The organism is Microbacterium sp. BH-3-3-3, from assembly GCF_001792815.1.
In the GTDB taxonomy this organism is placed as follows: domain Bacteria; phylum Actinomycetota; class Actinomycetes; order Actinomycetales; family Microbacteriaceae; genus Microbacterium.
Genome location: NZ_CP017674.1, coordinates 3,074,089 through 3,131,159, shown reverse-complemented (window position 1 = coordinate 3,131,159; position 57,071 = coordinate 3,074,089). Strand labels below are relative to the sequence as shown.

At 67.8% G+C, this 57,071-nt stretch carries 53 protein-coding genes and 3 tRNA genes (1 of these 56 running past the window's edge); 22 read left to right on the top strand and 34 right to left on the bottom strand.

Features of this window, described 5'->3' with window-relative positions; translation table 11 throughout:
* Positions 1–144, bottom strand: the beginning of a protein-coding gene (locus BJP65_RS14450; protein WP_308447282.1) for an Lsr2 family protein. Its footprint begins 369 nt before the window's first position; 144 of the gene's 513 nt are visible here — the first part of the coding sequence; its start codon is at positions 142–144; its stop codon lies beyond the left edge, outside the window.
* A gap of 3 nt (positions 145–147) precedes the next feature.
* Between BJP65_RS14450 and BJP65_RS14445 the strand changes: the two genes are divergently transcribed.
* The 10 genes from BJP65_RS14445 to BJP65_RS16365 all read left to right on the top strand — a co-directional run bounded on the left by BJP65_RS14445 (position 148) and on the right by BJP65_RS16365 (position 10,077).
* The gene (locus BJP65_RS14445; protein WP_070409590.1) at positions 148–1,647 is read left to right on the top strand and encodes an amino acid permease; all 1,500 of its coding nucleotides are present in this window, start codon (positions 148–150) and stop codon (positions 1,645–1,647) included.
* A 162-nt stretch (positions 1,648–1,809) separates the two neighbouring features.
* On the top strand, positions 1,810–2,859 hold the full coding sequence (locus tag BJP65_RS14440; protein ID WP_070409589.1) for an efflux RND transporter periplasmic adaptor subunit: 1,050 nt from the start codon (positions 1,810–1,812) through the stop codon (positions 2,857–2,859).
* Positions 2,856–3,776 (top strand): ABC transporter ATP-binding protein, encoded by a 921-nt coding sequence (locus BJP65_RS14435; RefSeq protein ID WP_083285879.1) that lies wholly within the window; start codon positions 2,856–2,858, stop codon positions 3,774–3,776. The genes BJP65_RS14440 and BJP65_RS14435 overlap by 4 nt, the downstream gene beginning before the upstream one ends.
* A complete protein-coding gene (locus BJP65_RS14430) occupies positions 3,776–5,068 on the top strand; it encodes an ABC transporter permease (protein ID WP_083285878.1) in 1,293 nt (430 codons plus the stop codon). Before BJP65_RS14435 ends, BJP65_RS14430 begins: the two co-directional genes overlap by 1 nt.
* Positions 5,069–5,211: 143 nt before the next feature.
* Positions 5,212–5,955 carry an ABC transporter ATP-binding protein gene (locus BJP65_RS14425; RefSeq protein WP_055939325.1) on the top strand — a complete coding sequence of 248 codons (744 nt, stop codon included), beginning with the start codon at positions 5,212–5,214 and terminating at the stop codon, positions 5,953–5,955.
* Positions 5,956–5,969: 14 nt separating this feature from the next.
* Entirely contained in the window at positions 5,970–7,523 is a 1,554-nt protein-coding gene (locus BJP65_RS14420) for a hypothetical protein (RefSeq protein WP_258027488.1), read from the top strand.
* A 94-nt stretch (positions 7,524–7,617) separates the two neighbouring features.
* Entirely contained in the window at positions 7,618–8,112 is a 495-nt protein-coding gene (locus tag BJP65_RS14415) for a MarR family winged helix-turn-helix transcriptional regulator (RefSeq protein ID WP_219811354.1), read from the top strand.
* Positions 8,113–8,239: 127 nt separating this feature from the next.
* Complete coding sequence (locus BJP65_RS14410) at positions 8,240–9,046, top strand: MBL fold metallo-hydrolase (protein ID WP_070409587.1); 807 nt, start codon at positions 8,240–8,242, stop codon at positions 9,044–9,046.
* On the top strand, positions 9,037–9,462 hold the full coding sequence (locus BJP65_RS14405) for a nuclear transport factor 2 family protein (protein ID WP_070409586.1): 426 nt from the start codon (positions 9,037–9,039) through the stop codon (positions 9,460–9,462). Before BJP65_RS14410 ends, BJP65_RS14405 begins: the two co-directional genes overlap by 10 nt.
* A 387-nt stretch (positions 9,463–9,849) precedes the next feature.
* Positions 9,850–10,077 carry a hypothetical protein gene (locus BJP65_RS16365; RefSeq protein WP_083285877.1) on the top strand — a complete coding sequence of 76 codons (228 nt, stop codon included), beginning with the start codon at positions 9,850–9,852 and terminating at the stop codon, positions 10,075–10,077.
* Positions 10,078–10,205: 128 nt separating this feature from the next.
* Here BJP65_RS16365 and BJP65_RS14400 read toward each other — a convergent pair whose 3' ends face one another.
* The 3 genes from BJP65_RS14400 to BJP65_RS14390 form a co-directional block, all read right to left on the bottom strand.
* Entirely contained in the window at positions 10,206–12,461 is a 2,256-nt protein-coding gene (locus BJP65_RS14400; protein ID WP_070409585.1) for an AAA family ATPase, read from the bottom strand.
* The gene (locus BJP65_RS14395) at positions 12,454–17,280 is read right to left on the bottom strand and encodes a type ISP restriction/modification enzyme (protein WP_258027487.1); all 4,827 of its coding nucleotides are present in this window, start codon (positions 17,278–17,280) and stop codon (positions 12,454–12,456) included. The genes BJP65_RS14400 and BJP65_RS14395 overlap by 8 nt, the downstream gene beginning before the upstream one ends.
* Positions 17,281–17,511: 231 nt before the next feature.
* The gene (locus BJP65_RS14390) at positions 17,512–18,105 is read right to left on the bottom strand and encodes a hypothetical protein (RefSeq protein WP_219811353.1); all 594 of its coding nucleotides are present in this window, start codon (positions 18,103–18,105) and stop codon (positions 17,512–17,514) included.
* A 261-nt stretch (positions 18,106–18,366) separates the two neighbouring features.
* On the opposite strand from BJP65_RS14390, the gene BJP65_RS14385 reads away from it, so the two are divergent.
* Positions 18,367–20,409 (top strand): ATP-binding protein, encoded by a 2,043-nt coding sequence (locus tag BJP65_RS14385; RefSeq protein ID WP_070409583.1) that lies wholly within the window; start codon positions 18,367–18,369, stop codon positions 20,407–20,409.
* Positions 20,410–20,441: 32 nt separating this feature from the next.
* Here BJP65_RS14385 and BJP65_RS16680 read toward each other — a convergent pair.
* The 4 genes from BJP65_RS16680 to BJP65_RS16905 form a co-directional block, all read right to left on the bottom strand.
* Positions 20,442–20,509 (bottom strand) — tRNA-OTHER (locus BJP65_RS16680).
* 55 nt (positions 20,510–20,564) lie between these two features.
* Positions 20,565–21,056: a helix-turn-helix domain-containing protein gene (locus BJP65_RS14380; protein WP_156784912.1), complete on the bottom strand. Its 492-nt coding sequence runs from the start codon at positions 21,054–21,056 to the stop codon at positions 20,565–20,567.
* Between the two features lie 491 nt (positions 21,057–21,547).
* Positions 21,548–22,075 (bottom strand): DUF3846 domain-containing protein, encoded by a 528-nt coding sequence (locus tag BJP65_RS16910; protein ID WP_070409581.1) that lies wholly within the window; start codon positions 22,073–22,075, stop codon positions 21,548–21,550.
* Between the two features lie 155 nt (positions 22,076–22,230).
* Positions 22,231–22,383, bottom strand: a complete 153-nt coding sequence (locus tag BJP65_RS16905) for a hypothetical protein (protein WP_219811352.1) — start codon at positions 22,381–22,383, stop codon at positions 22,231–22,233.
* 712 nt (positions 22,384–23,095) lie between these two features.
* Here BJP65_RS16905 and BJP65_RS14370 point away from each other — a divergent pair.
* The gene (locus tag BJP65_RS14370; RefSeq protein WP_258027486.1) at positions 23,096–23,620 is read left to right on the top strand and encodes a GIY-YIG nuclease family protein; all 525 of its coding nucleotides are present in this window, start codon (positions 23,096–23,098) and stop codon (positions 23,618–23,620) included.
* Positions 23,621–23,728: 108 nt separating this feature from the next.
* Here the strand turns inward: BJP65_RS14370 and BJP65_RS14365 are convergent, their stop codons facing one another.
* Complete coding sequence (locus BJP65_RS14365; protein WP_070409580.1) at positions 23,729–24,838, bottom strand: hypothetical protein; 1,110 nt, start codon at positions 24,836–24,838, stop codon at positions 23,729–23,731.
* A gap of 273 nt (positions 24,839–25,111) precedes the next feature.
* Positions 25,112–25,399: a hypothetical protein gene (locus tag BJP65_RS16675; RefSeq protein ID WP_156784910.1), complete on the bottom strand. Its 288-nt coding sequence runs from the start codon at positions 25,397–25,399 to the stop codon at positions 25,112–25,114.
* Between the two features lie 29 nt (positions 25,400–25,428).
* Between BJP65_RS16675 and BJP65_RS16670 the strand changes: the two genes are divergently transcribed.
* The 3 genes from BJP65_RS16670 to BJP65_RS14350 all read left to right on the top strand — a co-directional run bounded on the left by BJP65_RS16670 (position 25,429) and on the right by BJP65_RS14350 (position 27,954).
* Complete coding sequence (locus BJP65_RS16670) at positions 25,429–25,770, top strand: hypothetical protein (protein ID WP_156784909.1); 342 nt, start codon at positions 25,429–25,431, stop codon at positions 25,768–25,770.
* Between the two features lie 61 nt (positions 25,771–25,831).
* Positions 25,832–26,311 carry a hypothetical protein gene (locus tag BJP65_RS14355; protein ID WP_070409578.1) on the top strand — a complete coding sequence of 160 codons (480 nt, stop codon included), beginning with the start codon at positions 25,832–25,834 and terminating at the stop codon, positions 26,309–26,311.
* Between the two features lie 632 nt (positions 26,312–26,943).
* Positions 26,944–27,954, top strand: coding sequence for a recombinase family protein (locus tag BJP65_RS14350; RefSeq protein WP_070409577.1), 1,011 nt, complete (start codon positions 26,944–26,946; stop codon positions 27,952–27,954).
* Between the two features lie 814 nt (positions 27,955–28,768).
* Here BJP65_RS14350 and BJP65_RS14345 read toward each other — a convergent pair.
* From BJP65_RS14345 to galU, 4 genes are all read right to left on the bottom strand, one after another.
* A tRNA-Ala gene (locus BJP65_RS14345) sits at positions 28,769–28,844 on the bottom strand.
* 128 nt (positions 28,845–28,972) lie between these two features.
* Positions 28,973–30,028: a hypothetical protein gene (locus BJP65_RS14340; protein ID WP_070409576.1), complete on the bottom strand. Its 1,056-nt coding sequence runs from the start codon at positions 30,026–30,028 to the stop codon at positions 28,973–28,975.
* Between the two features lie 100 nt (positions 30,029–30,128).
* A complete protein-coding gene (locus BJP65_RS14335; RefSeq protein ID WP_055938123.1) occupies positions 30,129–30,752 on the bottom strand; it encodes a GNAT family N-acetyltransferase in 624 nt (207 codons plus the stop codon).
* Positions 30,753–30,766: 14 nt separating this feature from the next.
* Positions 30,767–31,657 (bottom strand): UTP--glucose-1-phosphate uridylyltransferase GalU, encoded by an 891-nt coding sequence (galU, locus tag BJP65_RS14330; RefSeq protein ID WP_055939342.1) that lies wholly within the window; start codon positions 31,655–31,657, stop codon positions 30,767–30,769.
* 63 nt (positions 31,658–31,720) lie between these two features.
* Between galU and BJP65_RS14325 the strand changes: the two genes are divergently transcribed.
* From BJP65_RS14325 to mscL, 3 genes are read left to right on the top strand one after another with little or no spacing between them, the layout of a single operon-like run.
* Positions 31,721–32,317, top strand: a complete 597-nt coding sequence (locus BJP65_RS14325; RefSeq protein ID WP_070409575.1) for a 5-formyltetrahydrofolate cyclo-ligase — start codon at positions 31,721–31,723, stop codon at positions 32,315–32,317.
* A 20-nt stretch (positions 32,318–32,337) separates the two neighbouring features.
* Positions 32,338–32,637 (top strand): FmdB family zinc ribbon protein, encoded by a 300-nt coding sequence (locus BJP65_RS14320; protein WP_070409574.1) that lies wholly within the window; start codon positions 32,338–32,340, stop codon positions 32,635–32,637.
* Positions 32,638–32,671: 34 nt separating this feature from the next.
* Complete coding sequence (mscL, locus tag BJP65_RS14315; protein ID WP_070409573.1) at positions 32,672–33,094, top strand: large conductance mechanosensitive channel protein MscL; 423 nt, start codon at positions 32,672–32,674, stop codon at positions 33,092–33,094.
* Positions 33,095–33,145: 51 nt separating this feature from the next.
* Here the strand turns inward: mscL and BJP65_RS14310 are convergent, their stop codons facing one another.
* Positions 33,146–33,466 (bottom strand): hypothetical protein, encoded by a 321-nt coding sequence (locus tag BJP65_RS14310; protein ID WP_070409572.1) that lies wholly within the window; start codon positions 33,464–33,466, stop codon positions 33,146–33,148.
* A gap of 7 nt (positions 33,467–33,473) precedes the next feature.
* Positions 33,474–37,181, bottom strand: a complete 3,708-nt coding sequence (locus tag BJP65_RS14305) for an AAA family ATPase (protein WP_083285872.1) — start codon at positions 37,179–37,181, stop codon at positions 33,474–33,476.
* Positions 37,182–37,380: 199 nt separating this feature from the next.
* On the opposite strand from BJP65_RS14305, the gene BJP65_RS14300 reads away from it, so the two are divergent.
* Positions 37,381–37,914, top strand: coding sequence for a methylated-DNA--[protein]-cysteine S-methyltransferase (locus BJP65_RS14300; RefSeq protein ID WP_070409571.1), 534 nt, complete (start codon positions 37,381–37,383; stop codon positions 37,912–37,914).
* 53 nt (positions 37,915–37,967) lie between these two features.
* Here the strand turns inward: BJP65_RS14300 and BJP65_RS14295 are convergent, their stop codons facing one another.
* Both BJP65_RS14295 and BJP65_RS14290 read right to left on the bottom strand, forming a co-directional pair.
* Positions 37,968–39,584, bottom strand: a complete 1,617-nt coding sequence (locus BJP65_RS14295; protein WP_055838129.1) for a cation acetate symporter — start codon at positions 39,582–39,584, stop codon at positions 37,968–37,970.
* On the bottom strand, positions 39,581–39,934 hold the full coding sequence (locus BJP65_RS14290) for a DUF485 domain-containing protein (RefSeq protein WP_055838132.1): 354 nt from the start codon (positions 39,932–39,934) through the stop codon (positions 39,581–39,583). Before BJP65_RS14290 ends, BJP65_RS14295 begins: the two co-directional genes overlap by 4 nt.
* A 139-nt stretch (positions 39,935–40,073) precedes the next feature.
* On the opposite strand from BJP65_RS14290, the gene BJP65_RS14285 reads away from it, so the two are divergent.
* Together BJP65_RS14285 and BJP65_RS14280 are read left to right on the top strand one after the other, a co-directional pair.
* Positions 40,074–40,925, top strand: coding sequence for a LuxR C-terminal-related transcriptional regulator (locus BJP65_RS14285; RefSeq protein WP_055838134.1), 852 nt, complete (start codon positions 40,074–40,076; stop codon positions 40,923–40,925).
* 112 nt (positions 40,926–41,037) lie between these two features.
* Positions 41,038–41,322, top strand: a complete 285-nt coding sequence (locus BJP65_RS14280; protein WP_055838140.1) for a hypothetical protein — start codon at positions 41,038–41,040, stop codon at positions 41,320–41,322.
* A gap of 71 nt (positions 41,323–41,393) precedes the next feature.
* On the opposite strand, the gene BJP65_RS14275 is transcribed toward BJP65_RS14280, so the two are convergent.
* From BJP65_RS14275 to BJP65_RS14205, 15 genes are all read right to left on the bottom strand, one after another.
* On the bottom strand, positions 41,394–42,137 hold the full coding sequence (locus tag BJP65_RS14275) for a hypothetical protein (protein WP_070409570.1): 744 nt from the start codon (positions 42,135–42,137) through the stop codon (positions 41,394–41,396).
* Between the two features lie 143 nt (positions 42,138–42,280).
* Complete coding sequence (locus BJP65_RS14270) at positions 42,281–43,051, bottom strand: enoyl-CoA hydratase/isomerase family protein (protein WP_070409569.1); 771 nt, start codon at positions 43,049–43,051, stop codon at positions 42,281–42,283.
* Positions 43,052–43,061: 10 nt separating this feature from the next.
* Entirely contained in the window at positions 43,062–44,207 is a 1,146-nt protein-coding gene (gene paaE, locus BJP65_RS14265; RefSeq protein WP_070409568.1) for a 1,2-phenylacetyl-CoA epoxidase subunit PaaE, read from the bottom strand.
* Complete coding sequence (gene paaD / locus BJP65_RS14260; RefSeq protein ID WP_070409567.1) at positions 44,207–44,686, bottom strand: 1,2-phenylacetyl-CoA epoxidase subunit PaaD; 480 nt, start codon at positions 44,684–44,686, stop codon at positions 44,207–44,209. The genes paaE and paaD overlap by 1 nt, the downstream gene beginning before the upstream one ends.
* Positions 44,680–45,642, bottom strand: a complete 963-nt coding sequence (paaC, locus tag BJP65_RS14255; protein WP_374754259.1) for a 1,2-phenylacetyl-CoA epoxidase subunit PaaC — start codon at positions 45,640–45,642, stop codon at positions 44,680–44,682. Before paaC ends, paaD begins: the two co-directional genes overlap by 7 nt.
* Positions 45,639–45,944, bottom strand: a complete 306-nt coding sequence (gene paaB / locus BJP65_RS14250; RefSeq protein WP_055838158.1) for a 1,2-phenylacetyl-CoA epoxidase subunit PaaB — start codon at positions 45,942–45,944, stop codon at positions 45,639–45,641. The genes paaC and paaB overlap by 4 nt, the downstream gene beginning before the upstream one ends.
* Positions 45,944–46,903: a 1,2-phenylacetyl-CoA epoxidase subunit PaaA gene (gene paaA, locus BJP65_RS14245; RefSeq protein WP_055838161.1), complete on the bottom strand. Its 960-nt coding sequence runs from the start codon at positions 46,901–46,903 to the stop codon at positions 45,944–45,946. Before paaA ends, paaB begins: the two co-directional genes overlap by 1 nt.
* A 164-nt stretch (positions 46,904–47,067) precedes the next feature.
* A complete protein-coding gene (gene paaK / locus BJP65_RS14240; RefSeq protein ID WP_055938153.1) occupies positions 47,068–48,378 on the bottom strand; it encodes a phenylacetate--CoA ligase PaaK in 1,311 nt (436 codons plus the stop codon).
* Positions 48,375–48,845, bottom strand: coding sequence for a hydroxyphenylacetyl-CoA thioesterase PaaI (gene paaI / locus BJP65_RS14235; RefSeq protein ID WP_258027485.1), 471 nt, complete (start codon positions 48,843–48,845; stop codon positions 48,375–48,377). Before paaI ends, paaK begins: the two co-directional genes overlap by 4 nt.
* On the bottom strand, positions 48,842–50,908 hold the full coding sequence (paaZ, locus tag BJP65_RS14230; protein WP_070409565.1) for a phenylacetic acid degradation bifunctional protein PaaZ: 2,067 nt from the start codon (positions 50,906–50,908) through the stop codon (positions 48,842–48,844). Before paaZ ends, paaI begins: the two co-directional genes overlap by 4 nt.
* Positions 50,905–51,771 (bottom strand): 3-hydroxyacyl-CoA dehydrogenase family protein, encoded by an 867-nt coding sequence (locus BJP65_RS14225; RefSeq protein ID WP_070409564.1) that lies wholly within the window; start codon positions 51,769–51,771, stop codon positions 50,905–50,907. Before BJP65_RS14225 ends, paaZ begins: the two co-directional genes overlap by 4 nt.
* Entirely contained in the window at positions 51,768–52,577 is an 810-nt protein-coding gene (locus tag BJP65_RS14220) for an enoyl-CoA hydratase/isomerase family protein (RefSeq protein WP_083285870.1), read from the bottom strand. Before BJP65_RS14220 ends, BJP65_RS14225 begins: the two co-directional genes overlap by 4 nt.
* Positions 52,570–53,760 carry an acetyl-CoA C-acyltransferase gene (locus tag BJP65_RS14215; protein WP_070409563.1) on the bottom strand — a complete coding sequence of 397 codons (1,191 nt, stop codon included), beginning with the start codon at positions 53,758–53,760 and terminating at the stop codon, positions 52,570–52,572. Before BJP65_RS14215 ends, BJP65_RS14220 begins: the two co-directional genes overlap by 8 nt.
* 383 nt (positions 53,761–54,143) lie before the next feature.
* Positions 54,144–54,219: transfer RNA gene (locus tag BJP65_RS14210), tRNA-Arg, on the bottom strand.
* Positions 54,220–54,233: 14 nt separating this feature from the next.
* On the bottom strand, positions 54,234–54,998 hold the full coding sequence (locus BJP65_RS14205) for an NRDE family protein (RefSeq protein ID WP_083285869.1): 765 nt from the start codon (positions 54,996–54,998) through the stop codon (positions 54,234–54,236).
* A 108-nt stretch (positions 54,999–55,106) separates the two neighbouring features.
* On the opposite strand from BJP65_RS14205, the gene coaBC reads away from it, so the two are divergent.
* Positions 55,107–56,321: a bifunctional phosphopantothenoylcysteine decarboxylase/phosphopantothenate--cysteine ligase CoaBC gene (gene coaBC / locus BJP65_RS14200; protein ID WP_070409561.1), complete on the top strand. Its 1,215-nt coding sequence runs from the start codon at positions 55,107–55,109 to the stop codon at positions 56,319–56,321.
* 63 nt (positions 56,322–56,384) lie between these two features.
* Here the strand turns inward: coaBC and BJP65_RS14195 are convergent, their stop codons facing one another.
* On the bottom strand, positions 56,385–57,050 hold the full coding sequence (locus BJP65_RS14195) for a peroxiredoxin-like family protein (RefSeq protein ID WP_070409560.1): 666 nt from the start codon (positions 57,048–57,050) through the stop codon (positions 56,385–56,387).
* Positions 57,051–57,071 lie beyond the last annotated feature (21 nt).

Genomic DNA, 57,071 nt, shown 5'->3' with positions numbered 1-57,071 from the left:
GCATTCCCTGTATTTCTCACCGCGCGCGCGACGTGCTACACCCTCCGGCGTTCCCGCGGGGACGCTAGGCGCAACGGCGAAGACGGTACTACTCTCCGTGGGTGGTGTTCGCTCCCCGAGCACCACCCGAGACAGAGGAAGCACCGCGTGAGCCTTTTCCGTACGAAATCGGTGGAGCAGTCCATCGCCGATACCGACGAGCCCGAGTTCCGGCTGAAGAAGTCCCTGACCGCGGTCGACCTCACCGTGTTCGGCGTGGGCGTCGTGATCGGCGCCGGCATCTTCACCCTCACCGGTCGCGTCGCGCACGACGTCGCCGGCCCCGCCGTGGTCATCAGCTTCATCGTCGCCGCGATCGCCTGCGGCCTGGCGGCCATGTGCTACGCCGAGTTCGCCTCGACGGTGCCGGTCTCGGGATCGGCCTACACATTCTCGTACGCCTCGCTGGGCGAGCTGTTCGCCTGGATCATCGGCTGGGACCTCATCCTCGAGATGTTCCTCGGAGCGAGCGTCGTCGCGCAGGGCTGGAGCGCCTACCTCGGCACCTTCCTGCAGCAGATTGGCATCACGCTGCCGGCGGAGCTCTCGTACGGCGGTGTCGTCGACCTGCCCGCGATCCTGCTCGTCATCGTCTTGGGCGGTCTGATGACCCTCGGCATCAAGGAGTCACTCCGCGTCAACATGGTGCTGGTCGCGGTCAAGCTGTTCATCGTGCTGTTCGTGATCATCGCGGGCATCATGTTCATCAACCCCGCCAACTACAGCCCCTTCGTGCCGGAATCGGTCCCGACCGAGTCGGCGTCGGGCCTCACGCAGCCGCTGCTGCAGTTCCTCTCGGGTCTGGAGCCCGCCACGTTCGGCGTCGGCGGCATCTTGGCGGGTGCGGCCCTGGTGTTCTTCGCCTACATCGGCTTCGACGTCGTCGCCACCACCGCCGAAGAGACCAAGCGGCCCCAGCGCGACCTGCCGATCGGCATCATCGCGTCGCTGGTGATCTGCACGATCCTCTACTGCGCCGTCGCGATCGTCGTCACCGGCATGGTGCCCTACGACCAGCTCAACCCGGCAGCGGCCCTGGCCAACGCCTTCGCATTCCACGGACAGACGTGGATGGCCACCGTGATCGCTGCGGGAGCCGTCGCGGGTCTCACCACCGTGGTGCTGACGCTGATGATCGGCGCGACCCGCATCATCTTCGCGATGTCGCGCGACCGCCTGCTGCCCGGCACACTGGCGAAGGTTCACCCCCGCTTCCGTACGCCGTGGGTGATTTCCGTCATCGTCACGGCCATCGTCGCGGTGGTCGCCGGGTTCACTCCCATCGGCGTCCTCGAAGAGATGGTGAACATCGGCACCCTGTCGGCGTTCGTGCTCGTGTCTGTCGGCGTCATCGTGCTGCGCCGCAACCGTCCCGACCTCAAGCGCGGTTTCCGTGTGCCGTTCAACCCCGTGCTCCCGATCCTCTCGGCGCTCATCTGCACGTACCTCATGCTCAACCTCTCGGTCGAGACCTGGCTGCGCTTCCTCATCTGGCTGGCCATCGGGTTCGCGATCTACTTCGCGTACTCGCGCCGTCATTCGCGCCTGGCGACGGGCGCTCCCCTCGACCCGTCGAAGCCCCGCGTGGTCTCGCCGCCGAAGGAGTAATCCCCTCGCGACACCGGATGCCACGACCCCGCCGTCCTTGCACGGCCGGGGTCGTGGCATCCGTCGTTCACCCGGTCGGAGCCATACATCGACGAAACACGCGCACCCCTAGGGTGAGAGAAATCGCGTCGTCGACGACGGTTCCGACATCCGGGGGGCTTCATGGGGATCGCACGCACGTGGGTCTTTCCGATTCTGCGCATCCTTCTCGTGGCGATCCTCGCGGTCGCCCTCGTGAAGCTGGCGTTCTTCCCGGATCGGCCCGCCGACGCGGCCCCGGCCGAACCGACCGGCGCGATCGTCGAGCCCCGCGTGGTCGCCGCCCTCGGCACGATCACGAACGACGTCGTCATGAAGGCGACCGTCTCAGCCGACGCGGCCGTGCCGCTGAAGTCCACCGCCGCCGGAACGGTGAACAAGATCTTCATCGCCCAGGGGGCGCAGGTCAACGCCGGCGACGTGGTCTTCGACGTCAAGGTGCCGATCGAGCGCGACCCCGCCGACAGCGTGGACGCCGAGGGCAAGCCCAAGCCGGCCATCTTCCGGTGGGAGAACGTCACGGCGCCCGCCGGCGGCACCCTCAGCGCCCTCAGCGTCATCTCGGGCCAAGAGGTGACGATCGGCGCGGTCGCGGGCAACGTCGCACCGCCGAGCTACTCGGTGTCGGGCACCCTGGAGCCCGCCCAGCAGTACCGGCTGCTCAACCGTCCCACCGAGGCCACCGTCACGATCACCGGGGGGCCCGCCGCCTTCACGTGCGGCAACCTGCGCATCACGACCCCGCTCGCCGGCAGCGGCGGCGGCGAGTCCTCGACGTCGGGGACCGAGGGCGCGGCGGCCGGCACGGGCGCCTCGGGCGCCTCGACGACCGCGACCTGCGGGGTTCCGGGCGAGGTGACGGTGTTCTCGGGGCTCGCGGCCGAGATGACCATCGCGGGCGGCCGCGCCGAGAACGTGCTGCTGGTGCCCACGACCGCCGTGCGGGGTGCGGCGCAGAGCGGCACGGTCTGGGTGAGCGCCGCCGATGGCAGCACCGAAGAACGCGCCGTCGCCCTCGGACTCACCGACGGCACCCAGGTGCAGATCACCCAGGGTCTCGCCGAGGGCGAGGAGATCCTCGAGTTCGCGCCCGGTGCCCTCGCCGCCGGGAACGAGGGGTGTACCACCTACCCCGACGGCTCGATGTTCTGCGAACCGGCGCCGGCCGGATGAGCCTGCTCGCGCTGCGCGAGGTCACCCGCACGGTGATCCCGCAGGATCAGCCCGCCCTGACGATCCTGTCGGGCGTCGATCTGACCATCGAGCCCGGCGACCACGTGTCGATCGTCGGTCGCTCCGGGTCGGGCAAGTCGACGCTCCTGAACCTGCTCGGTCTGCTCGACCAGCCCACCAGCGGTGAGATCACCTTCGACGACAAGCCCGTCCGCGCTCTATCGGCGGCGCGACGCGACCGACTGCGCGGGGCCGCGATCGGCTTCGTCTTCCAGCAGTTCAACCTGCTGCCCGGCCGCACGGCGCTCGAGAACGTGACCATGCCGCTGCTGTACTCGACCGGCCGCACGTTCTGGCGTCGCAAGAGGATCGCCGCCGAGATGCTCGAGCTCGTCGGGCTCGAGCACCGGCTCAACAGCATGCCCGACCGCCTGTCGGGCGGAGAACAGCAGCGCGTCGCGATCGCCCGCTCGCTCGTGCGCGGGCCGCGCCTCATCCTTGCGGACGAACCTACCGGGGCTCTCGACCTCGACACCGGGCAGAGCGTGATGGAACTCATCGACGACGTCGCCACCCGGACGGGCGCCGCGCAGGTCGTCATCACCCACGACCCGATGATCGCGCGGCGCGCCCGTCGGCACTTCCGCCTCGATCGCGGCATCCTCACCCCCGTCGACGACCCGACTCTCGAGCCGCTGACGCGCCGCGACCGCAAAGAGATGGCGCCCGGTGCGGGTGCCGCGGCCCTCGTCCTCGCCGACCCGGCGGTCGCGCACGCCGGCGACGGGGCGGCCCCGACCGACTCCGACGCCCTCGCCGACCTGGGGTTCGCGCCCGATGCGCCCCTCCGCGTCGAGCCCTCCGCCCCGCCCGTCGCCACGGCATCCGGTGACGCGTCCGAGAAGGAAGACGCCTGATGCGCGCGCTGACCGCCCTCGTGGGCGCCCTGCTCGAAGCCTGGCAAGAGGTGCGGGTGCACCGCACGCGCGTGCTGCTGTCGCTCATCGGCGTCGCCGTCGCCGTCTGCTCCCTCACCACGGTGGTCGCCCTCGGCGCCATCGTGCAGCAGGCCAACGAAGAGCTCAGCGAGCGCTCGAGCGGCCGGCCGGCCACCCTGTACGTCCAGGCGTATCGCACCGACGGGTCCGCCCTCGACGCGGCGGCGATGGACGCCGCCTGGTCGGAGGTCGTCGACCGCTACCAGGTGTCGTACGCCAGCCGCGTGCAGAGCATCCAGCAGCTCGTGCCCTTCTCGACCGGTGCCGCGCAGGTCGCGACGCAGGCTGTTGATCAGCCCTACGGCGAGATGCACCGCGTGCGCATGCTCGAGGGCGAGTGGTTCACGTCGGCGGATGCCGCTCAGCTGGCCCCGCAGCTCATCGTCAACGAGGTCTTCTGGGACCGCATGGGACGCCCGCCCCTCGAGAGCCACCCCCTCGTGGCTCTAGGCGGTCAAGGCGTGCCGAACGCCGCATCCGGGATCCCCGCGGGCGGGGTGACCGCCGTCGTCGTCGGCGTCACCCCGGCGGCGGACTACGAGGTGGAGCCCTCGATGTTCATGCTCGCCGGGCAACTGCAGGCGATGCAGGACGCCGCGACCGGGGAGCGCGGATCGTCGGCCGTCGCCGTCGATCCGTACGGCGGCGGAGCCCCGCAGACGCAGTACGAGATGTGGATCCCCCCGGAGCTCGCCGACCAGCTGACGACCCTCATCAAGCGCGACCTCGCGGGCTCCCTCGGCGAGGGAGTCGAGGTCAACGCCAACCGTCAGGACTGGGCGCAGTACGGTGACGATCCGTTCCTCGTGACCAAGATGGTGGTCATCGGCATCGCGGTGCTCGTGCTGCTGCTCGGCGCCCTGGGTCTGGTGAACATCGCGCTCGTGACGGTGAAGCAGCGCGTGCGCGAGATCGGCATCCGACGCAGCTTCGGTGCGACGGCCGGTCGCGTGTTCTTCGCGGTCATGATGGAGAGCGTCGTCGCCACCGTGGTCGCCGGCGCCGTGGGGGTCGCGGTGTCGATCATCGCCGTGCAGTCCCCCGCGATGCGCGATCTCATCGGACAGGGCATGGTCAGCGATTTCCCGCCGTTCCCCGTGGATGCCGCGATCACCGGCCTCATCGCCGCCACCGCCGTGGGGGCCCTCGCGGGGCTGCTGCCCGCGCTGGTGGCGGTGCGGGTGCGGGTGATCGACGCGATCCGCTACTGAACGCACGGTCGAACCGATTGCTGCGGTCGGACCGGGCCCGCCGATAGGTTCGGAGGGTGACCGATATTCCCCGTGACGTACCGCCGCCGTCCGCCCTCCCCGACGCCGTCGCACCGCCGACGTCGACCGACTCACTGCCCGCCATGGAGCTCACCGGCTTGATGAAGCGGTTCGGCGAGAAGACGGCGGTCGCGGGGCTCGACCTCACCGTGCCCGCGGGGTCGTTCTACGGCCTCGTCGGCCCGAACGGCGCGGGAAAGACCACGACCCTGTCGATGGCGACGGGTCTGCTGCGCCCCGATGCGGGCGTCGCGCGCATCCACGGCGTCGACGTCTGGGCGCAGCCGGTCGAGGCCAAGAAGCTCATCGGCAACCTCGCCGACGGCGTCCGCCTGTTCGACCGCCTCACCGGCGAGCAGTTGGTCACCTACACGGGCATGATGTTCGGCCTCGCGCGCGACGAGGTCGCCGCGCGCACCGCCGATCTGCTGCGCATCATGGACCTGGGCGAGGCGGCGGGCACCCCCGTCGTCGACTACTCCGCCGGCATGACCAAGAAGGTGGCCCTCGCGTGCGCCCTCGTGCACGCGCCCCGCCTGCTCGTGCTCGACGAGCCCTTCGAATCGGTCGACCCGGTCTCGGCCGCGAACATCGAGGACATCCTGCGCGGCTACACCGCATCGGGCGGCACGGTCATCGTGTCGAGCCACTCGATGGACCTCGTGCAGCGCATGTGCGACCACGTCGCCGTCATCGCGCAGGGCCGGCTGCTGGCATCCGGAACCGTCGACGAGGTGCGCGCGGGCGCGACCCTGCAGGACCGCTTCGTCGACCTCGTCGGCGGACGCCACCACGCGGAGGGGCCCCAGTGGTTGCGACAGTCCTGAGGATCCGGTTCCGCGTGCTGGGCAACACCCTCACGCGGAGCCCCATGCAGCTGGTCGGCTTCATCTTCGGTGTCATCGGCGCCCTCTGGATGCTGCTGCTGGCCGGGGTCGGCCTCTTCTTCATCGGCACCCTCGATTTCGACATCGCGCGGGCGGCGGTCACGGCCGGCGGCGCCGTGCTGACGCTCGGATGGGTGATCGGCCCGGTGTTCGCCGCGGGGATCGACACCACCCTCGACCCCGCCAAGCTCGCGCCGTTCCCCATGACGACGCGGCAGATGATGGTGGCCATCACCGCCGGCGGGCTCACCGGCGTTCCCGGGATCGCCACGAGCCTCGGCGCCCTGTTGACCTTCCTCGTGTGGCTGCGCGAACCCGTCGCGGCGATCGCGGCGCTCGTCTGCGTGCCGCTGGGCGTGCTCATCTGCGTGGTCGCCTCGCGGGCGGTGGCGGCCCTGGCGGGCGGCCTCGGCGGCGGACGACGCACGCGCGAGCTCATCGGCCTCATCGGCTTCGCGGTGCTCATCTTCGCCAGCCCCCTGTTGGTCGGCATCCTCAACGGCGTCCGTGCGGCGACCGACCAGGGCGTGCAGATGCAGTCGATCGTCGACGGTGTCGCGTGGACGCCGATCGGTGCGGCCTGGGCCGTACCGGGCGACCTCGCCGCCGGCGCGTGGCTTCCCGCGGTGGTGAGGTTCGTCATCGCCGCCGCCACGCTGTCGGTGCTCTGGCTGCTGTGGAACCGCAGTCTGGCGGCCTCGGTCGTCGCTCCCCCGGCCCGCTCCGCGGCTCGCCGTCGCTCGGGCTCGCTGGGCTGGTTCGGGGTCATGCCCTCGAGTCCCGTGGGCGCGACCTGGGCGCGCTCGCTCACGTCGTGGACGCGGGACATGCGCTACATCAAGCAGCTGCTGTTGATCCCGTTCGCGCCGGTGCTCATCCTGCTGTACTCGCAGTGGAACCTGTCGTCCGCGTTCTTCGCCCTGTCGGGGCTGCTCGTGGGCTTCTTCGCCGGGATCCTCGCGTACACCGATGTCTCGTACGACGGCACCGCCTTCGCCACGGTCATGCAGACCGGCATCCGCGGACGCGACGACCGCCTCGGACGCATGCTCGGCGCGGCGACCGTCAGCGTTCCCCTGGTCATCCTCGCCGACCTCGTCACCCTCGGCATCGCCGCGCGCTGGGACCTACTCCCGGCGGTGCTCGGCGCCTCTCTCGCCCTCACCCTGGTGGGGCTCGGGGTGAGCGCCGTGAGCTCGGCGTTCCTCGTCATCCCGACGCCGGCGCCCGGCGATTCGCCGTTCAAACGCGTGCCGGGGTCGACGTTCGCGATGTTCCTGACGTTCTTCGCGTGCTGGGTGCTCGTCGCCGTCCTGTCATTGCCCGCCGTGATCCCCGCGCTGATCGCCGCGTTCGGCGGTTCGGCCGTGGCCGGATGGATCGCCCTCGCGGTCGGGCCCGTGCTCGGAGTCGTCGTGTTCGCGATCGGCATCGTGGTGGGCGGACGTCGTTTCGACGCGGGCGCTCCGGCGCTGCTCGCACAGCTGCGGACGTATCAGGGGGCGTGAACCGACGCGGCGATACCCGGTGCCGCACGTGTCCGAGGGCCGGTCGACGGGCGTCGGAGGGCGCTGAATTGCGGGACCGCCATATCATCAGGGGGTGACCGCCGACCACATGTTCCACACCCCGCAGGAAGCGGCCAACGATCCGCGAATCCTGATCTTCGGCCGGCTGATAGGTGCGGCGAACCGACTCGAGTACATCCTGGGTCGCGATCTCGAATCCCACACGGGTCTCAGCCACACCCTGTTCGAACTCCTGCTCATGGTGGGGCGCAGTGGGGACGGCGGTCTTCCGGTGCGTGACATCGCACAGGGCAGGGTTCTGACCTCCGGCGGCGCAACCCGCCTCGTCCAGCGTGGGGTGGACCAAGGACTCGTCGCCCGTACCCCGTCGGAGACGGACGCACGCGTGCAGCTGATCACGCTGACAGACGCGGGACGCGACCTCTTGCTGCGAGCGAGCGCGATCCATACCCGCAACATCGAGCGGTATATCGTCGACGTCCTCAGCGCCGACGACGCGGCGATCTTCGCCCGTTCCCTCCGCACCCTCAGCGTCAACGCTGCGCGGGCTCTGCCTCCGATGCCGTGACGTCGGATCCGGACCGAGGGTGCGGGAATAGCTGAGCAGTCAGCTTTTGTTGTCCTGATCGTGCATCACACACGTGTGCACGACCCGGATGCCTCCGGGCCTCCCTCAGGAAGGATCATTCGCTGCCATGTCACTCACTTTCGAGGTACTCGATCTGGACTTCCCGGTCGGGTCGAAGAACAAGTCCGCTGTGCTCGTCACGGGCGAGACCGAAGCCGTTCTGATCGATGCCGGATTCACGTTGGCGGACGGCCACCGCCTCGTCGCCGCCATCCTCGACTCCGGCAAGAAGCTCACGACGGTGTTCGTCAGCCACGCCGACCCCGACTTCTCCTTCGGTCTGGAGATCATCGCTGACGCCTTCCCGAATGCCGAGCTGGTCGCGACCCCGATCGTGATCGAGCACATCCAGGCGTCGTTCGAGGGCAAGCTCGGCGCGTGGGCGGCACTCGGCGCGAACCTCCCCACGCGTCTGACGCCCATCACTCCGCTCGCCGGCGATGGCATCGACATCGAGGGTCAGCGCCTCGAGCTGCGCGGAGGATCCGCCCTGCTTCCCGACCGGCACTACCTGTGGCATGCGGAGAGCCGCACCATCCTCGGCGGTGTCCTGGTGTTCCAGCAGGAACACGTCTGGACAGCCGACACCGCCACCCCTGAGCTCCGCAGCGCCTGGGTCTCCCTCCTCGACGAGATGAAGGCCCTCGATCCGGCGGTCGTCGTCGCCGGCCACCGGCTCCCCGAGACGCCGAACGACATCAGCGCGATCGAGTACACGCATGATTACCTCGCGACGTTCGAACGCCTCGTCGCACAGTCTCCGGACGGAGCGGCGGTCACCGCGGCGCTCGTCGAGCACTACCCTGACTCGGGCATGCTGATCGCGGCTCAGATCGGGCCGAAGGTTGCGAAGGGTGAAATGACATGGGGCTGAACACCGAATCCGATTTCGACACCTCGCCGGCGCCTCGCGACGTCGTGCGTCGTCAGTATCTCGCGTCGGCGGCGGGCGACCTCACGGCGCTGCGCGCCACGATGGCCCCCGACGTCGAGTGGACCGAGATGGCGGGGTTCCCGCTCGCCGGAACCTACCGCACTCCCGAGGGCGTCACCTCGAACGTGATGGAGATCCTCGGCCGGGACTGGGACGGCTGGGCCGCCCACGACGACACCTACGTCGTCGACGGTGAGAACGTCGTCGTGCTGGCTCGTTACACCGCCACCAACAAGGCCACGGGCAAAGACCTCGACGTGCGTGTCGCTCACCACTTCGTGGTGCGCGGTGGACTGATCGTGCGTTTCGAACAGTTCGTGGACACGGCGAAAGTCGCCGAAGCTCTCACCGTCTGAGACGAGAACCCGCACCGCCGCCGCGAAGAGGTCGCGCCGGCGGTGCGGGCGCGTTTTCGCGCGCGACCGCAGCCGAACAGCAGCTCTCGAAGAAGCGAGCCGACGCACGATTCGAGCGAACTCCTCTACAGGCGAGGGCACATACAGAAACAAAACGGCCGATCGGACATGATTTCTCATGTTCGATCGGCCGTCTTCTCGGTGGGCGTCCTGGGTGCTTACTCGAATACAAAAGAGACAGCCTGTCAACTTCGTTCTCTGATTGAAAAGGCACGGGCTGAGCGTATAGATCGTCTGCCAATCCAACGGACGGCTCCGCGACCGCCCAAGGAACTGCCAGGCGACGTTCAGACTGCAATCCTCGAGGCCTACCTTGCGGGGCAGACCATGAACGATCTCGCCAAATCGCACGGAGGTGCGCGCCCGAAGGTTCATGTCATCACGCAAGCGCAAGTTGCAACGGCCAGCCGGCTCTACCTGTCCGGGCTGTCGCTAGCGAACGTTGGCGAGAAGCTGGGCTTCAATGCGCAGACGATCGCAACCCATCTTCGACGGGCCGGTGTCGCCCTTCGGGATCCACACGGTCGCGTCCCACGAGCGCAACTACCCGATTGATTATGGACACATTTGCGAGATAGTCAATGGCTAACTGAGCACGGTGTCCGTATGACGCCGAGATGAAGGAGCGTTCTCGATTTTTGCCCCGATCGATTGACGCATACGCGAAAGAGAAACCGCCTCACTCAAGCCAGGGCGGCCACGTCCTCCTCGTCCAGGCTCTTCTTCCCGTAGAGCATCATCCGATAGTGCGCCTCATGTTTCGTCACAGCGAAAACGCGCGCAAAGACCTGCAAGTACAGGTCTTGGCTTATGGGCGACGGCGAGTAGTAAGCGTCCTCGATCACCGAGTGCGATCCATCGTTGACCCAGCGGAAGAGCGCCTGGAAGATGTGCCGCTCATCGGCGTTGAGCAAGGGGGTAATCTCGTCGTCCCAGATGCCGCCGCCCATGACGCGGAAGTAGCTTTCAAGAATCCGACGCAGGATGTTCTCTAGACCGATGATGTTCATCTGTTCACCATCAATAGCTCGCCGCACCTCCGCCCAGAGTCGTCCGTACTCCGTCTCCACAGGGTTCTTACGGCTCGACTCAACAGTGCTCGGGGTCGACGGTCGCTTCCGGATTAGGAAGAACGTGCGCCCGCCACTGCTCTCACCCTGTCTCAGGTGAGCGATCTCCTTGTGGAAGTACACGTTGTGGGTCAGGACGAGCACTTGCTCGATCCGGTCCGAACCGGACGCCGCGCGCCCAATGAGTTGCCTCACGAGTGTGCCCACAACGAAGAGCACATCGCTGTCGAGGCTGGAGATTGGATCATCGATGACCGCGAGAGTCCGGGGTTCATCGTCCGCGCCTTCGGTTCGTCCGTCGAGCAAGTGGAAGTAGTAGAGGAATGCGATGAACGTTCGCTCACCCTCACTCAGCGACCGTTCTTTTACCTCTCCGTCTCCACGCGACAGCATGTAGCCGTTTGGAAGCGAAGTGGACTCCACGATCTTGAACGACGTGAATCCGCTCCGCTCCAAGATGCCGTTGATCTGCTCGATCACTGGGCGGGTTGACTCCACCGACCGTTGGAGCAATCGAACTTCATCGTCAAGAGCCGCGATCTTGCCGGTCGCCTCCGTGACTTTGCTTTGAAGAGTCTTGATTCCGGTGTCGCGGGACTCCTGCTTCCGCTCGTACGTCGCGACCGTGCCTGCGAGTGAGACCTCGGCGAGATAGCGCCAGCACCTGCCGACAAGAAGTGGGCGCTCCGTTCGAGGACTTCCCACGAGTTTGTTATGAGCGTCAATGCCGTTGTTTGCAACGACAATCACGTCGTTGACAGCCTTCAACACCGATTCGACGGACTCAAACTCGACCGCCTCGGACGGAGTAGCGATCTTCTTCGCGAGTAGCGCGGCATTCGCCGCAATCACCTTGTCGAGCTTGTGCCGAGCCGTCTGGAAGGCTGTCTTGTCTATGAACCCAGAGGATGCGAGGGAAGGCGCGTCGGCCGCGGCGGCAAGCAGCGCCTGCCATGCGTCGAATTCCGTTTTGAACGCATCGATGTCGGCTCGTTGCGCAGTGTAGTGGTCGTCGAACATGATCGCGAGATCGGCAACCAAGTTGGCCGGAGCGGTCTGCTGGCAGAAGGGGCAGACCCCGTTGCTCTCGTGAAGGAACGAACGCCCCGTGGCGACCCAGTCACTACTGCCCAACTGCTCGACGAGTTCGCTGAGGGTGACTGTTCCGCTCCCGACGACACGGGTGCCCAGCAGCTTGTAGCCCTCGTGATCTTGCAACGCAAACACCGGAAGCGCGGCGAGCTTCCCCACGACGGTGCTGTCACCTGAGAACACCGCTTCTGCGTTTGAGGTGAGGTCGGCGAGCACCGGAACCGGCTCATCTTTGGCGGGGAGCGCCAAGAGCCGATCGACAAGCGTCTGCTTAGAGTTGCCGATCCCTCCTGCCCCCGTGAAGGCGGGTTTGAGCGAAGGGTTCGCGTCGGTGAACGCCTTGTACGCGTCCCATGCCGTTTGCAGAAACGCAGCATTGGCGTCGGAGTCTGCCGTCTGAGCTTGCGTCAGGCTGTTGTTCGCGCGCCCGAGCGCATCGACCGCTTGAGCCCGCTCGCCGGTGTCCCCCTCGATCTGTTCGAGACGGGTCTCGGCTTCGGCGCTCTTGTCGCCGATCACGAAGACACCCGGAATGCGGCTCGACTCGCGGAGCACCATGCTCACAAAGTCACGGTTGTAGACCTTGATCGCCAGAGGTGCAGAGTCGTGCCAGACGAAGCCCGCAGTCGCTTCGTGGGAGCCATCGAGCGCACGACTGATCGTGGTCTTCCCGGAGCCATTAGGACCGAAGAAGAAGTTGACCCGCTGGAGCGCCTTGAGGACGAGCGGCGTCGATCCGAAACACGCACCCCCAGTGATCGTCAGTTGCTCAAGCACCGACGACCTCCAGCGACGGCAGCCCGTTCACGATCCTGACCGTCTCCACGCTCACCGTCGTGATCCGCTTGATGAGGTCGAGGATGTAGCGCGGGTCACCACGCTCGTCCCCCCACGCGTTCGCATCGTTAACGATTCCGGACGCCTTGTCCGTCTTGACCTGATACCGCTCGATGATCCAGTCGAGCGCCGACCGCGAGCCGAGCAGATACTCCTGCGCCTCCTCGGGAATACCGGTGACTGTGACGCCCTCGTTGTAGATGATGGTCGTCTTATTGTCCTGGCGACCTTCCTTCGCGTACCGCATCTTCGTGACACGCAGAGAGGCGTTGGGCGTGAGGTTCTCGATGAGCGGGTACGGCTCGACGGTCTCGTAGTTCAGGTGAAGCTCGGAGAGCGCGCGTCCCGCCTTCACGAACTCCTTGAACGTCTTCACCTTCGGGATACGCGGGAGCATCTTCTTGAGGTCAGCCTCGAACTCGGCACGGTACTCGCGCGAGTGCAGCAACCCGTAGACGTAGAAGAAGATGTCGTCCTTGGATACGCCATTGCCATAGCTCTGCTGGTAGTCGGTCAGAATCTCGTCGGTGATGTTGTCGATGCGCTCGAACCCCGACTGCGCGGGAGCCGTGAGCTTGCCATCGACCTCGTCGAAAACGCCGAGCGTGCCATCCTCCGGGAAGAGTGCCGACGGATCGCTCTCAGCAGCGCGGTATGTGTAGCGCGGGAAGAACTGACCACCCTCCGAGCCCCACAGGTTGAGGTCGGGCACGAACTTGACCATCAGCGCCGAGAAAGGTTTCAAGGCTCCGAGCCCGGTTGTGTAGAAGCCCTGGTTCGGTGTCGTCGGAGTCGGAAACGCCTCTGCAAGCTGTGCGCGGCGATGGATCAGCTGCGAGTCGAAGTAGACATGCTGGAGGGAGAACGGGCGGTACATCGCGACGTACTGCGATGCGGTGGCATCGAACGTTGACCTTCGTTCACGCTTGATGTCGGGTTCAAGGGAGCTTGTCCAACTGACAAACATCGCATCGCGGTTTAGGAAAGAAGCAATGTCGGCGGGGCGTCCGGCCGACACCCAACGATCAAGCTCGGAGTTGAAGTTTGAGATCATCCTGGAAACGTTGCTGACCATGCCAGCACCCGAGAAGTTGTACACCCAGGCGTCACGCCCGGAACCGAGACCAGTGGAGCGCAGCCGCAATATTCGGAGCTCTCGGGACTTCGCATCCTTCGCTGCGACGGGTATGTAGGTCGTGAACTCATCGCTTCGCTGGGCGAGCCAATCTCCCTCGGGTGAGGGTTCCAGGTGCTGCCACGGAATCCCGGTCAACGAGCCGAGAGATTTGACCTTCGCTAGCTTCTGTTCACGGCTGAGATAGTCGCCGATGTCGAAGTAGTGGAGAACTGCTGGTGTTCTGCGCTTTGGATTCTTGACGAACAATGCGATGGCGATCGTCGCGCGCGAGCCCGACCCGAACACTTTGCCACCCTCGCGCCTCGACTGCTCCCCCGACGTGCGCTGATTCCCCCTGAGATTGATGATGTAGACACTCGTGAACTCGTCAGCAATGCTCAGCCGAACGCCGTCAGCCGAGTTCGACTCGATGTAACCGCCGTTCGAGACGAAAGCGACAACGCCTTCTGACCCGATCCTGTCGGAAGCCCACCTCAACGCTCGTAGGTAGCTGTCAAACAAGCGGTTTTTGTTTGTCGCACCCGATCGAGCGCCATAGGTGTCCCGAATGCGTGAATCGAGAGTTTTGTACTCGTTGTTCGCGTTCGCATCATTGCTGGTCTTCTGCCCTGCCGAGTAGGGAGGGTTGCCGATGATGACGCGGATGTCGCGTTCCTTCTGAGCGACGACTCGATCGTTGTTCGCCTGAAAGATGCCCATGTCGTCGAGTTCGTCATCGTCTTCGAACATTTGGAAAGTGTCTGTGAGAACGATGCCGTCGAACGGGACGTACTCTCCCCCGCGCAACTCGTGGTACGTCTCTTCGATGTTGATCGCCGCGACGTAGTACGCGAGCAGAACGATCTCGTTCGCATGAAGCTCGTAGCGGTACTTGCGCGCGAGGTCGTGCGGATTAATCAGCCCCGATTGCAGCAGCCGCACGATGAACGTGCCCGTCCCGGTGAACGGGTCGAGGATATGGATGCCCTCATCGGACAGCGTCGCGTCGAACTCGTCTTCGAGGATGTCATTGACCGAGTAGATGATGAAGTCCACGATCTCGTTCGGCGTGTAAACGATCCCGAGCTTCTCGCTGGTTTTCGAGAACGCGGTCGAGAAGAACTTCTCGTAGAGGTCCTTGACAATCGTCTGCTTCGCTGCCGCATCGTCGATGCCGGAAGCGCGTATACGGACAGATTCGTAAAACGCTTCGAGCTTGACGGTCTCGTTCTCCAGGTTTTCACCGTCGAGCACCTTGACCATCGAGTTCATGACCTGCGAAACCGGGTTGTTCTCCGAGAATGCGTACCCCTCGAACAGCGCGTCGAAGACGGGCTGCGTGATGAGGTGCTGTGAGATCATCTGCACCGCATCGTCATGCGAGATGTCCGGGTTCAAGTTGAGCCTCAGCCCTTCGGTGAACGCCTCGAACTCCTCGCGGATGAGCTTGTTGTCACCGTTGACGAGAGCGTTGATCCGGGTCGAGTGGGCTTCTGCGATCGCGGCGACGTCGATCGCCCAGTTCTCCCAGTAGCGACGCTGACCGACCTTCTGAACGACCTTGGAGAGGATCGCATCGCGCCACGCTTCGATCTTCGAGAAGTCAAGCTGCAGAGCCGACTGCACCTTGTCGGCACCCTTGGTTGCCGAGTCTTCCTCGTCGTCACTCTTGCCACCGCCTGCGCCGATCACGTCGACCATGAGCCGGTTGGTCTTCTTGGTGAGGTCGATCTTGTTGACCTCGGCGTCGAAGCGTTCGTCGTGCGCGCGGAGTGCCTGGAGCACCTGCCATACGACCCGGTACTTGTCGTTGTTGTTCAGCGCCTCGTCGGGTTCGACTCCGCTCGGGATGCCGATGGGGAGGATGACGTAGCCGAACTTCTTGCCCGCCATCTTGCGCATGACGCGACCAACCGACTGCACGACGTCAACAACGGACTTGCGTGCGTTCATGAACATCACCGCGTCAAGCGCGGGAACGTCCACACCTTCGGAAAGGCACTTCGCGTTCGAGAGGATGCGGACGGTGCTCTCCGGGGACGGCTCCTTGAGCCAGTCGAGCTTCTCATTGCGCACGAGCATCGACTGCGTGCCGTCGACGTGACGTGCCTCAGCGTGAAGAAGTCGGGCGGAGTCCTCGCCCGATGCTTCGATGCGATCGATCTCTCCCTCCACGACCTGCTGGAACGCATCCGCGAGCTTGCGTGAGGTCGCGATGTCCTTGGCGAACATCACCGCTCGCTGCATCGGCGATGGGTCGTCCTGGTACTCCCCGGGGATCACCGATCGCTTTGACAGTCCGTTCCAGGTGCCGACGATCTTCGCGGTGTCCTCCATCGCGAGTTCATAGCCGTCCTGCGACATCAAGCCCTGGAACTCGCGAGCGACAAAACCCTCGTCCACGGCGAGCACAAGCACCTTGTAGTCAGTGAGGCGACCCATGCTGACTGCCTGACCGAAACCGAGACGGTGGAACTCCGGTCCGTAGACCGACTCGTCATCCATGTCGGCGAGCTTCGCGCCGATCTCCCCTGCCTTTTTGCGGGTGCCGTCCGAGAAGATGCGCGGCGTCGCGGTCATGTAGAGGCGCTTCTTGCCCTGCACGAAGGCCTGGTCGTGCACCTTCATGAACGCGGACTCATCGTCATCGCTCATCGCCGCGCCCGTCGTCCGGTGCGCTTCGTCGCTGACAATCAAGTCGAACTCCGGCAGCCCCATCCCCTGCGCCTTCGAGATGACCGGGAGTGACTGATAGGTCGAGAAGACCACGTTGAGCTTGTCGGAGCCGTCGCCCTGCGAGAACTGCTTGACGAGAGCCGAAGCGTTCGTCGTAGCGGGGAATGCAAGGTCAGTGATCGGAATGTCCTCTTCGGTGCGACGCTTGCCGACCGACACGTCCGAGCACACCGCGAACGAGCGGATCGGAACCTCGGCCTGAATCGTCCACTCCTTGAGCGTCTGCGACAACAGAGCGATCGACGGCATGAGGAACAGGACGGTTCCGCCCAGCGGGACGACCTTCTCCGCGAGGCGCAGCGAGGTGAAGGTCTTCCCCGTGCCACACGCCATGATGAGCTTCCCGCGATCGCGCCCGGTGAAGCCCGCGACGACATCGTTGATGGCGGTGCGCTGATAGTCGAACGGGGTCTTGAGTCGCTTCTTCTCGAGCTTCGCGGGCTCGTTCCACACGAACTGCGACCAGTCGATCGACGAGTCATCGAGGTCTTGCACGCGAAGACGCTCAACGGGAATCGACTGCCCGACTATCGCGTCCTCGGCGTTCTTTCCCCAGGTGTCCGACGTCGAGATCACAAGGCGCGAGGCGAACTCTGGTGTGTAGTCGACGGTCATCTTTCCGGACGCGGAGAGGAAGGAATCGAGCATTGGCTTCGTCACCGTGGTTGTAGGTGCAAAGAACTTGCACTGAATCGCGGTGAGTTCACCCGTGTCGCGGCTCCGGGCAACCAGATCGACGCCCGTGTCGGGACGGGCCCCACGCTCGGGATACTCCGACCAGCGCCACACCTCGTCGTACAACTCGGCGTACTGCGGCTCGGTGCGAAGAAACGCCTGCATCAACCGCTCGAAGTGCGCGCCCTTGTCATACTCGTCGAACGCGACCTTTCGGTACTGCTCTAACACGTCGTGGATGCTACTTACGTGTACGTCGTTGTTCGTCACAGGTGAGCTCAATTCGTCCGGGGAAACCTCAGTCTCAATCTACCGAGTGAGTCCGACGACCCCGCGGCGACTCGTCGATGCGAAACCGGCCGGGGCACGCCCGCGCGCTACCTCGCCCGAGGTCTCAGACTTATCCGGACCAAGGATTCTGGAACCGTGTCGCATACTTCGGAACCCATGCCCAGCCGCGACTCAGTTGAACTGGAAATCCTTGTATGAGCCTCGAACTATGAAGCGGCGACCCTCCTTGCGCCGCTGCACGAACCCAGCCACGGTGTCGACGTCGTCTGGCCGCATCTTCAGTTCGCGGCATTTCGTGCGCACTTGCTCCACGGTGATTGATGTCCAACGCTCCGGACGGTTCATCATGTCTGCCTTGAGCATGTCCTCCTCATTCCATTTGAGCCCCGACGAGTACCCAGCTGCCATCGAGGCGACGTACTCAAGGATCCCCTCAACGCCGCCTGGTAGCGGCTCGCCCGGTGCTGCCTGCTGTAGATCCGCGTTTGGCAGCACCGTCGTATCTTTCAGGAGTTGGATGGGGTTGGCATCCTCGATCCACTCGTGGGCCTCTGCTCCGCCATGCTCGATCACGACCAGCGCGTCCGCCTCGGCGTCCCACAGATCGTTGAGATGCTGGCGGTCCGGCCAGCAGTAGACGACTCGGTGACTTTGAAGCGTTCCGATCGAGAACCCACGCCACGTGCGCTGGGTGACACCGGGACGCCTGCTCAGGCGCTTGAGGCTGTCGCTAGAGAAGTCCTTCTGCGGCGTCACGATCACCACGGGGCCACCCTGCTGTTCGAGTAGCCATCGGATCGCTCGCAGATTCTGGGCCTCACGCGAGTCGTCTTCGCTGATTCGCGCGATCGCGACCGGGTATGTGGCGGTTGTAGGTGACATTGGGTTCCTTCGGTCCGGGTGTGCTGCGTCGCGATGCTAGGTGGAACCTCGGACATCGGCCACGCGCGAACAGGGCCGGGTTTATGGCGGCTCCTCGGTGAGACGATCCGATCGCCCGTCCGAAGCTCATGCGATGCTAGGCAAATGGAGAACCTCGATGTTGTGGTCGAGAACGCGCACCTCGTCACGCTTGCCAAGACGCCCAAGGTGGCGCTCGCCGAGTTGGTCTGGAACGCGATCGACGCAGATGCCACGAGTATTGCGCTCGACATCGAGTACGGCGCGCTGGGAGCCCCGGAGAGAATCACCGTCAACGACGACGGCGCCGGCATAGCGCCGGACGATCGCAAACAGACTTTCGGGGCGCTCGGGCACTCATGGAAGCGTTTGACGCAGCAGAGCCCTGGTGGCCGCTCGCTCCATGGCGAGCGTGGCGAGGGGCGCTGGGCAGCGCTCGGCATCGGTGACTCCGTCCGGTGGACGAGCGTCGCAGACAGCACCGCCGATGGGCGTGTCCGGTTCTCGATCTCAGCCAACAAGGCCGAGCTCAAACGCTTCACAGTCTCAGACCTAACGGCCGCACCCGGTGCTCGAACCGGCGTCGCCGTGGAGATCACGTCGCTATCGCAGCGCGGCGCGTCCTACGTGGAGTCCGACGTGGTCGCCGAGGACCTCCTGACCACCTTCGCGCTCCAAATCGAACAGTACGGTCTGGATTTGTCATGGCGCGGCCAGCACCTCAACGTCGAAGCGCTCAAGAAGGATCAGGTCGACATCCCCATACTCATAGAAGGCATCGACGATCCGATTGTCCTTACTGTGATCGAGTGGAAGTCGCCGGTGCAACGTCACCTTTACCTCTGCGATCAGGCCGGCAATTCGCTCCACGACATGAAGCCCGGGATCCAGGCACCGGGCTATCACTTCACGGGATACGTGAAGTGGGGCGGCTTCGTCGCCGACAGTAGCCTGCTGACACTCGAAGACGGCGCGCCCGAGCCCATCAAGTCTGTTATCGAGGCGGCTCGCGACGCACTCCGGAAGCACTTCTCGGCGAAGGAGGAGGAGCGCTCGGCTCGGCTCATCAAGCGGTGGAGGGACGAAGACTCCTATCCCTTCCGCGAACCTCCGAAGAACAAGGTCGAGGAAGCGGCACGCGGCATCTTCGACATCGTCGCGGTTGCGGCCGCTCCGGTCGTCGAGAAGACAGACTTTTCATCACGGAAGCTCTCACTCGAGCTGCTGAAGAACGCCGTCGAGACGAGCCCGTCGAATGTCCGTCATATCCTTGAGGAAGTGCTCAACCTCACGCCGGAACAAGCGGATGAACTGAGCGACCTCATAAAGAAGACATCGCTTGGAGCACTGCTACGCGTTGGCAACCAAGTGGTCGGCCGACTTGAATTCCTCACCGGACTTGAAGAGATCATCAACGATCGCGAGCTCAAGAAGCTGGTGACCGAACGTCGACAGCTGCACCGAATCCTCGCTCAAGAGACATGGGTGTTCCGCGAGGAGTACGCCCTCACCGTCGATGACAACACCCTCCGCACGGCGCTGCGAGCCCACACACAGCTGCTCGGTCGCGACGACCTTGCTCCGAGCGACCTGGATGCACCGGTGACCGATGGAGATGGTCGAGTCGTAGTCGTCGACATGATGCTGAGCCGCGTCATTGAGCAGTCCCGCAACCACCGCGAGCACATAGTGATCGAGCTCAAACGGCCGTCCGTCTCGATCGGCAAGGAGCAACTCGACCAGATCGAGAACTATGCCCAGACTGTGGCCGCTGACACGCGGTTCGCCGCCGTCAACACGACCTGGGAGTTCTGGATTGTTGGCGACGAGATCGACTCACGTATCAAGCACAAGTTCGGTCAAGGCAACCTCGCAGATGACGTCTACCAGGACTACATCGAGGCCGGGCACCACGTGATCATCCGGGCCGTCACGTGGGCGCGGATCATTCAAGATGCGCGCCACAGGATGAAGTTCATCAAGGACGCACTCGGTTATGACCCGTCTTCCGAGGCGAGCATGGAGTACCTACGCGCGCGGCACGGAAAGCTGCTTCCGACCGTACTGATGCCTGTGGCAACGGGCGCCCCCGGGAACGCGGAACAGACAGAGGCGGATGCGGATTCGGCAATTCTCGCCGATGCGTTTCGGGTTCCGATGCCTGAGTAGCACGCGCCCCAGCTCGGGCCTTGCGTGTGGTGTGCCCCTGGAGAGACTCGAACTCCCAACCGTTTCCTTAGGACGGAACCTTCCCTTGAGCTACAGAGGCGGACCCTCAAAGTCTACTCAGGTGAGGGGGCCCGCCTCAGAGCACGATTGCCCACTCACTCGGAGTAGCCGCGATGGGTGTTCTCCTTGATGAACGCCAACACGGATTCGCGAGTGATGTACTTTCTCGATCCGATCCGTGTGTGCTCGATGTCTCCTCGACTGGTGAGTTCGTAGACCGCGGAGTATGGAATCCCCAGCGCCTTTCCGGCGTCCTTGAGCGAGAGCAGCATCGGTCCCGACTCGGACAACAGGTTTGGGTGGATGACGGTGGTCTGTTCGGCTTCGGCGACTTCAATCTCCGACCCCACGTCCTTCCATGATCCGAAGAAGCCATAGGGTTGGCTGAACTCGTCCTGGACCTTCTTGGCGGCATCCTCTTCGTCCGTCGCGCGTATCCAGCGCTCCGCCACCTGCACGCGCGTGACGACGACCTTGTATCTCGTGTAGACCTCCCGTTTCTGTACTTGGCGAGTGCGGACCGTCGTTCGAGGCGCCGCCGTCTTCTTGCTCTGAACGCGCCGCATAGCCCGTGCTGTCGCGTCCACCTGCTCTTCGTCAACCGACGACGTCGCCGGTCTGTCGACTGCAACGCCAGGTCGCGCGGGACGAGCGTCGTACTCCGTTGGCGCAGGCCACGCCAGGCCACGCTCGGTGGGCTCTGCACGCCACGACGGGCCGTGTCCGCTGATGCGTGCCAAACCGCGGTTGGCGAGCGCCCGGGCGGTGATCCGGTGGGCGAAGTTGTCCTTGAGTTAGACCCCGGCCGGACAGCCCGCTCTGATCCACTCGAGCACGGCGATCTGAGTCGCGTTGAGCGTGATCAGACTTCGCTTTGGCAGATCGGTCATGTGGCCTCGCAACGAAGCTACCTCGACACAAACGCCATCGGCACGTTGTGGACGTGCCGCTCAGTGAAGGCGGCAGGATCCTGATCTTGACGGCCTTGGACGTGAAGAAGGCGGCGACCGCACCGGACGAGAACTCATGGTTCTCGAATCCGGGCAGTCGCCGCCATTCGAGCGGGTGCGCTGAGTTGTTAGGCCGCCGAAGCGGGCGCCACTCCCCCAGGTAGCTCGTCGGTCGGCACCGGAACAATTCGTACGTTCACCGCTGAGGTCCATCGCTCGACTGTGACCATTGCTACGATGAGCGCCTCGAAATAGTCGGTGTGAATGGCATGGCTCTGATGCCACCTCGGATCACCGAGCGACTTCACCTGAATTCGCCAGGCGCCGGCTTTCGTGAGGATATCGACGAGCGAGTGCGGAACGTCGGTGCTTTCACCACGACGGTTCGGGATGCCAACGATGGCGGCGTCGCCGACCAACATCGCGGTCTGGCGCGCCTCGTGCACTTCGTACCACCACAGGAACGTGGCGCGGCTGTCGAACGGCAGTTGCCGTCGCAGCCGTTCCTCATTGACGTAGATGGTGACGCCAAGCGACGGGATGTCGACCGGTTCCACGTAGCCGCCGACGACGGCTTGGTAGTCCTCGAGCTGGGTGAAGTCACCCAACTCGACGGCTGCGTCCTCGACAGCCGGTACAACGAGTCCTCTGACCATGTCTTCCTCCTTCGTGCGTGCGACCGGGAACCGGGAAAGTTCTTGAACAACCGCAGAACACGAACGAGTGCCGGACGTTGAGTTGGCGGGAGCGCGGTCAGGCGAGTGCGCGGAGCACTCAGCCCGAACCGTGCTGCCCGCCGTGGTCGGAGGTGTCAGTCCTCGATGTCTTGCGGGACGCGCACGACGCGCACCTCGTCGGTGCTGCGCCAGCGTTCGGCGATGAGCATGCCCCAGAGCAGCGCGTCGAAGTATGACTTGAAGCTGGTGCGGGTTTCGAACCAGATGGCGCCCCCGACGGGGCGCATCTGTATCGCGTACTCGGCGCCGTCGGTGAGCTTGCGGGCGATGTCGTCGGGGACGGCGCCCGCGGAGTACTCGTCCTCGAGGCACCCGGCGGATGACGACGTCGCCCATCAGCATGACTTGGAGCCGTGCCGAGGGGGTGAAGAACCACCAGAGCAGCGTGGCTCGAGAGTTCAGTGCCATCCGTCGGCGTCGGGCGCCTTCGTTGACGTAGACCGTGATGCCGAGCAGCGGGATATCGATGGGTTCGATCCAGCCGTCGACGGCAGTCTGGTAGTCCTCGAGGCTGCGAAACTCGCAGACCTCGACGGGTGCTCTTTCGTCACTCGGGACGACAATGCCTTGAACCAATGTGCACACCTCCTTGACGTGAGCGGCCGAGAACCCGGTCGATTCTCTAGATGGAAGCCGCAGGGCACCAACGAGGTGGTTTCGGGCAGCCGCCCGGGCAGAGTGCGCATGGCACTCGATACCCGGGACAGCCGCCCCTCTCCCGTACCCCCAGAAACGAGGGAGGGAGTGTTGCCCGACGAGGTGCAGCTCGCGCTGCAGCTCAGTCAGGCAGTCTTGCCACGAGGCGCAGGAGCCTTCGCTCCCCCGGCCGCGGATCCACCGAAGATCGCCTCGATCGCGCTCTGCTAGGTCTTCGCTTCGCGTTCGATCTCGCGCCTCTGGTCTGTCGTAGAGAATCGCGGCGAGACCGAAAATGACGGGGTGCGCCGCACCTTCGACCTTGTCGAATCCGCGCGCATGGCGGACCTTCGAAACCGCCTGGTGATCGGTTGGCGATCGCCGCGCACCTGGCGGCTCAATGGCCCGACGGCTGCTGGATACCCGGTGATGGAGATTGCCGATGCTCAGCCCGTTCCGTTTCCTGGCTTCGATCGCCTTATCCTGGATCACGCGCAGCTGCAGGCGGTGATGCGGGAGCATCGATACGCCTCGTGGCGCACTGCGCTGTCGTCCGTGATCGGTGTGTACCTGATTACGGACACACGCGACGGGCGGCGGTATGTGGGCAAAGCGGACGGCGCGGAGAACATTCGCCAGCGCTGGAACGCCTACGCGACCAACGGGCACGGCGACAACCGCGACTCGAAGTGCCTCGACCCGAAGAGCTTCCGCTTCTCACTCCTGCGCGTCTTTGACCCTTCGACGCCGACCCCGGTTATCAACGCGGCGGAGAGCCACTTCAAGGTCGCTCTCGATACGCGCGGCCACGGGCTGAATCCGAATTAGCGCCTCATTCCCCTTAGCGCGCTTCAGCGTTCCGGCACTTCCAGCTCCGCTTGATCGAAATGTCGGACATCACCGCATCGTGCGCGAGTAGGGACCGCGAACTCGTCGTCAGCGTCGATCACATCGGTCCTGAAGCTCGCTGATGATGGCGTGCTCCGCGCCGTTGGTCTCGCCATCAATCGCAGCCACTTGCTGGGCTGCATCAACAACGTCGTCGAGATCGCCAGGCTCAGCTTCAAGGAGCTGCCAGACCTCGGCAGGATCGAGGTCCAGAAGCTTGGCAAGCCGCTCATCGACGAACGCGTGATCTTCCCGAATGAGCTTCACCAGGTGCCTGAATAGCAGTGCTTCGTCGTCGGAGATACGGGCATCGGCCTCGATCACCAGCCACGCTACCCAGAGCATCAGCTGCGGGTGACGTGTCCGCTCGGATAGCTCTTCGGCGATTCGGATCACACGCGCGTCGTTTCGGAAAACGGTGCGAGCATGACGCCCCGCGATCAGCGTCGAATATCGGTTAAAGAGCACTGCGAGCGGAATACCGACGAGCGGGATACCGACCTTGACCACGTTCCGCTGCAGCAGGTACTTGCCGATCACCGGGAGGCTTTTAGCGGTAGTCAGCACCGCTCCTGAGTAGTACCGCTTGATGACCCTTCGCATGATCGGTGGCACGACCTTGATCACGCTCTCTCGAATAACCTCACCACTCTTGATCGTGAACGCCACTCGGATCAGCTTCCACAAGTCCTCGGGATCGGAGACGTCGAGCGGGACTCGGTACAGGACCGAAATGTCATACGCCAAGCGAAGCTGAAGCTGTGTCACGAACACGACATCGACCATGAGTGTCGCAAGCGCGGCCGGAATGGTGGCTTTCGCCGCGCCGCTGCGGCTGCCCAGCGTCGCGATGATGGCAGTGGTGTACGCCGAGGCGGATAGCCCTCCTTCGAGAGCGGCGTACCGGGCGGCGAGCTTGATCCGCTGATCGACAATGCCGTCGGGAGGAACTCCTTCGTAGCGCTCCTGGAAGTACTCCCACGTCGCCTTTTCTGTGTACGTTTCCAGCGCGACAGCACAAAGCTCTGCAAACCAGTTCCCGGAGTCAACGTCCTCAGTGCGGAGATTCTTGACGAAGTTTCGAAGCTTCGCGCGTTCGCGTTCGACGTGCTTGCGGTCGGCTACGTCGTCGTCGGCACCGAAAGGCTCATCGGTCATCGCGCATCCCCTCTACGTTGGCGTAGGTGCCAGCTTGCCAGGTCAGCATGCGCAGGCCAGAATGCGATGCGAAGTGCGCTGGCGTGATGTTGGTCCGCACCATCGCTGCCGCCGCGCGCCACGCAGATGGGGGCGGGGAACGCGCGGCCATCGAGTCGTGCCGTCCTCGGAGGTCGGAAGTCGAAGCTCAGACAGCACGAGATTGGCTCGCGGCTCTCCAGCAATCAGACGCCTCCATCCCTACGTGAGACAGGTAGCGGACTCGCGTCTGGTCTAGGTGGAGCGCGCCGTCAGGACGGCGGTGAGTTCGGCCATCACACGCTGGACATTCTCACGCTTGTCGTACGGCCCCGGCATCCGAAAGACCTTGGCCCCCGACGCTGTGGTCCGCGCCTGCAGTCCAGGAGCACCTTCGGAGCCAAGCAGCGCCTTGACCGGGTGGCGGAACACACAGACCAATAATTCGACCTGTCGTTCAGCGAGCTTCGCTGCGAGCTCAGCACTGCCGAAGCGAATTTCCTCGTTCGACACATCACCCTCGCCGACAGACGGTCGCTTCACGATGTCCGTGAAGCCAACCCTTGCGGCCAATGCTGCAACTGGTCGACTACATCCTGAACGCCCTGCAGCCGAGCGAAGCCGAACACGTCATCGTGCTCGATGCCTCCGATACCGAGGTGCCCGTCGGGTTCAACCCCCTCGACGTCGGCGACCGCGACCCACACATCGTCGTCGACGGCATCATCGCCGCCCTCGCCGCCACCTTCGAAGAGGGGTGGGGGTCCACGCACCGAGTACCTCATCCACGGATCGCTGCTCTCGCTCGCCCGCGCAGGGCAGGAGCGATCCGAGCCATTCACCCTGATCGATCTGCCGACACTCCTGACCGACGCCGCTTTCCGCCGCCCGGTCATCGCTGCTGTCCAGGATGACCCGACGCTGGCAGCGTTCTGGGCCGAGTTCGAAGACCTCCGCCCGGGGCAACGCGCCGCCATGATCGCCGCACCACTGAACAAGCTCCGCAAGCTCCTGATGCGAAAGCCCCTCGTTGCCGTGCTCGGGCAAGCCCGCCCGCGGTTCCGGCTCCGCGATGTCTTCCGCGAACGCAAGACCGTCCTCGTGCCGCTGAACGAGGCGCTGGTCGGCACCGGGGCATCCAAGCTCCTCGGCAGCCTGATCGTGGCCGAGATCTTCATGGCCACCATCGAACGCGCAACCGAGAAGTACCCGGAGAAGCGCCCCGGGTTCGTGTTCATCGACGAAGTCCAGAACTACCCGCACCTGCCGACCTCCGTCGGCGATGCCATGAGTGTCTTCCGCTCCTCCGGTGTCGGACTCACCGTCGCGCATCAACACCGGGGGCAACTACCAGCTGGATGCGACAGGACTTCGACGTCAACGCCCGCAGCAAGGTCGTGTTCGCGCTCCACGACGCCGACGCCCGCGACCTCGCTCGCCAGGCACCGCACCTGACTGCCGAGGACTTCCAGGCCCTGCCACGCTTCGAGATCTACGCCCACCTCATCGCTGGCGGGATCCCAACCGGCTGGTGCTCCGCCCGCACCCTGGAGCCTGCGCCTCGTATAGGGAAGCGCCGACAGATCCGCGAACTCAGCCGAGCCAGGTACGGCGCTCTGCTCCAAGCCTCATTGCCGCCGACGAGCCCTGCCGTGGATTCCAATACCGAGGTGTCAGGTGCGGCAACGGATCGCTCGTCGCATCAGAAGGTGAGGCGATCATGAGTCTGCTCGACACCTTGAGGAGGGTGGCCGAGTATTCGGCTCGGTGTTCCGGTCGGTCTTCGCTTCACGACGAACACCCACCGCCCCACCGCCCCCGGTTCCGCCACTTCAGGTCCCTTCCAGGCGGGGACTCCCGCAGCAAAGCCGCGGACATCGCGGAAGGGCGCATCCATGCCTTCATCAGATAGCGACGCTACGACCGCTCCGGCAACGCAGTCAGCAGCCGCATCACGAGGCAAAAAGTACAACGAAACGCGACCCCCGAGCCGAACCCTTGAACCCGCCCTGGAAGGCCCCGAAGGACTGGACAAGCAGGCCGCGAAGAGCGTTAATCCGGAGGACCTAACCGGAGGAACCCGCCCCATGAACACCCCAACGACGCAAGCCGCCATCGCCGCCCCGCCCGCCTTCGTAGGCGCGCCGACCGCCCTGCAGACCATCCTGATCGAGCCCGACCGCGACACGCACCAGTCGGCTTCTGTCGACACTGTGCTCGCCGCCACCGCGGCGCCCGGCACCCGCGCAGTGATCTACATGCGCCTCTCATCAAAAGGCCAAGTCAACACCGACTACGACCATGAAGGCATCTCCATCCCGGCGCAACGCGTCTCGTGCCAGCGCAAAGCCGAGCAGCTCGGGCTGAACATCGTTGCCGAGTACATCGAACCTGGCCGCTCGGCCACCGAAATGACGAAGCGCGTGACCTTTCAAGAGATGCTCGAACGCATCCGCCGCGACCACGACGTCGACTATGTCATCGTCTACAAGCTCTCCCGCTTCGCCCGAAACCGGATCGACGATGCTGTCGTCATGGCCGACCTGCAGAAGCGCGGGGTGGAACTCGTCTCCGCAACGGAGTCCATCGACGCGACGCCGGTCGGGCAACTCATGCACGGCATCCTCGCCGCCTTCAACGAATACCGCTCCCGCGAAGACGGCGCCGACATCGCCTACAGAATGTCGCAGAAGGCCAAGAACGGGGGAGCGCTCGGGCGTGCACCCATCGGATATCTCAACGTCACGGACAACACCGAGGGTCGGAAAATCAACACCGTCGCGATCGACCCCCAACGAGCCCCCTTCGTCAAGCTCGCGTTCGAGCTGTACGCAGCAGGCACAAACACCTTCCAAGACATCGCTGACGAACTCACAGAACGTGGCCTCACGACCAGGCCGACCGCACGCCGACCGGCTGGACCGATCTCAGACACCAAGATCCAGCAGATGCTGCGCGACCGGTACTACCCCGGTGAGATCGCTTACAAGGACGAGATCTACAAAGGACGGCATGAGCCGCTCATCGAAACGAGCCTGTTCGACCGCGTTCAGACCGTCCTGGACACCCGCGGAGTCGCCGGAGAGCGCCGCCGCTAGCACACCCACTATCTGAAGAGGAGCCTGTGGTGCGGCCACTGTCGGCTCGAACGGAACGTCGATCGCCGACTCATCCAACAACGCACGATCGGTCGCCACGGCGGCGAGTACTGGTACTTCTCCTGCCGCGGAACCCAGGACGGAACCTGTGACGCACCGTTCTCTCACGTCGACAACATCGAAGCCGCAATCGAGGACCACTACAAGACAGTGGAACTCTCACCAGAGTTCACACAGATCGTCCGCAGCACGATCGAACAAGCTGTTCGAGACGAGGCAGGCGCCGAGCACATCCGGCGCGGGCAGCTAAGGGACAGGCTCGTTGCCATCCAGGCCAAGGAAGACAACCTTCTGGACCTCGCCGCCGACGGCTCACTCCCCCAAGAACGCATCCGTCAACGACTCCGCGAGATCGGAACCGAACGCGAGACCCTTCGTGAACAACTGTCAATAGCGACGGCCGACCTGGCAACGGGCAAGCGCCACATCGAGACCTTCCTCGATCTCCTGACCGACGTGCGAGCCCTACATCTCGCGTCGAGCGACCAGATTCGCCGAGAACTGAAGCAGGCCGTCTTCAACAACCTCTACATCGCACACGATCAAGTAATCGGCGACGACGTCAAGGAACCCCTCGACGAAATCCTCGCTGCCCACCGAGGATGGACCTCACTCACGGCCAGCACAGGCCGTGATCGGTCAAGACAAAGAGAGACCGCCGAAAACGGCGGTCTCTCTGAAGTAAATACTGTCGGACTTTGCGAGGCTATCTTCTCCGGCATCTACGACGACGGTGATTCTAGTAAGCCTCTTATGGTGGACCTGAGGGGATTCGAACCCCTGACCTCCTCGATGCGAACGAGGCGCGCTACCAACTGCGCCACAGGCCCGGAAACCTCGACAACACTATCACGCAGAGCGGCATGCCTCGAACCCGAGCGCACTCGCCGCTCGGGTCTCCGACGCCGCATTCCGACTCGGGCATACCGCCGGCTCTCCCTTACGGGGAGGGGTGAGCTCAGGCGCCGACCGCGCGCCGCTCGAGCAGCTGACGCACGTGGTCCTCGATCTCGCTGTCGTCGACGTATCCCATCGACGCGTATGGCGAAGCCGGAGCCGCGGCGGCCGCGGGGCGTGCCGTCTCGATCGGGGTAGGCGCCTGCTGCGCGGCGATCTCGCGGGCCGCTTCTTCACGAGCGGCGGCGCGCAGCGCCTCGCGAGCGATCTGCTCGTCGACGACCGCGGCGGCACGAGAGCCGGCCGAGGCGACCAGCGGACGCGGAAGCTCGCGCGGGGTCCAGGTGGGACGCGGTTCGGGAACGAGGGCGACGTCTTGCACAACGGCCGCGACGCGCGGGGCGGCGACCTCGAGGGGACGCACGCCTGTGCGCGCGGCGATGACCGACACGCGACGCAGCAGCACGAGAGAGGCGAGCACCACCACGGCGCCGGCGACGAGGAGCACGGGAACGGCGCCCGCGACGACCTGGACCACTCCGACACCCGCCGCGATCGCGCCGAGCAGGGCGACCATCGTCACCGAGAGACGGAAGCGACGGCGCGCACGGGCGCGACGGAGTTCGGGGCGCGCGACGGCCGCGGCGCGCTCGGCGTTCGCCCGCTCGACCGCGGCGGCGCGTTCAGCGCGCGTGGTCTCGAGGGCCGCGGCGCGCTCGGCGCGGGCGACCTCGACCGCCGCGGCGCGTTCGGCGCGGGCCAGTTCGATGGCGGCGGCGCGCTGCTCTTTCACGACGTCGAGATCGCGGGCGTTCTCGAGGCGCGCCACCTCGAGGCGGGCTTTCGCGGCGGCCAGCTCGGTCTGCGCCTTGTGCGCCTGCACCTGACGAGCGAGCTTCTGCTGCTGGTGGGCGGTGCGGGTGGTGAGCTCGAGGCGCACCTCACGCGGGGTCTCAGCCGTCTCAGCGAGAACCCGGAGCGCCTGGTTCAGACGCACCGCGTTACGCTCGGCGGCGGTGAAACGGTGCCGGCTCTGCCACGACGGCAAGAGGTACACCAACCAGAGCGCGACGGCGACGAAGACGATCACGCCACCGCTCAGTACCTGCCCACCCATGGCTCAAAGGTAGGTCACCGAGAGATCACACCTCGGCATCCACCCGCGTGTCGTGCCGAGAGTTTCGCCGATCAGGCGCGCAAAGAGAGAACGAAACCGGTCACAGCCGATCGGCCGGCGGAATGCGCGCCGCATCGGGCGGCACCTGACCCCGCGTCCACCGGTCGAGCACACCGTGCGGCACCTCTTCGCGCACGAGGGCGAAGGCGTAGTGGTCGCGCCAGTCGCCGTCGATATGGATGTATCGGCGGCGGAGTCCCTCGTAGCGGAAGCCGAGCTTCTCGACGACGCGCAGACTCGCATGGTTCTCGGGCCGGATGCAGATCTCGACGCGATGCAGGTTGAGCTCGGTGAAGCACACGTCGGTGGCCATGGCCACGCTCACGGTGGTGATGTTGCGCCCCGCGTACTCTTCGGCGACCCAGTACCCGATCGTCGCCGAGGCGAGCGAACCGCGCGACACCCCCCACACGTTCAGCTGCCCGGCGACCTCGTCGTCCCACGCCATCACGAAGGGGACGCCGAGGCCGTCACGGTACTGCTGCAGCAGACGACGGATGCCGAGGCGCATGTCGAACGAGACCGGCCCGTCGGGGCTGGTCGCCTCCCACCGGCGCAACCACGAACGGTTGTCGATCAGCTGCTGTTGGAGCACCCGCGCATCGCGGTTGCGGATGAGACGGATCGAGACCTCGTCGTGTCGCCTCGGAACCGACAGATCCATGGCTTCTCGCCGGGTCAGAGACCCGCTGCGAACTCCTTGAACCACGGGCGCAGGGCCGGGCCGAGGTCGTCGCGGTCGGCGGCGAGCTGCACGATGGCCTTGATGTAGTCGACGCGGTCGCCGGTGTCGTAACGGCGGCCGCGGAAGACGACGCCGTACACGCCGCCGCCGTCACCGCCACCGGTGGCGAGCTCTTCGAGCGCGTCGGTCAGCTGGATCTCGCCGCCCTTGCCGGGCTCGGTGTGCTCGAGGATGCCGAACACGTCGGGGCCGAGCACGTAGCGACCGATGATCGCGAGGTTCGAGGGGGCGTCTTCGGCCTTGGGCTTCTCGACGAGCTGGGTGACCTTGACCACGCCCTCGTCGTCGGTGGCCTCGACGGCGGCGACGCCGTAGAGGTGGATGTGCTCGGGGTCGACCTCCATCAGGGCGATGATGGTGGCGTTGCGCTTGTCGTACTCCTGCATCATCGTGGTGAGCAGGGGGTCGCGCTCGTCGATGAGGTCGTCGCCCAGCAGGACGGCGAACGGGTGGTCGCCCACGTGGGCGCGCGCACGCAGCACGGCGTGGCCGAGGCCCTTCGGCTCGCCCTGGCGCACCATGTGCACGTCGGCGAGGTCGGACGAGTGCTCGACCTTGGCGAGCTTGTCGCTGTCGCCCTTCTCGCGCAGCTTCGCCTCGAGCTCGGGCATCGAGTCGAAGTGGTTGGCGATGTTGTTCTTGTTACGGCCGATGATGATGAGGACATCGTCGATCCCGGCCGCGGTGGCCTCTTCGACGACGTACTGGATCGCCGGTTTGTCGACCACCGGCAGCATCTCCTTCGGCATCGCCTTGGTGGCGGGAAGGAAGCGCGTACCGAGTCCGGCGGCCGGAATCACGGCCTTGAAGGGCTTATGAGGCATGGCCCATACCTTACCGGGGTCCGACGACACCGGCGGGAGGACGCTCGCACGTAGACTGACGGCATGCCGGATCGCATCGAGCAGGCCAAGCGCGCACTGCGCGCCGACCTGCGCGAACGTCGTCAGGGCATCTCCGCTCACGCACGCGAAGAGGCCGAGGCCGGGATCACCCGTCAACTCGACGAGCTCGTGTCCCGACTCGGCGCGCGCAGCATCTCGTGCTTTTTGTCGACGCCCACCGAACCCGGCACCCACGCCTTCGTCGCCGGCGCCGTGGCGCGCGGCATCCGGGTGCTCCTTCCCCTCACACGCGAAGACGGTCTGCTCGATTGGACCGTCGCCACACCCGACGCCGGGATCGCCGAGGGTCTGTTCGGTCTTCCCGAACCCGTCGGCGAGGTTCTGGGTCCCATCGCCGTCAACGACGTCGACCTGCTCGTCATCCCGGCCGCCGCGGTCGACGCCCGCGGAATGCGCTTGGGATGGGGGCGCGGATACTTCGACAAGACCCTCGGTTCGATGGAGAAGTGCCCGCCGGTCTACGCGGTCATCTTCGATTCCGAACTCATCGACGACGTGCCGCGCGACGTGCACGACCAGCCCGTCACGGGCGTGGTCACCCCCACGCGCACGCTGCCGCTCGCCGCTCACACGGCCTGATCACCCGAAGGAACAGCACGATGCCCACCTACTCCTACGCCTGCAAGCAGTGCGGTCACCGTTTCGAGACCGTGCAGTCCTTCACGGATGCCGCGCTCACCGAATGCCCCGAGTGCGGCGGCGAGGTGCGCAAGCAATACGGCTCGATCGGCGTCACCTTCAACGGCTCGGGCTTCTACCGCACCGACTCCCGCAACTCATCGTCGAGCAGCTCATCGTCGAGTGGCTCATCGTCCGGCGCAAGCGCTGGCGGCGCCTCGGGTTCTTCGACATCATCGAAGTCGGAATCGAAGCCGTCCGCTCCGTCCTCGGCGTCCTGACTCCGAGTCGGCGCGGCCAGAGGGGAACCAGCGCATGATCAAGGGATTCAAGGAGTTCATTCTCCGCGGAAATGTCATCGACCTCGCCGTCGCCGTCGTCATCGGCGCGGCCTTCACGGCGGTCGTCAACGCGATCGTCGCATCGCTCATCAACCCGCTGATCCAGGTGTTCTACCAGCCGAACGACAACGGCGAGTTCGGGCCGTCGATCACGGGCATCTACGGCCAGCAGGTGGTGTTCCCCCTCGGCGGGCTGCTGACGGCGATCATCAGCTTCCTCGCCGTGGCACTGGTGGTGTACTTCGTCTTCGTCTACCCCATGAACCACTGGAAGGCCCGCGCCGCCGCTCGCGCCGGTGTGGCCGACGCGGCCTCGGACGAGCCCAAGCTGCCCACCGAGCAGGAGCTGCTCGTTCAGATCCGCGACCTGCTGGAGCGCCAGAACAGCACGCGGTGACCGCAACTCTCTGACAGCCGCGCACCGCGCCTCGGCAGGGGCCGGGCCCGTTCAGTAGTGCGGGGGAACGTCGCGCAGCATGCGCTCGTCGTTGGGACCGGATGCCACGGGCCCGGCCGACGCGCCCCGCGCGGGGTCGTCGGCGGGCGCGGGTTCCGCGGTCGTTCCGGGTGCCGGCATGAGCCGAGCGCGGCGCGACCCGCGCACGCGCACCACGGGCTGCCGAACGGCATGCGGGGTGGGCGTCCCGGACGCGGGAGCGACGTCGACGGCGACCGATTCCACCGACCCGTCCGCGGTCTCGATCGATGCCGACGAGTCGTCCGATCCGACGACGGGGCCAGGCCCGGCGGCATCCGGGGTCGCACTCATCACCGGCTCAACCGGGAAGATCGAGCGGCTCGGTGGTCGTGTCGGGCGTGGCGGCGTCTGCGGGGGCGGCCCCCAGCAGCTCGGCGATGCGCGACGCCACACCGGCGGGATCGCTGTACAGGTCGAACGCGTGCACGCGCACGTAATGCCAGCCCAGGCGACGCAGGATCTGCGGGCGCAGACGCAGCGTCTCGCGCAGGGACTCCCCGATCGTCTCGGGATCGCTCTCGGCGACGACGGCCTTGCCCCGGTATCGCGCCACAAGCGGCAGGAGTCCGTGATAGTCGACGTCGACCTCGACGCCGAAGCGTCGGAGCTCGCGCGCGAGGGCCCGCGTGAGCGGGTCGGCGAGGTCTTCGAGCCGGCTCTCGCGACCACGCGCCGCGAGGTTTCCGAGGATGCCCATGAGCGTCGCCGCTCCGTGCTCGAGGCGTCCGTCATCGAAGGACGACGGGCGGATCGACGACACGATCACCATCGAACGCCGCGCGCGCGTCATGCCGACCGTGAGCAGACGCTCGCCGTCGGGGGTCGACAGGTCGCCGAAGTCGCTCAGCACGCGACCGTGACGGGTCAGGCCGAAGCCCAGCGAGAAGATCACGCGGTCGCGGCTCTCGGCCACCGACTCTTCGAGGGTCAGCACCGAGAAGGGTTCCGCCGCGTCGCGCGAGACGAACTCGGCGACGTCGGAGCGACCGGCCAGAGCGGCCACCACCGACGCGCGCACGCGCTCGGCGTGCGTGCGGCTGGCCGTGACGACCATGAGCGACTCGGACGCGCGGTTGACGGCGTGCTCGACCACGAGGGTCACCACGCGGGCGACCTCTGCATCGGGGCTCTCGACGGCACCGCTGATGGGGTCGGGGGCGCCGACACCGCCCTCGACGTAGTCGACGCTGAGGCTGCCGCGGCCGAGATACGACCCGGCCCAGGGCAGCGACACGATCTCGCCGCCGTAGAACGCGTCGTTCACCAGCTGCGAGAGGTCTTCGCCGCCCGCGCGGTAGCTGCGCGTGAGGGTCTCGACGGGGAAGAGCTCCGCGATGCGCTCGAAGACCGAGATCTCATCGAACGGCACCTCGTCGGCCTCATCGGGGACGGGGGCCACCGATGCGCTGACGCGGAACGGCGTGGGCTTCTGCACCACGGGGTCGCCGAAGAGCACGACCTGGCGCGCCCGGCGCAGGGCCGGCGTGGCCTCGGTGAGGCAGAGGGCGGCGGCGTCCGCCACGATCACGACGTCGAACGCGAGGTCCCACGGCACGTCGGGCACTTCGTACGGCGACGCCAACCACACCGGCGCGAGCGTGCGCAGCAGGGTGGGAGCGGCATCCGAGATCTCTTGAGCGGTGTGCAGGCCGTCTTTCAGCGAACGCTTCAGCGCGGCGGCCTCGTCGGCGTGATCGACGATGCCGATGCGCCACTGCGTGGCGAGCTGGGCGGCCAGGAGCGGACCGGCGGCGGCGGCGTGCGCCTCGTCGACCAGGCGGAAGTCGCGCTCGAGGCGGTCGACGACGCTCGTGTTGGCCCCCAGCAGCGCGCGATCGGTGCGCAGGAGGTGCTCGAGCGCCGACTGCCACCAGGCGAATTCGAGTTCGGCGCCCACGCGCTCCTCGGGAACATGGCGCACCGACAGCTCGACGAGCAGCTGCTCCAGGCCCAGACGGGCCAGCTCGGAGCGCAGCTGTGCGCGCTCGACGAGGTTGTCGAAGAAGGTGGACTCGGCCGCGAGGCCCGCCAGCGTCCGCACGAGACGCTGCACCGGCAGGGTCGCGAGGCGGTCGGAACCTTGACGGCCGAGGATCTGGTCGAGCTCGCCGAGCAGGGCGTCGGTGCGCTGCCAGGCGACGTGCACGTCGGCCAGGCCCAGCGGCACCTCGGGGGTGACGCCCGCTTCGACGACGCGCTGCCACTCGGTGCGCTGCTGCTGGATGCGCACGAGCGCCTCGTACATGTCGGTGACGTGCACCCCGGGGCGCACGTACTCCTTCGACAGGCGCTTGAGCCGACGGCGGTTCGGACCGCTCATGGCCGAGGCGTCACGGCGCGGCGAGTGCGCGTCGATGAGCTCGCCGAGGGGGCGCTCGAACACGCTGGGGCTGAAGCGGTCGAGCGACTCGCGGATGCCGTGCAGCAGCTTGAGGTAGGCGCCGAGCTCGGAGACCGTCTGGAACGGCCGCATGCGCGTCTGGGCGATGAGTTCGTAGCCGCGCTCCAGCAGACGGGGAACGTCCTGCGCGTGGAGCTTGCCGGCCAGCTCGTGCGCGGCGCGCGCGTCTTCGGTGCGCGTGAAACTCACTCCGTACCAGGGCGAATCGTCGGGACCGACGCGGAACTCACCCAGGCGGGCGGCCATCGCGAGGGCGCGCGCGGCGGCGTCGCGGCGACCGGCGAGACGCTCGAGCGTCGTGAGGTCGAAACGCGCCTCGGTCGAGGGCGCCGGGGACTGGGATGCCAGCGAGGTGAGCGCGCGCAGCACGTCGAGCGCCGAGACGCCCAGCGCCAGGTGCGGCTCGGTCACGGCCGAGCGGTAGTCGCGCAGCACCGTGCGAAGGCGCACGAGGGCGTCGTCGATCTCGGCGACCTTGGGCTGCTCGGCCTTCTCGTTGCGACCGATCGCGCGGATGAGGTCGCGGCGCACGTGGTGGGGTGAGACGGCGAGACCGGCCAGGCCGACACCGGCGAGGCGGTGGCGGATGCCGTCGAGGGTCGAGCGCCGAGCGCTCACCACGAGCACGCGCTTGTTGTCGTGCACGAGCTGGCCGATGGCGTTGATCACGGTCTGCGTGCCGCCGGTCCCGGGCAGCGTGTGCACCGCGAGCGAGTGCCCCGCGGCGATGCGCGCGAGCACGCGCTCCTGCTCGGCGTCGGCGTCGAGCAGCAGGGTGTCGGCCGCGGGGGTGCGCTCGTCGGGGCTGACGATCACCGGCTCGTCGCGGCGGACGGTGACGCGGGCACGGTCGTCGGGGTGACCGGCGAGCGCGTTCAGCAGGGTGTCGTCGAGGTGCTGCGTGTCGCGCACCATGCCCGAGCTGACGTCGGCGAACGACGAGATCACCAGGCGCGGGTGGACGACGAAGGTGGGCACGTGCGTGGTGAGCCGGCGGATGTGGTCGATGACCGGCTGCGGCTTGAACACGCCCTGGTCGTACGCGAGCCCGGCGAGGGCCGCGCTGTCGATCTGGATGCCGAGGTGCGTGCGGAAGGCGCGCGCGAGCTCGGGGTTCATCACGAAGGCGCCGTGGAGCTTGAGCTCGAAGTCGCCGTGGTGACGACGGATGGCGAGCGGACGCAGCAGCACGGGGGCCGACCACTCCACTCCCCCGATCTTCCAGGCGGCGAGACCGACGGCCAGGTGGACGGGCTCGAGGCCGCGGGCGGTGCGCAGCTCGACGTTCTTGGCGGTGATGCGCTCCGCGGCCATGCGGGCGGTGCGCAGCGCCACCTCGTCGCGGAAGAGGTTCGAGAGCATGGTGGCGCGCCCGGTGATGAACTGCGGGAGCGAACCGGGGTGCGCCTTGGTGATGTCGATGCCCGCGTCGAGCGCGTCGTCGAAGCGCAGCAGAGTCGAACGCCCACCCAGGGCGGCAGCTTCCGCGCGGATGCGATCGCGTTCCGGGTCGGCGACGTGCCGCACCACGATCCCGGGCTCCGACAGCCGCAGCTCCGCCGGGTCGACGGTCGCTGCCGGACCGTCTTCGTCGGCACCGATCACGGTACCCTCCTCAGCTCGCCACACACCTGCCAGACTAAGCCGGGCATCCGAGGATCTCCTGTAGTGGGGCCGAGTTTCGCCGTAATCGGCGACACGCCGCACCACCGGCGGTTCCTCCCCAGGTGGCAACGTGGCGGCGGCGTCCACCATTCGCGGGAACGCCGCTGCACCGCCACCTCCGCCTCGTGAAGATGGGCGCATGAACAGAGTCACCAGCACCGAGTACGACGGTCCGATCGGTCCCGTCCTCCTGACGTTCGTCGACGACGCCCTCGTGCGACTCGACGTGGCGCACGGCGGCATCGAGCGAGCCCGAGCCGACATCTCCCAGCGACTGGGCGTGGTGCCCGACCCCGATCCCGGCCCCGGCGCCGACCTCGTCGCTCAACTCGACGAGTACTTCGACGGGCGCCGTCGGGAGTTCGACGTCGACCTCGACTGGCGTTTCGTGCGCGGCTTCACGCGGGCCGCGCTCGAGGCGACGCGCGAGATCCCCTACGGCGAGGTAGCCGCCTACGGCGAGGTGGCGATGATGGCCGGCGTCGCCCGCGCCGCGCGTGCGGTGGGTACCGCGTGCGCGGCGAGCCCGTTCTCGATCGTGGTCCCGGTGCATCGCGTGGTGCGCGCCGACGGCTCGATCGGCGAGTACGGCGGTCACCCCGAGGTGAAGCAATACCTGCTCTCGCTCGAGAGCGCGGCGGTGGCCTCGGAGTCGCTGAGCGAACCCGTCTGACGACGGACGCGACGACGCCCGGCCCGCCGGAGCGGAGCCGGGCGTCGAAGCGGTCAGTGGTCGGAGGCCTTCTCGGCCCCGAAACCGGTGAGCGAACGCACCTCCATCTCGGCGGCCTTGCCTCGATCCTCGGCCGTGCGCGAAGTGACCGAGCCGAGCCACCCCAGGAAGAACCCGAGCGGGATCGAGACGACACCGGGGTTGTTCAGCGGCCAGATCGCCACCCCGGTGTTCGCGAACACGCTGGTGGGCCCACCCCAGAACACCGGCGAGAGGAAGATCAACAGCAGAGCCGATGCCAGACCGCCGTACATGCTCCACACGGCGCCGCGCGTGGTGAAGCGACGCCAGAACAGCGAGAACAGGATCGTGGGCAGGTTGGCCGAGGCGGCGACGGCGAAAGCCAGCGCCACCAGGAACGCCACGTTCTGCCCCTGCACGCCGATACCTCCGACGATCGCGAGCACACCGATGACGATCACCGTGCGCCGGGCCACCTTGACCTCGCCGTCGGGCGGCACGTCGCCCTTCTTCACGACGTTGGCGTAGATGTCGTGCGCGAACGAGGCCGCCGCGGTGATCGTGAGACCGGCCACGACCGCGAGGATGGTCGCGAACGCCACCGCCGAGATGAACCCGAGCAGCAGCGGTCCACCCAGCGCCAGAGCGAGCAGCGGTGCCGCAGCGTTCACGCCGCCGGGAGCGGCGAGGATCGCCTCGGAGCCCACGAGCGCACCCGCGCCGTACCCCAGGACCAGGGTGAGGAGGTAGAACATCCCGATCAGCCAGATGGCCCACACCACCGAACGACGCGCCTCTTTGGCGGTCGGCACGGTGTAGAAGCGCATGAGCACGTGCGGAAGCCCCGCGGTGCCCAGCACGAGCGCGAGGGCGAGCGAGATGAAGTCCCACGGGTTCGCGCCGTACTGCAGGCCGGGTCCGAGGATCGCCTCCCCCTTGGGCGAGGCGGCCACCGCGCTTTCGAGCAGGGTGTTCAAGCTGAAGCCGTTGATCGCGAGCACCCAGATCGTCATGACCAGCGCCCCGCCGATGAGCAGGAACGCCTTCACGATCTGCACCCAGGTGGTGCCCTTCATGCCGCCGATGAGCACGTAGACGATCATGAGCAGGCCGACGACCGCGACGACGATCGACTGCCCGACGCGCTCGGTGATGCCGAGCAGCAGCGAGACCAGACCACCGGCGCCCGCCATCTGGGCCAGCAGGTAGAAGAAGCAGACCGCGAGGGTGGTGAGGGCCGCGGCCATGCGGACGGGGCGCTCCTTGAGGCGGAACGACAGCACGTCGGCCATCGTGAACTTGCCGGTGTTGCGCATGAGCTCGGCCACCAGCAGCAGCGCGACCAACCACGCGACGAGGAAGCCGATCGAGTAGAGGAAACCGTCGTAGCCGTTGATGGCGATCGCGCCCACGATGCCGAGGAACGACGCCGCCGACAGGTAGTCGCCGGCGATGGCGAAGCCGTTCTGCGGGCCGGTGAACGAGCGGCCGGCCGCGTAGTAGTCGGCCGCGGTCTTGCTGTTGCGGCTGGCCCGGATGACGATGAACAGCGTCACGGCGACGAACGCGCCGAAGATCGAGATGTTCAGGACCGGGTTGTTCTCCACGGTGTCGACCGCGGCGGTGACGGTGGCGACGACGTCGTTCACGACTCCCCCCGTTCGGTGCGCTCGAGCTCAGCGCGCAGGGCCTCGGCGCGCGGGTCGAGCCGACGGTTGGCGTAGGCGACGTAGCCCATCGTGATGGCGAACGTCGTGACGAACTGTCCCAGCCCGAGCACAAGTCCGACCGTGATCGCCCCCGACACCGGCTGCGCCATGAACGCCGGAGCGAACGACGACAACAGGACGTAGGCGAAATACCAGACGAGGAACGCCACCGCGAGAGGGAACACGAAGCGGCGTTGACGCCTCTTCAGGTCCTGGAACGGTGCCGATTCTTCGACCGCGATGTAGTCGACTCCGCCCCCGGGGGCAGGGTCGATCCTTCTGTCCGTCATGTGGCCTCCTTGCCTCATGGGACCGGCGCAGCGTTGCGCCGATGGGGGATACGACCGGGGTCGTGGAAACGCTCCCGGTGATACTGTCGACGCTACGAAACGCGGCGACGAAGCCGTCACCCCCGGAAGTAGGTAGTGCGTGAAAGCACCGTCCCCTCTTCGAGACGATGCGACGCTCGTGTCGCATGCCGTGGCCGAACTCGCCCGGCGCACCCACTTCCCCGTCGCCTTCGGCGGGCTCGAGCACGACGGCGCCGTGCACGTCTCGACCATCGTCGGAGCCCGCACCCGCAGCATCGAGGGCCTCGTGGTCCATGCGTCCCGCGGCCTCGGCGGACGCGCCCTCGTCGAGCGTCGGCCGCGCATGACCCTCGACTACCGCACGTCGCGGACGATCACGCACGACTACGACCGCGCCATCCTCGGCGAGGGCATCGCCACCCTGTTCGCCGTCCCTGTGCTGGTCGGCGGCACCGCGCGCGGGGTGCTCTACTGCGGATCATGGGCCCAGTCGCAGGTCGGCGAGGTCGAGGCGCGGCCCGCGTTCGACGTCGCCGGCGAGCTCGGAACCGAACTGCGCGTGCGCGCCGAGGTCGAACGTCGCCTCGCCACCTCGCCCGCCTCCGAGAGCGGCCTCAGCACGGGCGCGCGCGAAGAGATCCGCGAGAGCTACGCGCAACTGCGCAGCATCGCGGCGACGGTCGGCGACGACGACGTGCGCCGGCGCCTCGAAGACCTCGAGGCACGCTTGGCCGCCCTGACCGGCGACGCTCCCGCGCGATGCGAAGACCCCGACGTGCATCTCTCGCCCCGCGAGATCGACGTGCTCGCGTGCGCGGCCGTGGGCTCGACGAACAGCGAGATCGCCGCCTCTCTGCAGCTCCGCGAGACCACCGTGAAGTCGTACCTCGCCTCGGCGATGTCGAAGCTCGACGCCTCGACGCGCCACGCCGCCGTCACCCGCGCGCGGCGCGCGGGGCTGCTGCCCTGACCCCCTGTGGCCCGGTGGGAATTGCCTGGAAATGGCTTCCCCAGGTTGAGGACGCCGTCGATTCTCGGCATCGTGGCTGGCTCCTGTCGTCGACAAAGAAGGAGAGTCACCCATGCTGACACTCACCGATGAGGCCACGACCGCCGTCAAGACCATCACCGCCCAGTTCCCGGACGCGCCGCAGGGTGGCGTCCGCATCGAGGGCGCGGGATCCCCCGAGTCGCAGTTCGCGCTGTCGGTGGTCGACGCCCCCGAAGCGAACGATGCCGTGGTCGAGAACGCCGGAGCGCGCGTCTTCCTCGACGCCGACGCCGCAGCCGTCCTCGACGACCGCGTGCTCGACGCGCAGATCGACCCGCAGGGCTCGGTGCAGTTCGCGGTGACCACCGCCGCCTGACGTCCTGCCCCGCGATCGATGCCCCGGCCGCGTGCCGGGGCATCGTCGTGTGCGCGCGGGCGCGGCCGGGATCAGCCCCGGAAGACCACGACCTCATCGGTCTGCTCGTCGTACACGAACTGCAGCGCCGTGTCCGCCGGGTACTCGGTGCGCTCCCGCTCGGGTGCGTCGTCGAAGAGGCGGATGGTGGTCGCCGCGGGGAACGTGCCGGCGGCGCAGGCCTGGGGAACGTACTGGCCGTCGTACGAGAACGCCCCGCCCCCTTCGACCGTGAGCAGGTCGGGCTGGTACACCGTGATGCAGGCGACGCCACGGCCGTCGGAGCGACCCGGGTCGGCGACGACGACGCGGAAGCCCTGGAACTCGGTGTACGCCACGGTCCCCCCGGGGGCTCCCGCCGTGAAGAAGTCCGGCGTGACGTACGACGGGTCAGGGCTCAGGCGGGCCACCTGGACGGCATCGGCCTGCAGGGGGTGCGTCTGCACCCGCTGCACCAGCACGAGCGCCACCACCGCCACGACGATCACGAGGGCGCTCACGACCGCCAGGACGATCGTCGACCGACGCGGGCGCGACCACGTGATCCGGCGGGCGCCCGACGAGTCGGCGTCGGACGGCGCCGCGTCGGCGACGTCGTCGGTCGAGGCGCCCCCGCCCACATCGGTCTCGGCAGAGGAAGGGACGGTGGGTTCGGCGGCGCGCCGCTCGAGCTCCGCGAGCCGCGCGAGCGCCACCGGGTCGGAGGCGATGTCCGCCGTCGGCGAGTACGCGCGGCGGCGCAGGCGGGCGAGTTCGTCGTCTTCATCGGTCGACATGAGCCGATTCAATCAATCCCGGCGTGCAGCGACGCGCTGCGCATCGCGTCCGGCCGAGAAACGCACCGCGGTCACCGCTCCCCCTCACGATGCGTCGCCCAGCGACAGCCCCTCGTACGGTGACCTCGTCGGTCGCCGTCGGATCAGTGGCCGACGAATTCCGGCGCACGCTTCTCGCGGAACGCCGCGAAACCCTCGCGATAATCGTCCGTTCGAGCGAGGGAGGCCTGCGCACTGTTCTCGAGCGTCATGGCCTCCCACAGCCCCCGTCGCTCATCGCGGATCGCGGTCACGATCCGCTTGCTGGCGAGGAACGCCGCCGTCGGCCCCCTCGCCGCGCGACGGGCGGCGAGGGCGACGGCATCCTGGATCTCGGATGCCGGGACCACCCGCGAGAAGAGTCCTGCGCGCACGGCCTCCTCGCCCGTCAGCAGGCGGCCCGTGTAGATGAGGTCGAGCGTGGCGTGGGTGCCGAGACGCTCGACGAAGAGCGCGTGGCCCCCGGAGTCGAGGGTCGCGCCCAGGGCGGCGAAAGGAGAGCCGATCTTGGCGTCGTCGGCGACGAACACGACGTCGGTCGCGATGAGCAGGCCCAGGCCCACGCCCAGGCACGCCCCGTGGGCGGCGGCGAACGTGGGCGCCGGGAAAGACGCCATGCGCTGCAGCAGCGGCGCCAGCGTGTCGTCGAGGTACCCCGACACGTCGTCGGTCGCCGGGTCGACGCCGGCGATGTCGCGGCCGGCGCAGAACGCGGGGCCCTCCCCGCGCAGCAGCACGGCGCGCGCACCGTCGGCCTCGGCGCGGTCGTAGGCCGCGGCGAGCGCGCGCAGGTCGTCGATGCCGAGCGCGTTGCGTCGCGACGGAGCGTTCACGGTGATGGTGGTCACACCATCGGCGAAGACGTCGTCGATCACGGCATCCCTCTCATCCGTCGTAGTCGACGCGCACGGTGTCGGACGTCGGGTGCGACTGGCACGTCAGCACGTACCCGCGCTCGATCTCGTCGGGTTCGAGCGCGTAGTTCTCGGTCATCGACACGGCTCCCTCGACCACCCGCGCACGGCACGTGCCGCAGACGCCCCCCGCGCAGGCGAAGGGCACGTCGGGGCGCACGCGCAGGGCTGCCGCGAGGATCGTCTCGTTCGCCGAGACCGGACTGTCGACGTGGGCGGACTGCCCGTCGAGCGTGAAATCGATCGAGCGCACCGGCTCGTCGGCACGGACGCGCACGGGGCGCGCTCCCCCGGTCTGCGCCGGGGCGTCGCCGTCGCCCGCGGTGAACAGCTCGAAGCGCACGCGCTCGCGCGGCACTCCCACCTCGGCGAGGGTCTCGCGGCAGAGTTCCACGAGCGCGAACGGTCCGCAGAGGAACCACTCGTCGACGGCGGCGGGGTCGATGAGCCGCGACAGGATGAGGCGCAGGCGCTCTTCGTCGATGCGCCCCGAGAAGACCGGAGCGGCACGCTGCTCGCGCGAGAGCACGTGGTGCAGCGTGAGGCGGGCCGGGTAGCGGTCTTTCAGGTCGGCGAGCTCGTCGACGAACATGACGTCGGTCGAGGAGCGGTTGGCGTAGACGATCGTCATGCGGGCGTCGGCGGAGCGCTCGAGCACATCGGCGGCGAGCGCCATGATCGGCGTGATGCCGGAGCCGGCGGCGATCGCGACGACGTGGCCGGTGGCGACGGATGCCTTCGAGACGAACGTGCCCTGCGGGCTCATCACCTCGACCTCATCTCCCGGGCGCAGCCCCTCGTGCGCCCAGCTCGAGAAGCGGCCGTCGGGATCGCGCTTGATGCCGACGCTGACCGCGCCCCGGGTCGGCGGACGGCACAGCGAGTACGAGCGGCGGAGTTCCTCTCCCTCGACCGTGGCGCGCAGCGCCACGTACTGTCCGGGCGCGTAGTCGAAGGCATCGACGAGATCGTCGGGGACGGCGAAGGTCACCTCGATCGCGGTGGGGGTGAGGGGCCGCACGTCGGCGACACGCAGCGTGTGGAACCGGGCGCGCGCACGGGGACCCGTTGCCGGCCCGCGCGTCGCGGCCGGGGTCGTGGCATCCGTCATCGTCATCAGAGCGCCTTGAAGTGGTCGAAGGGTTCGAGGCAGGCGCGGCACTCCCAGAGCGCTTTGCACGAGGTGGAGCCGAATCGCGAGAGTTCGCGCGTGTCGAGCGAGCCGCACTGCGGGCACGCCACGCTCAGACGCAGACGGATGGGCCCCGCGGGCGCCCTCCCTGACGGCGGGGCGATGCCGTAGGCGGTGAGCTTGCGGCGGCCCTCGTCGCTCATCCAGTCGGTCGTCCACGCGGGGCTCAGCGTCGTCTTCACGATCGTGCGGTCGAAACCGGCCGAGGTGAGCGCGAGCACGATGTCGTCGCGGATCGCGTCGACCGCGGGGCATCCCGAGTAGGTGGGGGTGATCGTCACGGTGACCGTGTCGCCGTCGACCCGCACGTCGCGGAGCACGCCGAGGTCGTCGATGGTGAGCACGGGCACCTCGGGGTCGACGACGGCGGCGGCCACGGCGCGGGCGTACTCGACGCTCACCACGTCGCTCCCGGGTGCCGACGGGCGAGCACCTGCATCTCCGCGATCAGCGGTCCGAAGGCGGGGTGATGGATGCCACGGCGCCCACCCGCCGACGAACCCGGAACCGCGGGGACGGGCACGTCTTCGTCGTCGAGCACGGTGGCGAGCACCGCGTCGACACGACCCCGCAGACTCGAAGGACGCACGGCGACACCGGCGAGCCGGTCGTGCAGCGGCTCGTCCCGGAACAGCTCGTCGAGGTACGGCCAGGTGTCGTCGAAGGCGACCAGGAACCGCCGCCGCGACTCCTCGGTGCCGCCGGCGAGCCGCAGCGTCCACTGCACGGCGTGATCGCGGTGGTAGTCCACTTCTTTCTCGGCCTTGGCGGCGACGGCGGCGAGCACCGGATCGGTGGATGCCGTGAGGTCGCGGTACAGCTCGAGAAGGTACGTCGACGCGAGCAGCTGCCGGGCGATCGTGTGCGCGAAGTCGCCGTTCGGCAGCTCGAACAGCCACATCGAGCGGAACTCGGCCTCGTCGCGCCCGTAGGCGAGATCGTCTTCGCTGCGGCCGTCGTAACTGCCGGCGTAGCGCAGCAGGGAGCGCGCGTGACCGAGCAGGTCGAGGGCGATGTTGCCGAGCGCGACATCTTCTTCGATCTCGGGGGCGCGCGCGATCCAGCCGCAGAGGTTCTGCGCGAGGATCAGGGCGTCGTCGGCGAGACCGAGCGCGTAGGCGGCGACGTCGGGGTCGGTGGCGCGGTCGTCTCCGCCGGCCAGTTCGGCGGCGAGCTCGCGGGCGTCGAGCGAGACATCGCCGTGCGGGTCGTCGCCGTGCGGGTCGTCGCCGTGCGGGTCAACGCCGTGGGGGTCAACGCCGTGCGGGTCAACGCCGTGCGGGCCGTCGCCGTGTCCCGCGTCGGTGACGTCGATGAACTCATCCGCCGATGCCCGCGACCCATCCGTCGTCGTGCTCACAGGTGCGGCACCCCCTCGGACGCGGTGTAGTACACCGCGTGCCGGTAGTTCTTGCCCGCCGGCGACTCGAAGAACGCGCCCTTGGCTCCCGGATCGCTCGTGGTCACGGCATCCGAGGGCACGACCCAGACCGACACGCCCTCACCGCGACGCGTGTAGAGGTCACGGGCGTTGCGGACGGCGAGTTCGGCGTCGGGCGCGTGCAGCGAGCCCACGTGCACGTGGCTGAGGCCGCGGTTGGCGCGCACGAAGACCTCCCACAGGGGCCAGGTCTCGGCGGGGCTCCCCCCGGGAGTCGCCATCAGGCGGCCGCCTTCGCACTCTTCTTCGCCGCGTACGCCGCGGCGGCTTCGCGCACCCACGCACCCTCTTCGTGCGCGTCGCGACGGTGCTGGCGCCGCGTGGTGTTGAGGGGGCCTCGCCCGGCGAGCACCTCGTGGAACTCACTCCAGTCGATCTCACCCATGTCGTACTGGCCCGTCTCGTCGTTGAAGCGCAGGTCGGGGTCGGGCAGGGTCACCCCGAGTACCGCCGCCTGCGGGACGAGCATCGACACGAACCGCTGACGCAGCACGTCGTTGCTGAAGCGCTTGATGTTCCACGCCGTCGATTGCGCCGAGTTGGGCGAGTCGTCGTCGGGGGGACCGAACATCATCAGGCTCGGCCAGTACCAGCGGTTCACGGCGTCCTGCGCCATCTCTCGCTGCGCGTCGGTGCCCTGCATGAGCGTGAGGAGGATCTCGAATCCCTGGCGCTGGTGGAACGACTCCTCTTTGCAGATGCGCACCATCGCGCGACCGTAGGGTCCGTACGAGGCGCGGCACAGCGGCACCTGGTTGCAGATCGCGGCGCCGTCGACGAGCCAGCCGATGGCGCCCATGTCGGCCCACGTCGGGGTCGGGTAGTTGAAGATCGACGAGTACCGCGCCTTGCCGTCGACGAGCTGCTGCGTCATCTCGTCGCGGGTGATGCCGAGGGTCTGCGCCGCCGAGTAGAGGTAGAGGCCGTGTCCGGCCTCGTCCTGCACCTTGGCCAGCAGGATCGCCTTGCGCTTCAGGCTCGGCGCCCGCGTGATCCACGCTCCCTCGGGCTGCATGCCGATGATCTCGGAGTGCGCGTGCTGCGAGATCTGGCGGATCAGCGTGCGGCGGTAACCCTCCGGCATCCAGTCGCGGGGCTCGATGCGTCCGTCGGCCTCGATGAGGGCGTCGAACATCGCCTCGCCGTCGAGTGCGGCGTCCGTCGTGAGTGCTGTCGTCATCGTCGACTCCCTTTACAGACCGATCGTTCAGTAAAAGTGTAACCGGGGGCGGGTCGCCCCGCAACGGGCGTCCTCCTCCGTCTTGACGGCGCCGAGGAGCGCCCGACCGGCGCGACCCCACGATGGTCCGTGGTCTCGACGTCGGCCCGGCGCCCGGGCGCCCGTCACCGCAGGTCGTACACCCGCTTGTACTTGCCCTCGCTGCGCGGCAGGGCACCCGGCTCCTCGACGTTCACGTCGACGCTCGTGCCGATGAGCACCTTGATCCGCTGCTGCAGCACGACACCGGCGGCCTCGCAGACCTCTCGCTGCAGGGCGGGGTGCCGTTCGATGCGGACGGTCATGGCATCCATTCGTCCTTCTCGACGCAGCTCGAGCACGAAGTGCGGGGTGAGCGTCTCGATGCCCATCACGATCTCCTCGATCTGGGTCGGGAAGAGATTCACCCCGCGCAGGATGATCATGTCGTCGTTGCGACCGGTGATCTTCTCGATGCGTCGCATCGACGGGAACGCCGTGCCCGGCTTCAAGCGGGTGAGGTCGCGGGTGCGGTAGCGGATGACCGGGAACGCCTCTTTGGTGAGCGAGGTGAACACCAGTTCGCCGAGTTCTCCGTCGGCCACCGGGGCGCCGCTCTCGCCGTCGATCGTCTCGGGCAGGAAGTGGTCCTCCCACACGTGGGGGCCGTCTTTGGTGAGCGCGCTCTCGCTGGCCACCCCCGGGCCCATCACCTCGCTCAGGCCGTAGATGTCGACGGCGACGACGTCGAGGCGCCGCTCGATCTCCCGGCGCATCTCGTTGGTCCAGGGTTCGGCGCCGAGCACGGCGACGCGCAGCGACGTGGACCGCGGGTCGACGCCGGCGGACTCCAGCGCGTCGGCGATGGTGAGCAGGTAGCTCGGCGTGCAGAGGATGGCGTCGGGCGCGAAATCCTGGATGAGCTGCGCCTGGCGCGCGGTCTGCCCACCCGACATCGGGATGACGGTCGCCCCGAGCCGCTCGATTCCCGCGTGGGCACCCAGCCCTCCGGTGAACAGGCCGTACCCGTAGGCGTTGTGCACGCGATCGCCCGCGCGGATGCCCGCGGCGCTCAGCGAGCGCGCGACGAGATCGGCCCAGCGATCCAGGTCACCCGCGGTGTAGCCCACCACGGTGGGGCGCCCGGTCGTGCCCGACGAGGCGTGGATGCGGCGCACCTCGGCCATCGGCACGGCGAACATGCCGAAGGGGTAGGTCTCGCGCAGGTCGGCCTTGGTCGTGAACGGCAACAGCCGAATGTCGTCGAGGGTACGGATGTCGTCGGGGCGCACGCCCGCGGCGTCGAATTTGCGGCGGTACATCTCGACGTTGTCGTAGGCGTGCCGCACGGTCCACTGCAGGCGCTCGAGCTGCAGCGCGCGCAGGCTCTCGAGCGGGATGCCGGTGGGATCGACGGATGCCAGGAAGTCGGGGCGCGAGGGAACGGTCATGGTCATCGGGACACCTCCGTGGTGGAGAGCGCGGCAGCGCGCTCGGGGTCGGGTGTGGCGGCGGGTCGGGAGTCGGCCGGCGGGCGCCGATCCGTCGTGATGCTGCGCCCGCGCACCTCGGCGACGAGGTCGCCGGTCTCGTCGGTCACCCGGATGTCGTACAGGCCCGTCCGCCCGCTCCGGGCGCGGCGGGCGGCGGTCGCCGTCAGCGTCTGCCCCGCGGTCGTGGACTTCAGGAACGTGATGTCGGCGCCGCCCGCGACGGTCACGCGCTCGTCTTCGTTGCACGCGATCGCGAACGCCGTGTCGGCGAGGGTGAAGACGAGCCCGCCGTGGGTGATGGCGAAACCGTTGAGCATGTCGTCGCGCACGGTCATCGACACGCGGGACTCCCCCGGCGCGTCGTGCTCGACGACCATGCCGAGCATCGCCGAGGCCTGATCGCGCTGCATCATCGGTCGGAGCGCGCTCACACCAGCACCTCGGCGGGCTGCCACGTCTTCGCCACGAGCGTCAGTACGTCGTACTGCGCGACGATCTCGTCGTCCTGGTTGTGGATGACGGCATCCCACCGCACCTCGCCGTACTCGTCGGTCTCGCGCGGGGTGATCTGCTTCGCCGTCAGAGCGACGCGGATACGATCGCCGGGTGAGACGGGGGTGACGAAGCGCAGGTTCTCGAGGCCCGAGTTCGCCAGCACCGGACCCGGTGCGGGATCGACGAACAACCCGGCCGCCCACGACACGAGCAGGTAGCCGTGCGCGACGCGTCCCGGGAAGAAGGGGTTCGCCGCGGCGGATTCCTCGTCCATGTGCGCGTAGAACGTGTCGCCGGTGAAGTTGGCGAACACCTCGATGTCGTCGAGGGTGACTTCCCGCTCGGCCGACTCCACGGCATCGCCGATCCGCAGGTCGGAGAGGGGCTTGCGGAACGGATGCCGCCCCGCGGTGTCGGTCTCGGCTCCCGGATGCCACACCCCCGTCAACGCGGTCAGCATGCGCGGCGAGCCCTGGATCGCGGTGCGCTGCATCGAATGCAGGACCGAGCGGATGCCGCCGAGCTCCTCGCCGCCGCCGGCGCGGCCGGGTCCGCCGTGCACGAGGTGCGGCACGGGGGCGCCGTGACCGGTGGAGGTACGGGCGTCGTCGCGGTCGAGGAAGAGCACGCGGCCGTTCATCGCGCCCATGCGCGTGAGCAGCTCGGTGGCGACACCGGGGTCGTGGGTCGCGACGCTCGTCACGAGCGAGCCGCCACCCCGGCCGACGATGGTCGCCGCCTCCGCGACGTCGGTGTACTCGACGATGCTCGCGACCGGTCCGAAGGCCTCGATGTCGTTGACGGCCGGGGTCGTGGCATCGGCGAAGGCCAGGAGCATGGGTTCGAGGAAGGCGCCCTCGGCCGAAAGCGCGCCCTCCGCCACGCGCGCGTCGGGGGCCTCCGCCGACCCGACGACGAAACGCCCGCCCGCGTCCTGCAGCACGGCGACCTGCCGCAGCACCTCGTCGCGCTGCTCGCGCGAGACGAGCGGCCCCATGGTCACGCCCTCGACGCGCGGGTCGCCGACGACGACGCGTTCGGCGATCTTCTCGCGCAGCGCCGCGGCCACGGCATCCGTGGTCCCCGCCGGCACGATCGCGCGGCGGATCGCGGTGCACTTCTGCCCCGCCTTGGTGGTGAGCTCGACCAGCAGCTGCTTCACGTACGCGTCGAACTCGGGGGTGCCGGGCACGGCGTCGGGGCCGAGGATCGAGGCGTTGATGGAATCGGTCTCGCTCGTGAAGCGCACGCCGGGCTTCGCCTGGGCGCGCAGGCGCTCGGCGGTGGAGGCGCTGCCGGTGAAACCGACGGTGTCGCCGAGGTCGAGCAGGTCGAAGAGGCCGGGAACGCTGCCGCTGACCAGCTGCAGCGCGCCCTCGGGGAGCAGGCCGGTCTCGACGACCATGCGCACCCAGGCCTCGGCGATGTACGCCGTGGGCGTCGCGGGCTTGACGATCGTGGGGAGGCCTGCGAGGAACGCGGGGGCGAACTTCTCGAGCGACCCCCACATCGGGAAGTTGAAGGCGTTGATCTGCACCGCGACGCCGGGGAGGCGCGTGTACACGTGGCGCCCGAGGAACGATCCGTCCTTCGACAACGGTTCGACCGGCCCGTCGAGCACGACCGTTCCCGCGGGCAGCTCACGGCGGGCCTTCGACGAGAAGGTGAACAGCACGCCGATGCCGCCGTCGATGTCGCTCAGCGAGTCGCGGCGGGTCGACCCCGAGCGCATCGACAGCGCGTACAGCTCTTCGCGGCGCTCGTTCAGCGCGATCGCGAGGTTCTTCAGCACCATCGCGCGCTGGTGGAAGGTGAGGGCGCCGAGGCTCCGCTGGCCCTCCCGGCGCGCGAAGGCGACGGCGCCCGCGAGGTCGAGACCCTTCGTGCTGACGCGGACGACCTCGTCGCCCGTCGACGCGTCGCGGACGACCGCGGCGTCGGGATCCTCGACGGGCGTCCACCAGGCGCCCTTCACGTAGCTCGGGAGAAACGTCATCATTCGCTCCATTCGTAGAATCCGCGGCCGGTCTTGCGGCCCAGGTGCCCCGCGTCGACGAGCTTCTTCAGCAGCGCCGGCGGGGTGAAGCGTGCACCGAAGGCGCGCTCCAGTTCTTCGGCGATGCCGAGGCGCACGTCGAGTCCGACGATGTCGGTCGTGCGCAGGGGGCCCATCGGATGCCGGTACCCCAGCTCCATGGCCGTATCGATGTCGTGGGCCGAGGCGACGCCCTCCTCGAGCATCCGGATCGCCTCGAGGCCGAGGGCGACGCCGAGGCGGCTCGACGCGAACCCGGGCGTATCGCGAACGACGACCGCGGTCTTGCCGATCGCGGCGATCCACACCCTGGCGGCCTCGACCACCTCGGGGTCGGTCGCAGCCCCCGTCACCACCTCGACGAGCGCCGAGGCGGGCACCGGGTTGAAGAAGTGCAGCCCGACGAAACGCGCGGGGCGTGCGAGCGACGCGGCGAGCGCGTCGATCGAGATGGACGAGGTGTTGGATGCCACGACCGCACGATCCGACACGACCGCCTCGAGGCGGGTCAGGGCGTCGATCTTCAGCGCGCGGTCCTCGGGGACGGCTTCGACGACGAGGCCGGCGTCGGCGAACGCGGCGGCATCGGTCCCGGTGGTCAGGGCCGTGGCATCCGGCGTCTCGATGCCCCGCACGGCCGAGCACTGCAGGGCCGTCTCGACGCGTTCGCGTGCGGCATCGGCCGCGTCGGCGTCGCGCTCGACGACGTGCACGCGGGAGCCGGCGAGCAGGAACGCATGGGCGATGCCGGCGCCCATCCGGCCCCCGCCGAGCACGCCGATGGTCGAGGGCAGCGATGCCGCGGGGGCGTGGTCGGGAAGGGTCATCTCTTCTTCCTCTCGAGGAACGCGGTCATGCGAGCGCGCTTGTCGTCGCTGTCGAACAGCTCGGCCTGCAGTTCTCCGTCGATCGCGGGGTGCTCGGCGCGGGGGGCGAGCAGCGCGCGCTTGGTCAGCACGGTCGCCCGCATGGAGTTCGCGGCGATGCGGTCGGCGATCGCGTGGGCGGCGCCCCGCAGATCGTCGGGCTCGTGGATGCTCGACAGCAGGCCCCACGCGAGCGCCTCGTCGGCGTCGATCACCCGCGCGGTGAGCAGCAGTTCGCTGGCGCGCGCGTGGCCGACGATCTCGGGCAGGCGCCACGCGGCGCCGGCGGCGGCGATGATGCCCAGGCCGGGCTCGGGGTTGCCGAAGCGCACGCGGGGTGTGCCGATGCGGATGTCGGCCGCGTAGGCGAGCTCCGCTCCCCCGCCGAGGGCGAAGCCGTCGACGGCCGCGACGACGGGCATCGGCAGGTGGCGGATGCGGTCGAACACCGTGGCGTTGATGCCGCGGCGGGCGTCGTCGCCGGTGCGCTCGCGCAACTGCGCGATGTCGGCCCCCGCCGCGAAGATCCCGCCGGCGCCGGTGAGGATCAGCGTGCGCGGTCGCTGCTCGAGCTCGGCGCACAGCGCGTGCAGCTCGTCGACCATGGCCTGATCGATCGCGTTGCGGCGATCGGGGCGGTCGAGGGTCGCGATGACGCGGTCGTCGAAGGCGTCGACGCGCAGGCGGGAGGCCTGGCTCTCGGTCCCGTCGACGACCTCGGGGGTCTGGCTCGCGTCGGTGGCGGCCCCGCGCGTCGGCTCAGCCATCGACCCGCTCCACGATCATCGCGGTCCCCTGTCCGACGCCGACGCACATGGTCGCGAGCCCGTACCGGGCGTTCTCGCGCTCGAGGCGTCCGAGCAGCGTCACGAGCAGGCGGCTGCCGCTCGATCCGAGCGGATGACCGAGGGCGATCGCGCCGCCGTCGGCGTTGACGATCTCGGGGTCGAGTCCCAGCCGTCGCATGCACGCCAGCGACTGCGACGCGAACGCCTCGTTGAGTTCGACCGCGCCGAGGTCGGATGCCGAGAGCCCGGCCTTCGCGAGGGCCTTCTCGGTCGCGGGCACGGGACCGAGGCCCATGATCTCGGGCGCGAGAGCGGCCGACGCGTGCGAGACGAGGCGCGCGCGGGGCCGCAGTCCGTAGCGTTCGACCGCTCGGGCGCTGGCGACGACGATGGCCGAGGCCCCGTCGTTGAGCGAGCTTGAGTTGCCCGCCGTGACGACCTCACCGCCCTGGACCACCGGGCGGAGTCGGGCCAGCGCCTCGAGCGAGGTGTCACGGCGCGGACTCTCGTCGGCGTCGACCACCCCTCGGCCCGTGTCCACGGCGACGATCTCGCTCGCGAAGCGTCCGGCATCCTGAGCCGCCACGGCCCGCTCGTGGCTCCGCAGGGCGAAGGCGTCGGCGTCGGCGCGGGTGATCGCGTCGACGCGGGCGACCTCCTCGGCCGTCTCGGGCATCGAGAAGGTTGCTTTGTCGCGCGCGGCGAGGCGCGGGTTGGTGAAGCGCCAGCCGATCGAGGTGTCGAAGGAGGCGCCGGGCTTCGCCCACGCGCGCTCGGGCTTGGCCTGCACCCAAGGCGCGCGGGTCATCGACTCCACGCCGCCGGCGACCACGATGTCGGCATCGCCCGACCGCACCGCCTGCGAAGCGAGGGCGATGGCGCTCATCCCCGACGCGCAGAGTCGGTTCACGGTGAGGCCGGGGATGGCATCCGGCAGTCCCGCGAGCAGCACGGCCAAGCGGGCGACGTTGCGGTTGTCCTCGCCGGCCTGGTTCGCGGCCCCGAGGATGACCTCGTCGATCGCGTCGACGGGCACGCCCGCGCGCGTCACGGCTTCGGCCACGACGAGGGCAGCCAGATCATCGGGACGAACGGATGCCAGAGCCCCGCCGTACCGCCCGACCGGGGTGCGCGCACCGCCGATGAGAAACGCCTCCGACATCGCCATCCTCTCCCCCGCCGACGTTGGCGAGGTCGTTCATCCTCGACTTCGAGGTTTTCCGACCGATCGTTCAGTAATCATGTCACGGTGAGGGTGGGAGTGGCAACGGGCGTGCGCGGGCGGGGGGGTCACGCGGGCGGGATCTCACGCGCGCGGGGCCTCACGCGCGCGTGATCGCGCGCGCGCCAAACACCCACGTCCCCTCGGAGCCTCAGCGTGAACGCGTGAGCCCGCGACGTCTGTGCGCGCGGCGAACAAACACCCGCCGACTGCCGGCACGGAGCGGGCGCCTCAGCCGGAACGCGCGACCCCGTGGAGCGTGTGCGCGGGGTCGCAGCCGGCCATGCCGACCGTTCGATGTGCCGACAGCCGCGACCAGGAAGTGGTGCCCCCGACAGGATTCGAACCTGCGACGCCCGCGTTAGGAGTGCGGCGCTCTATCCCCTGAGCTACGAAGGCGGGATGGATCCAGCCTACTGCGGCCTCTCGGCGGTCTCGGCGCGCGGGACCATCGCCGAGGGGATGCCACGGCGCAACCGCGCGGCGAGTCCGTCGTCCCAGCGGCCGGGCTCCTGCAGTGTCGCTTCGCGCACGTCGACGCCGCCGGGTCCGATGCTGGCGACACAGACGAGCAGCGACTCGAGCACGTGCCCGTCATGGTCGTCGCGGCGCAGCACCGCCGCGCCCGGGTCGTGGGTGGACTGCTCGACGACGTCGAGCCACGGCATCCACCACTCCTCGCCCGCGGCGAGGCCCACGCGGCGGAATCCCGCCAGCCATCGCGCGATGCGCGGCGTGCCCTCGTCGTCGACCGCGTGGTGGGCGATCATATGCGTGCCCGGTGCGAGGCGCGTGCGGCGGGCGACCAGGCCGTCCCACTCCACGAGGTGGGCGCCCGCGGCATCCACCTCGACGAGATTGAAGCCCCGCGTGAGCGGGCGATCCGGGATGCCGTCCCCCACCGCGTCGAGGGGAACACCGCCGCGCGTGACGACCTCGTCGTCGCCGCGGTCGGACAGGTCTTCGCGGTTGAGGAGCACCGCGAGGCGGGCCGCATCGGGGTCGACGGCGAGCCAGGCGCCGCCGGCGCGGTCGTCACGCACACCCAGCACTCCGCCGCGCTCCGGCCACCAGCGGCCCAGACCGCGCCACGGCCGGTGGCGGTCCTCGTCGCGCACGGCGAGCAGCCGCACCGGTTCGCCGGGCATCCCCGGAACGTCGATCACGACCGTGCACATCTGCTCCACGCTACCCGGGCGGGGGTTCGGTCGGGGCGCTGTGCGCTTCTTCGGCGCCTGAGCGGCGCCCGCCACCCGCCAACCCAGCCGACCTGGAAGACTGGGGCGATGTTCGTCGTGGTGGGAGTGACCGGGGGCATCGCCGCCTACAAGAGCGTCAGCCTCGTGCGACTGTTGGTCAAAGCGGGACACGACGTGCACGTGGTGCCGACCGACGACGCACTGCGCTTCGTGGGTCTGCCGACGTGGGAGGCCCTGAGCCGCAACCCCGTCACGACGTCGGTGCACGATGACGTCGCCCGTGTGCGCCACGTCGCGCTCGGACAAGCGGCCGACCTCGTCATCGTCGCCCCCGCGACCGCCAACACCCTGGCCGCGATGACGGCGGGCTTGGCCTCCGACCTGCTCGGGACGACACTGCTCGCCACGACCGCGCCGGTCGTGGTGGCCCCGGCGATGCACACCGAGATGTGGCGGCACCCGGCGACGACGCACAACATGACCGTGCTCCGCGCGCGCGGGGTGCACGTCGTGGGTCCCGCCGACGGAGTCCTCACCGGCGGCGATTCCGGACCCGGACGCATGTCGGAGCCGGAGGAGATCGCGGCGGCGGCCCTCGCTCTCGTCGAACGCCCGCGCGACCTCGACGGTCTGTCGATCGTCGTGAGCGCCGGAGGCACGCGTGAGCCGATCGATCCCGTGCGTTTCCTGGGCAATCGCTCGAGCGGACGCCAGGGGGTCGCGATCGCCCGCGCCGCCGCCGACCGTGGCGCGCGGGTGACCCTCGTGGCCGCGCACCTCGACGCCGACGTGCGCCCCGATCCACGCGTCGAGGTGATCGCTGCGGGTACCGCCGAGCAACTCGGACGGGCGATGGATGCCGCGACTCCCGACGCCGACGTGATCGTCATGGCCGCGGCGGTCGCCGACTACTCGGTGGCCACGGTCGCCGAGCACAAGCTCCGCAAGCAGGACTCCCCCGGCGGTCTGACCCTCGAGCTGGTCGAGAATCGCGACATCGTCGCCGGGCTGGTCGAGCGCCGCCGGCCGGGGCAGACGGTCGTCGCCTTCGCCGCCGAGACGGTGGGTAGCGACGAGGAACTGCTCGAACGCGCTCGCGCGAAGGCCGCGCGCAAGGGCGTCGATCTGCTGGCCGCCAACGCGGTCGGGTGGTCGCGAGGGTTCGAGACCGCCGACAACTCCCTCACGATCGTCGGTCGCGACGGTGGGGTCGTGGCCACGGCATCCGGTTCGAAGGACGACACCGCGCACGCCCTGCTCGATGCGATCGTCGCGGCGCGAGCGTCGACGCTCGAGGCCTGACGCCGGTGGACCGTGTCGCACGGGTGCAGGAGGACGAGCGGCCCGCCGCCCGTCCTCCCCGGGTCATTCGCTGCGAGCGCCGTCGACCGCGTCGATGATCCTGCCCGGCTCCGTACGCGTCGTGTAATCGACGTGGACATCGGCGAAGCGCACCACACCGGCGGCGTCGATCAGGTACACCGAGGGGAACGGGACGCGAGCGGTCTCGTCGGCGTTGCTGTCGGCGACGTCGAAGCCGAGTTCCGTGTGCGCCGCGCGCGCGTCGACGCTCGGCTCGGTGACGATGCCGAAGCGTTCGGCGAGCGTGTTCGCGGGGTCCGAGAGCACGGTGAACTCCAACGACCCGTTCGTCGTACTCTGGGCCGATCCGTCGGGCGTCTGCGGCGAGATCGCGATGAGCTGGACTCCGCGGTCCTGCAGCGCGGGCAGTAGTTGCTCCTGGTAGGTGCGCAGAGTGATGTTGCAGTACGGGCACCACGCACCGCGGTAGAACACGACGACCGACGCGGCTCCGGCCCGGGCCTTGGAGAACGTCGTCGCCGCCCCCTCCGCGGTGACGAGCTCGGCATCCGGGGCGTCGTCACCCACGTCGAGCGCCCCCGCCGGGACGCCGGCGCTGCGAAGGGCGGCCTGCTCGTCGGAGAAGACCGCCGACAGTCGGTCTCCGATCTGCGCCTCGAACCCGGCGGTGAAGTCGTCGATCTGCTGCGCGATGGACGGTGTGGACATGCGTCGCCTCCCGGCGGAATC

Coding starts and splice junctions, on each gene's coding strand:
- BJP65_RS14440 (WP_070409589.1), top strand. CDS start 1,810: ATGGGGATCGCACGCACGTGGGTCTTTCCGATTCTGCGCATCCTTCTC.
- BJP65_RS14435 (WP_083285879.1), top strand. CDS start 2,856: ATGAGCCTGCTCGCGCTGCGCGAGGTCACCCGCACGGTGATCCCGCAG.
- BJP65_RS14430 (WP_083285878.1), top strand. CDS start 3,776: ATGCGCGCGCTGACCGCCCTCGTGGGCGCCCTGCTCGAAGCCTGGCAA.
- BJP65_RS14425 (WP_055939325.1), top strand. CDS start 5,212: ATGGAGCTCACCGGCTTGATGAAGCGGTTCGGCGAGAAGACGGCGGTC.
- BJP65_RS14410 (WP_070409587.1), top strand. CDS start 8,240: ATGTCACTCACTTTCGAGGTACTCGATCTGGACTTCCCGGTCGGGTCG.
- BJP65_RS14405 (WP_070409586.1), top strand. CDS start 9,037: ATGGGGCTGAACACCGAATCCGATTTCGACACCTCGCCGGCGCCTCGC.
- BJP65_RS16365 (WP_083285877.1), top strand. CDS start 9,850: ATGAACGATCTCGCCAAATCGCACGGAGGTGCGCGCCCGAAGGTTCAT.
- BJP65_RS14385 (WP_070409583.1), top strand. CDS start 18,367: ATGGAGAACCTCGATGTTGTGGTCGAGAACGCGCACCTCGTCACGCTT.
- BJP65_RS16910 (WP_070409581.1), bottom strand. CDS start 22,075: ATGGTCAGAGGACTCGTTGTACCGGCTGTCGAGGACGCAGCCGTCGAG.
- BJP65_RS16905 (WP_219811352.1), bottom strand. CDS start 22,383: ATGCGCCCCGTCGGGGGCGCCATCTGGTTCGAAACCCGCACCAGCTTC.
- BJP65_RS14365 (WP_070409580.1), bottom strand. CDS start 24,838: ATGACCGATGAGCCTTTCGGTGCCGACGACGACGTAGCCGACCGCAAG.
- BJP65_RS16670 (WP_156784909.1), top strand. CDS start 25,429: ATGCTGCAACTGGTCGACTACATCCTGAACGCCCTGCAGCCGAGCGAA.
- BJP65_RS14355 (WP_070409578.1), top strand. CDS start 25,832: ATGATCGCCGCACCACTGAACAAGCTCCGCAAGCTCCTGATGCGAAAG.
- BJP65_RS14350 (WP_070409577.1), top strand. CDS start 26,944: ATGAACACCCCAACGACGCAAGCCGCCATCGCCGCCCCGCCCGCCTTC.
- BJP65_RS14340 (WP_070409576.1), bottom strand. CDS start 30,028: ATGGGTGGGCAGGTACTGAGCGGTGGCGTGATCGTCTTCGTCGCCGTC.
- BJP65_RS14335 (WP_055938123.1), bottom strand. CDS start 30,752: ATGGATCTGTCGGTTCCGAGGCGACACGACGAGGTCTCGATCCGTCTC.
- galU (WP_055939342.1), bottom strand. CDS start 31,657: ATGCCTCATAAGCCCTTCAAGGCCGTGATTCCGGCCGCCGGACTCGGT.
- BJP65_RS14325 (WP_070409575.1), top strand. CDS start 31,721: ATGCCGGATCGCATCGAGCAGGCCAAGCGCGCACTGCGCGCCGACCTG.
- BJP65_RS14320 (WP_070409574.1), top strand. CDS start 32,338: ATGCCCACCTACTCCTACGCCTGCAAGCAGTGCGGTCACCGTTTCGAG.
- mscL (WP_070409573.1), top strand. CDS start 32,672: ATGATCAAGGGATTCAAGGAGTTCATTCTCCGCGGAAATGTCATCGAC.
- BJP65_RS14310 (WP_070409572.1), bottom strand. CDS start 33,466: ATGAGTGCGACCCCGGATGCCGCCGGGCCTGGCCCCGTCGTCGGATCG.
- BJP65_RS14300 (WP_070409571.1), top strand. CDS start 37,381: ATGAACAGAGTCACCAGCACCGAGTACGACGGTCCGATCGGTCCCGTC.
- BJP65_RS14290 (WP_055838132.1), bottom strand. CDS start 39,934: ATGACGGACAGAAGGATCGACCCTGCCCCCGGGGGCGGAGTCGACTAC.
- BJP65_RS14280 (WP_055838140.1), top strand. CDS start 41,038: ATGCTGACACTCACCGATGAGGCCACGACCGCCGTCAAGACCATCACC.
- BJP65_RS14275 (WP_070409570.1), bottom strand. CDS start 42,137: ATGTCGACCGATGAAGACGACGAACTCGCCCGCCTGCGCCGCCGCGCG.
- paaE (WP_070409568.1), bottom strand. CDS start 44,207: ATGACGATGACGGATGCCACGACCCCGGCCGCGACGCGCGGGCCGGCA.
- paaB (WP_055838158.1), bottom strand. CDS start 45,944: ATGGCGACTCCCGGGGGGAGCCCCGCCGAGACCTGGCCCCTGTGGGAG.
- paaA (WP_055838161.1), bottom strand. CDS start 46,903: ATGACGACAGCACTCACGACGGACGCCGCACTCGACGGCGAGGCGATG.
- paaK (WP_055938153.1), bottom strand. CDS start 48,378: ATGACCATGACCGTTCCCTCGCGCCCCGACTTCCTGGCATCCGTCGAT.
- paaZ (WP_070409565.1), bottom strand. CDS start 50,908: ATGATGACGTTTCTCCCGAGCTACGTGAAGGGCGCCTGGTGGACGCCC.
- BJP65_RS14225 (WP_070409564.1), bottom strand. CDS start 51,771: ATGACCCTTCCCGACCACGCCCCCGCGGCATCGCTGCCCTCGACCATC.
- BJP65_RS14220 (WP_083285870.1), bottom strand. CDS start 52,577: ATGGCTGAGCCGACGCGCGGGGCCGCCACCGACGCGAGCCAGACCCCC.
- BJP65_RS14215 (WP_070409563.1), bottom strand. CDS start 53,760: ATGTCGGAGGCGTTTCTCATCGGCGGTGCGCGCACCCCGGTCGGGCGG.
- BJP65_RS14205 (WP_083285869.1), bottom strand. CDS start 54,998: ATGTGCACGGTCGTGATCGACGTTCCGGGGATGCCCGGCGAACCGGTG.
- coaBC (WP_070409561.1), top strand. CDS start 55,107: ATGTTCGTCGTGGTGGGAGTGACCGGGGGCATCGCCGCCTACAAGAGC.
- BJP65_RS14195 (WP_070409560.1), bottom strand. CDS start 57,050: ATGTCCACACCGTCCATCGCGCAGCAGATCGACGACTTCACCGCCGGG.